This window comes from Streptomyces sp. MCA2 (assembly GCF_023544705.1).
Lineage (GTDB): Bacteria > Actinomycetota > Actinomycetes > Streptomycetales > Streptomycetaceae > Streptomyces > Streptomyces decoyicus.
Genome location: NZ_JAMJFM010000035.1, coordinates 56,544 through 99,601, shown reverse-complemented (window position 1 = coordinate 99,601; position 43,058 = coordinate 56,544). Strand labels below are relative to the sequence as shown.

The following is a 43,058-nucleotide window of genomic DNA, read 5'->3' as shown; positions in this document are numbered from 1 at the left end:
AAGCCGTAGCGCCGGTGACGGGCGGCGTAGTCGCGGAGGGCACGCAGGAAGTCGACCTTCCGGAACGCCGGCCAGAAGACTTCACAGAAGTAGTACTCCGAATGGGCGCTCTGCCACAGCATGAAGCCCGACAGCCGCTGCTCACCGCTGGTCCGGATCACCAGGTCCGGGTCGGGCTGGCCGCGGGTGTAGAGGTGCTCGGAGATCAGGTCGATGTCGACGATCTCGGCGAGCTCCTCGAAGGAGGTGCCGCGCTCGGCGTGGTCCAGCAGCAGCGAGCGCACCGCGTCGGCGATCTCCTGGCGGCCGCCGTAGCCGATCGCGACATTCACCATCACACCGGTGTTGTCGCGGGTGGCCTGCTCGGACTCCTTGAGCACCTGCTGGGTGGCGGTCGGCAGCAGATCGCGGTTGCCGACGTGGTGGACCCGCCAGCGGCCGTCGGCGGCCAGGTCCCGGACGGTGTTCTCGATGATGCCCAGCAGCGGCTTCAGCTCGGCCTCGGGCCGGTCGAGGTTGTCCGTCGACAGCAGCCAGAGCGTGACCACCTCGACATCGGTCTCCTCGCACCAGCCGAGCAGCTCACTGATCTTGGCCGCGCCGGCCTGGTGGCCCTGCTCTGTCGTCCGCCCGTCGGCCCGCGCCCAGCGCCGGTTGCCGTCCAGGATGACGCCGACGTGCTTGGGCACCTGGGTGTGATCCAGGCGACCCTCCACCCTGCGCGCATACAGCCGATAGGCCAGATTGCGCAGTGCAGGCGGATACGGGATGCGCATCCCGGAAGATCGCAGCATGTGTGGTCCAGCCCCTCCGTGCCAATGGCGGTCGCCCCGTCGCCTCAAGTGGGCAACTTTACTTCTCAGCTGTGACGACAGCCCAATCAGGTAGGTCACAAGTACGTGATAGGGAGATGAGCATGACTGGCACCGACTACCGCGCAGCGGATTCCCGCTACGACTCGATGAAGTACCGCCGAACGGGTCGCAGCGGACTCAAACTCCCCGCCATCTCCCTTGGACTCTGGCACAACTTCGGTGATGACCGCACCCTGAGCTCCCAGCGGGACATCCTGCGCCGCGCCTTCGACATGGGTGTGACCCACTTCGATCTGGCCAACAACTACGGCCCGCCGCCCGGGTCCGCCGAGCTGAACTTCGGAAAGATCTTCGCGCAGGACTTCCGCGGCTACCGCGACGAGATGATTCTGTCGACGAAGGCCGGATATCTGATGCACCCCGGCCCCTACGGCGAATGGGGTTCGCGGAAATATCTCCTCTCGTCGTTGGATGCCTCACTGAAGCGGATGGGTGTCGATTACGTCGATATCTTCTACTCGCACCGTTTCGATCCGGAGACCCCGCTCGAGGAGACGATGGGCGCCCTGGCCTCCGCCGTCCAGCAGGGCAAGGCGCTGTATGCCGGGGTTTCCTCCTACAACGCCGAGCAGACCCGTGAGGCGGCCGGAATCCTGCGCGCCATGGGTGTCCCCGCGCTGATCCACCAGCCCTCGTACTCGATGATCAACCGCTGGACCGAGGACGATCTGCTGCTGGACACCCTCGAAGCCGAGGGCATGGGCTGCATCTCTTTTGCGCCACTTGCGCAGGGCATGCTCACGGACAAGTACCTGCACGGGATCCCCGAGGGCTCGCGCGCCGCGCAGGGCAAGTCCCTGGACCCGGACCTGCTGTCCGACGAGGTCGTACGCCGCCTGCGCGGCCTCAACGACATCGCCGCCCGCCGCGGCCAGTCGCTGGCCCAGCTCGCCCTGCGCTGGGTGCTGCGCGACGACCGGATGACCTCCGCCCTGATCGGCGCCAGCAGCGTCGCCCAGCTGGAGGCCAACATCGCCGCCCTCGAAGCGCCCGCGATCACGGACGCCGAGCTCGCCGAGATCGACGAGTTCGCGAAGACGACGGACGGCGTGAACATCTGGGCGCGGCGCTAGAGCAGATCAAAACGACAGGCCCTAAGGGGTGTCTTCCCCCTGGTAAGTCGCCCCGCCCCGTCCGACGGGCTCCGGCGTCTGCCGGGCGGTCCCGTCGGCCGCTGCGGCGCCGGTGTGCGCACGAGCGGGTGCCGACAAAAAAGCGGGCCGGTCCGTGGGGGGGATACGGACCGGCCCGAGGGGGGGTTTCCACCATAACCCCACGGGGGCGATGCTTCGTGCACCGGCGCGCGCGGCGGCGTGGCTCGGGTGCACCCGGGGGCCGGAAGCGGGGCAAGGACCAGCGGAAGGAACCCCTCCGGTGCGGGTGTCCGGCCCGGTCGGGCGAGTCCCCACCGGGTGCGTGGCCCCGCGTACGGCGGGGCCGCCCGGCGCGGGGCCGCCCGGCGCGGGGCCGCGTTCAGGCGGCCGCGGCGGCGCCCAGGAGCAGCCCGCAGAAGGCACCGAGGATCATGAAGGGCCCGAGCGGCATGGCCGTCTTCCGCGCGCCGGGCCGGACGATCATCAGCCCCGCACCGTAGAGCGCGCCCAGCAGCACCCCCGCCGCGCCTCCGGTGACCAGGGTGCGCCAGCCGTACCACCCGAGGGCCACCCCGAGCCCGACCGCCAGCTTCACGTCGCCCAGGCCGATCCCCCGCGGGTTGACGGCATAGAGCAGGAGGTAGCCCGCGCCGAGGAGCAGGCCGCCCAGCAGGGCCCGCCGCCACGCCCCGGTCTCCCCCGTGAGCCAGCCGCCCAGCCCCAGCAGCGCCGCCGCCACCACGGCGAGCGGCAGCGTCAGCTCGTCCGGGAGACGCCGGACCCGCCAGTCGACGGCCACCAGCAGCACCGCGACCGGTGTCATCACCAGCCAGGCGACGAGTTCCGGCCGCGGCCCGGTGGCCGCCGCCAGGGCCGCACAGGTCAGCGCGGTGGCCGCCGTCGTCGGCAGCACACCCGGCCCGTACGCCCCGCAGTCCGGACAGCGCCCCCGACCCAGCCAGCCCCGCGCCACCCCCGTGATCGCATGCCCCTGGGGGCAGACCGCGCGCCATTCCTCCTCGGGCTCGACGGCCATCCGGTGGGCGGGCCGCGGCAGGAGCAGCCCGGCCGCTGCTCCGTAGACGGCGGCGAGAACCATCAGCATCACTGGCACGCGTCGACCCTAGGGCGTCCGGCCACCGGCCACCGGGCGGATGCGGAGCGCGGGGAGCTGATACAACGCTGTGCATGGCGCGTTGGGAGAACGGCCCTGGGGTCCTGTACGGGGCGGATGCCGGTATTCCGGTGGAGATCGCGGCGTCCTACCGCGCCCGCACCCGCGGTTTGCTGGGCCGCGAGGGCATCGAGGGGGCGCTGTTGCTGACCCCGGCGAGCAGTGTGCACACCTTCCGGATGCGGTTCGCGATCGATGTCGCCTATCTGAGCCGGGACTTCACGGTGCTGGCCGTACGCACCATGCGTCCGGGGCGGCTGGGGCTCCCCCGCCTGCGCGCCCGGCACATCCTGGAGGCGGAGGCCGGCGCGATGGCGCGCTGGGGCCTGCGCCCCGGCCTCCGCCTCGGTGTCGAACCCGCCCGCTGACGGACCGGCTGTCCCGCGGCGCCCGGACGGTGGCCTACACGGCGGCGTACGCGGGGCGTTCGACGGCGGGCGTCTTGTCGCGCCCCTTCCGTCGCTCCAGTGCCGCCGCCCACCCCGTGGCCGCCAGGGCGAGCACGCCGGTGCCGGCACCGACCCAGGCCACCGAGGTGAAGCCGAGGCCCGCGTCGATGGTGAGACCGCCCAGCATCGGGGTGAGGGTGATCCCGACGTTGAAGGCGGAGGTGTTCAGGGCACCGGCCAGCATCGGCGCCCCGGGGGCGAGGCGGAACACCCGTGACTGCACGACCGGGTTGACGACGAATGCGGTGAATCCGAGGACGAAGACCAGGGCGACGGTGGTGCCGAGGCTGCCCGCCGTCAGCGCGAGGGCAGCGGAGGTGACGGTGAGCGCTCCGACGCCGGTGAACAGGGTCCGCAGCGGCACCGCGTCGGCGATCCGCCCGCCGAGCGACACCCCGGCCAGTCCGCCGGCCCCGTACAGGGCGAGCACCACCGGCACCCACTGCGCGGGCAGGCCGCTCACCTCGGTCAGCAGCGGGGCGAGATAGCTGAAGGTGACGACCGCCGCGCCGAAGGTCAGTGTGGTGACGAGGTAGGACACCCACAGCGCCGGGCGGGCCAGTCCCCTCATCTCGCTTCGTACGGAGAGAAGTTCACCGCCGGCGCGGTGTCCCCCGGGCAGCACGGCCCGCAGCGAGAGCGCGCTGAGCACGGTGAGCGCGGCGACGCCCCAGAACGCCGCCCGCCAGCCCGCGTGCTGGCTGAGGACCGTACCGGCCGGCACGCCCACGATGGTGGCGAGGGTGAGCCCCATGGCGACCACGGACAGCGCCTTCCCCTTGGCGCCCGGCGGCACCAGGCTGACCGCCGTCGCCGCGGCCACCGCCCAGAAACCGGCGTAGGCGAGGGCGCTGACGATGCGGGTCGCGAACAGCACCCCGTACCCCGGTGCGAGGGCACCGGCCACATGCCCGGCGACGAAGACGAGTTGGAAGGCGACCAGGGCGGTGCGGCGTGGCACCCGCAGCGTGGCCACGGCCAGTACGGGCGCGCCGAGGACCATGCCGACGGCGAAGGCGGAGACCAGCAGACCGGCGTCGGGTATGGAGACGCCGAGGTCGGTGGCGATGTCGGGGAGGAGTCCGGAGAGCATGAACTCCGAGGTGCCCTGGGCGAAGATGCCCAGGCCCAGGAGGTAGATCGCAAGTGGCATGACAGGGGGCTCCGTTGTGGGGAGGAGGGGAGGTCCGGTGGATTGCTCGTACGTTTTGGATCGATCAGTTCAAAATGAGGGCAGGGTGCGGCCAGTCGCGAGAGATGACGAAGGGGAGGGAGGGGACAGTCAGCGGCGGCAGCGGGAGGGGGCCGGCCGGGAGGTCAGAAGGCGCTCAGCGTCGCCTCCGCGACAGCCTCCAGGGCGGTGCGGCCGACGCCGGACCGTGCCGAGACGCGCAGTCCGCCGACCGAGGCGATCACCAGATGGGCGAGGGTGCGGGCGTCCTTGTCGGCGGCGATGTCCCCGTCGCGCTGACCGGACTCGATCACGGCGCGGATGGCCTCCAGCCGCACGCCGTAGTCCCGCTCCAGCGATGTCGCGACCGACGGGTCATGGGCCGAGATCTCGACAGAGGCATTGACGACCAGACAGCCCCGGCCGTCCGCGTCCTCGGCGAACTCGTCGTCGATCACCCGCCGCAGCAGCGCGTGGATCTTCTGCCGCGCGGGCAGTTCGCTCTCCAGCAGCGCGAACAGCTCGCCGTTCTGCCACTCCATATAGCGGGCCAGCGCCCGCTCGAAGAGGTCGTGCTTGCTCTTGAACGTGTTGTAGATGCTGCTGCGCCCCAGGCCCGTGGCATCACACAGATCCTGTGTGGATGTGGCCTCGTAGCCGGACGCCCAGAACGCCTCCATCGCGGCGTCCAGCGCCCGCCCCTCGTCGAACTTCCTGGGTCGCGCCATGACAAGGACGCTAACACGTATTGGATCGACTGGTCCAATACTGCGCCCGGTCACGAGGAGCGCGGGAAGCTCACCTCGACCCGGCGGTTCTTCTTGCGGCCCGCCTCGGTGCCGTTGTCGGCGATCGGGTACTGCTCGCCGTAGCCGCGGATCTGGAAGCTGACGGACGAGCCGAGGTCCTTGGCCAGCTCCTGCTGGACGGCGTTGGCCCGCTTCTTGGACAGGACCAGGCCGTGGCCGGCCGAGCCGAGGTTGTCGGTGAAGCCGAAGACCCGCAGTTTGGTGGCGTTCTGCTTCTTGATCTCCGTCGCGATGCCGCCGATCCGGGACAGCGCGTCCCCCGACAGCTCGGCGCTGTCCTTGCCGAAGAGGACCTCGGCCTGGAGCGCGAAGGTCACATTGTCATTGGTGTCCTGCCGCCGCTCGGAGCCGTCGTCGGTCTCGACGATGGACTTGATGTTGAGGACCTTGGACGGGGCGAGCTCGGCGCCCTGGACCATCCGCAGATCGGGGTCCTTGGGGTCGATGTGCACCGGGGGGCTGGAGTCCTCGGTCAGGCCCGGCGGATCGGCATGGGCGGCGGGGACCGTCAGCGCCGCGGTCAGCAGCAGGGCGGCGGCGGTGACGGCGGTACGGGGCGCTCGGCGCGGGCGGCGTCCTCGGGGCATCTGGGTCGCGGTCATCGGTGCCCGCTCAATCCGTGATCTGCACGCTGGCCGGGGGCATGGTCGGCAACTGGAAGTCGACCTCGGTCACCTTGGCCGGCGGCGCCGGGAACTGGGCGAAGACCGGGCGGCTGGCTCCCGGCATCAGGCCGCTGAGGCCGGTCGTGCACAGGCATTCACCGTTGGTGTCGCGCAGCACCAGATACCGCTTCTTGCCCGCCTTGTCGACGAGGGTGGCTCCGGAGATGGAGGAACGGGACCGCAGATCGGTCTCGTTGGAGCGCCAGTCGATGGCGTTGAAGGCGCGGGTGCCGCGGTTGGCCACCGTGCCGTTGACGGTGACGAAGCCGCCGGAGTCACGGACGACGGAGTGCAGGGTCACCACCACGCCGTCCGGCCCCTTCATTTCGCCGATCACCTTGTCGGAGTCGGCCGCCGGGCTGCCGGGGCCGCTGTCCTTGGGGGCGCTGCTGCGGGCCGGCGGCTTGTTGTTGTCCGTCGCCCCGGCACCGCCCTCACCACCACCGCAGCCGGCCACAACGAGAGCCAGGCCGACAGCGCTCGCCATGGCGACCGCTCCTCTGGCGGCCTTCGTGGTGCGCCGAATGCTCATGGGATGCGATTCCTTTGATGTCGTCCGGTCGTCTCGGAAGTCTCGGTGCGCGGGTCGGGGTGGTGAACGGGGTGGCGAGCGGGGTGCGGGGGCGGCCGGTCAATGGGCGAGGCGTACGGCGAAGAGGTCGGATGCGTCGGGCAGATGCTGGAGGTGATCGGGGTCGAGCGTCCAGCGCTTTCCGTCACAGGTGAGCTCGACGAGCGCGGGCCGGGGGCCGTCCTTGCCCTTGCCGCCCGTGCCGCCCTCATCTCCCTTGTCCCCCTCGTCGCCCTTGCCGTCCGGCCCGCCCGTGTCGTCCCCGGCGGGATCGAGGGTGCAGCGGGGCTCGACGACGGACTTCGCCTCGGCCTTCCCATGGGCGCTGCTGGTCATCGGGATGACCGAATTGCCCACGGACTTCTGGGTCCTGACCCCGACGGCGAAGGAGGTGGGCCAGGAGTCCGGGGTGCAGCCGGAGCCGGAGCCGTAGAGCTCGGCGCCGTTCCGTTCGGCGAACCAGCTCGCGCTTTCGCAGGCCGCCGGGGACGGGGCGCCGCGCCCGCTCAGCAGGTCCTTCCAGACGACCTGGTTGGTCTCGTAGCTGCCGTCGCGGAGACCGTCGAGAAGGCCCTTGGTCAGCAGGTCGCGGTACTTCTGGCCGGCGGCGAGCGCGGCCGCGTCGGCAGCGGTCTGCGCACCGTTGCGGGTGGCCGCGGCCTGGCCCACGGCGAAGAAGGCGAGCGCGAGGAAGAGCAGGCCCCCGACCGCAACGATGTAGAGCGGGAAGGCCTGCCCGGCGTCGCGCCGACGGCGCAGGGTCGTGACCGGCACGACAGTGGCGGCAGCGGCGGGCCCTAAATCCCGACGACGTCGGAGATCTTGTTGGCGATGGCGTTCGCGATCTGGCTGCCGAAGTCCGTGGTCGACAGGACCAGGACGATCGCCACGACCACCGCGATGATGCCGAGGTACTCGATCGAGGTCTGTCCCCGGTCGTTCCCCAAAATACGCTTCGCCATCGTCTTCCCCTCCATGGGCGGCCGTACCGCTCTGGTCCGGCTGGTCTGTCCCCGTGGTGCCGGCGCGTTCGACCGCGCTCACGACACGAGAAAAGTACGCCGGAACATCGTGCCCGGAACAGGGCTTCCGTACCCAATCCTGAATTGGGATCACGGACGGCGGGCCCAACGGCGCATTCAGGCCACTTGGCCGCACCCCACCCACCCCCGTTCCCCCTCCGGGACCGTGCCCCGTTCTCCTGCCCATGTGGACCGGCCGGCCCGTCCGCACCATAGTGCGAGCGAAACCGTCCGCCCACCCACTGTGACACAACTCGTTGCTCTTGCGAAGGAGTTGACGCGAAGCGGGCGGCGCGGCGTACTCATCCGGCCGGGTGCGGGCCACGGCCGACGAGCGCGTACGCCAGGCCCGAACAGTCGTGGCCACCGGCCGGATCGGGAGCGTACAGGGTCCACACCACGAAGGCCTCGAAGAGCAGTGGCAGCACGCCCAGTACCAGGAGGACCAGGGTCGGACCGGAGGCCCGGGACAGCGCCGGCACCCAGCCGCGCCGGAGTGCGCCCCGGTGCAGCACCGCGTACAGCACCGGGGCGGCGAGCCCGGCACACAGGCCTGCCCACCCGAAAATGTGCATCCGCAAGGACGGCCCGAAGTAGTGACAGTCGTGGAAGGTGTCGGCGGAGAAGGCGGCGGAGAGCACGGAGAGGACCGCGCCGAGGAGAATCAGCCCGGGTACGCCGAGCGCGGTCCCGCGGCGCCAGGAGGCCGGGGGCGGGGCCGGGGCCGGGAGCCGCGACACGGATCACTTCCCCATCAGCGAGCCGAAGTCGGTGCCCGAGCCCAGGAAGAACCCGGCGATGAGCAGGATCATCGTGGCCGGAACCATAAAGGTGGTGACGACCATGGTGGCCTTGGGGACCGCGCGGGCGGCCCGGCGCCGGGCGTTCTGGGCGTCGGTGCGGCGCATGTCGTCGGCGATCTGGATCAGGGTGTCGACGATCGGCGAGCCGAGCTCCTCGCCCTGCTGGAGCGCGGTGACGAACTGGGCGACCTGTTCGGAGTCGTTGCGTTTGCGTAGCTCCTCGAAGGCCGCGCGGCGGCTGACGCCCATGTCCATCTGGCGCAGTGTGATGCGGAGTTCATCGGCCCATGGCCCCTCGTACTTCTCCGCGACCCGGTCCAGTGCCTGACGGAAGCTCAGTCCCGCGCTGACCACGACGGCCAGGACATCCAGAAAGTCCGGAAGGGTGCGTTCGATGGTGTCCTTGCGCTGGCGGATCGCGGCCCAGATGCCGACCTCGGTCCAGAAGAGACCGAAGAGCACCATCAGGACGCCGAGCAGCGGCTGACCGCGCAGGAACATCACCAGCGCGCCGAAGAATCCGAGGGCCCCGTAGACGGCGCGCCGGGCGGCGTACCGGTCGACGGTCAGGCCGCCGGGATTGCCGGCCAGGTCGATCCGGCGGCGGACCCGGGCGGTGCGTTTGTCGCCCATCAGCCGCAGCACCAGCGGCGCATAGCGCATCCCGGTGCGGTCCACCGCGGAGCCGACCACCGTGGTGCGGGTCGCGCCGACCTCCAGGGACAGCGCCAGGTCCGGCGGCAGCCGGGCCTCGCGGCGGTAGAGCGCGATACCGCCGCAGATGCCGGCGACCGAGAGGGCGAAGGCCGCTGCCAGCAGAATTCCGATTCCCATTCCTGTTCCCCTGGGGATACCGATGCCGGTGCCGGTATCTAGACGTCGATCTTGGACAGCCGGCGGATGAAGAAGAAACCGAGCCCGTAGAGGGCGAAGGCCACCACGACCGCGAGCTGGCCGAGGAAGGAGGAGGTCATCCGGTCGATCGCGCCCGGAGCGATCCGGTTCATCAGCAGCAGCGTGCCGATACCGAGCAGCGGGACGACATAGGCGGTGACCACGACCTGGGAGAGCTGGGTGCGGACCTCACGACGGGTCTCCTTGCGCTCCTCCAGGGTCTTGGTGAGGTTGCGCAGCGAGCCGACGACGGTGCCGCCGGCGCGGTTGGAGAGCACCAGGGTGGTGACGAGGACGACGAGTTCGCGGGACGGGAGGCGTTCGGCCAGCTCGCCGAGCGCCTCGTCGACGGAGTGGCCGACGGCGAGCTTGTCGGAGACCTTGCCCAGTTCCTCACCGGCCGGCGCGTCCAGCTCCTCGGCCGCCATGCCGAGCGCGGTCCGCAGGGCGAGCCCGGCCTGGGTGGCGTTGGCGAGGATCCGGGAGAGCTCGGGCAGCTGGTTGATGAACTTCTCGATGCGCTTCTGCCGCTGCCAGTTGAGGAAGGCGAAGGCGGCCCAGACGGCGACCAGCGCGGCGATCGGGCCGAAGAACGGGGCGAGGGTGGCCTGCGCGATCAGCCACAGCGCGAGGACCGCGCCGAGCATGTAGACGAAGAATTCACCGGGGGTGACGTCCAGACCGGTGGCGGCCAGCCGCAGTTCGAGGCGGCGGCCGAAGCGGGTGCCGCGCAGGGCGCGGTCGACGGACGGGAAGCGTCGCTGCCGTCCGTCGGCCGGCCGCCCGCGCTCGTCGTCGAGCCGGTCGACGACGGCCTGCCGCTGGGCGCGCCCGGCCGCGTACGTCCGTACGCCGGCGATCGCGAGCACCCCGCACAGCAGGGTGGCGCCGATGGCGAGCAGGGCGAGGTGGTTCCCGCCGGTCATGAGAGGGCCTTCCGGGTGGCGAGTTGGGCGTCGTCGGTGGCGACGCCGAAGGCGGGCGGGGTGGGCTCGCTCGCCATGAAGAGGCGTTCGGCGACCCGGCGCGGCAGCGGGAAGTAGCGGAACCGCCCGTGCACGATGCGGTCGGCGCCCATCGGTTCGGCGTCGAAGCGGCAGACCGTCGCGATCCGGTAGTCCTCGTGGCCGCGCGAGTCGAGGAGGGCGATCTCGCTGATCCGGCGGGAGCCGTCGGCGTGCCGGGTGAGCTGGACGATGCAGTCGACGGCGCTGTTGATCTGGTCCCGCACCGCCTCGAAGGGGATCTTGACGTCCGACATGGAGGCCAGGGTCTGGAGGCGCATCAGGGCGTCCTCGGCGCTGTTGGCGTGGACGGTGGCGAGCGAACCGTCGTGGCCGGTCGACATCGCCTGGAGCATGTCGAGGGTCTCGCCGCCGCGCACCTCGCCGACGATGATGCGGTCGGGGCGCATGCGAAGGGAGTTGCGTACGAGGTCGCGGATGGTGATCCGGCCCTTGCCCTCCACGTTGGGCGGCCGGGACTCCAGCCGGATGACATGGCTCTGCTGGAGCTGGAGTTCGGCGGCGTCCTCGACGGTGATGATCCGCTCCCCGTCCGGAATCAGGCCGGAGAGGGCGTTGAGGAGCGTGGTCTTGCCCGCACCGGTGGCACCGGAGACCACCACATTGAACTTGGCCCGCACCAGCCCCGCCAGCAGCATCAGCATCTGCTCGTCGAGGGTGCCCATACCGATGAGTTCGGCGAGGGTGTAGGCGCGCGGGAAGCGGCGGATGGTGAGCGTGGCGCCGTTCAGCGCGAGCGGCGGGATGATGACATTGACGCGCTCACCGGACGGCAGCCGGGCGTCGACCATCGGATTGGACTCGTCGACCCGCCGGTTGACGGTGGAGACGATCCGCTCGATGGTCTGCATCAGCTGCTCGTGCGAGGCGAAGCGTACGGGCAGCAGCTCGACCCGGCCGGCCCGCTCGACATACACCTGGTCCGGGCCGTTGACCATGATCTCGGTGATCGAGGCGTCTTCGAGCAGCGGCTCCAGCACCCCCAGGCCGAGCGCCTCGTCCACCACCCGGCGGATGAGCTGGGCGCGTTCGGCGGTGGAGAGCACCGGGCCCTCACGGCTGATGATGTGGCCCAGCACGCGTTCCAGCCGCCCGCGGCGCTCGGCCGCGGCCAGCGAGGACATCTCGGCGAGGTCGATCTCTTCGAGCAGTTTGGCGCGGTAGACGGCGACCATATGGCTGTCCTGGCGCGCCTCACCGGCCGGTTCGGGGGCGACGATCCGGGCTTTCAGGCTCATCGCGGGGGTGCTCCTTCGTACGGGTCCGGCGCCCGGAGGCCCAGGGCGGCGGATTTCTGCGGGCGGGGCATGGTGGCGCTGCGGCTGGCGGAGCCGAAGTCCTTGATGCCGGGCAGCAGCGAGGGAATGGTGACGCGCACCGTCGCGCGGACCTCGTCGCCCCCGCCGTCCACCGAGACCTGCGCACCGCGCGAGACCCAGCCGGTCATCGCGGCCCGGCCGGCGGCCTGCGGGTCGGCCGGGTGGTCGGCCTCGTCCATCGAGGCGGTACGGGCCGCGGCGCGCGCTCCCGTACCGGCCTGCTGGACGGCGAACGCGGCGAGGCCGAGCTGGACCACCGCCAGCCCGACGACCAGCAGGATCGGCAGGAACCCGAGGAATTCGATGGAGACCGTGCCCCGGTCGCGGCCGTGGCCGCGGAACCGGGCCGGCAGGCGCAGGGCGCTCATCGGACGTCCTCCTTCGCGGCGCCGGCCGAGCCCTCGGCCGACCACGGGAAGGCGGCCGCGCCGGGGAAGAGCACCGGTACCTCGATGTCGACCGTCGCCTTCCACACGTCTGCCTCGGGAACGCAGGAGATCGTGGCGCCGCCCCGCCAGGAGCTGGGGAGTTCGTCCTCGGCGGCGGCGTGGCAGGCACCGGCGCCGCCCCCGTCCGTCGCGGTGCCGGCCCGCGCGCCGCGGTCGGCGGAGTGGGCCGCGAGCGAGTAGGCGTAGCCGACCAGCACCAGCTGCCACAGCAGGGCGAGGACCACCAGGATCAGCGGGAGCAGCCCCATGAATTCCACGGCGACCTGCCCCCGGTCGTTGCCGCCCAGCGGGCGCCGCACCGCTCAGCCCTCCTCGTAGGGACCGGCCGGATCGAACGGACCCGAGCCGCCGGCCGCCGCCGCGGAGCCGCGTCGCGCGCCGAACCGGAGGCCGGACCCTGAACCGGCCCCGGAGGCCGACCCCGATGCCGGGCCCTGACCCGGCCCGGAACCGGGAGCCGCCCCCGGCGTTATGGCCTTGCGCTTGCGCCCCGTCAGTGTCGGGCGCGCCCGGTGGCTGCCCCGGCCCTGCCGCACGGCCGGCGACTCGACCAGGCCGAGTTCGCCCGCCAGCGCCCACAGCGCCTGCCGGACCGTCGACTTGCCGTCGAGGTCCTGCATCCGGCCGGCGTCGACACAGGGCTGGAGCTCCTTGAAGGCGGCCGGTACATGGGTCCGGGCGACCTGGGTACCGGTGGCCTTGGCGACCAGCGGCGGCTGGATCTCGGTGTTACGGGTGAGGCGGTTGACCACCGTGGTGGTGTCCTCGGCCTGACGGATCTGCAACCGGTCCCACAGCCGCACCTGCCGCTTGGCGGCCCGTACGGACACCACGTCCGGGGTGGTCACCAGCAGTGCCACATCGGCGAGTTCGACGGCCGCGGCGTTGGCGGACTGCATCTGGGAGCCGCAGTCGACCAGCACCACTTCGTAGCGGGAGCGCAGCGCGCCGATGATCTGGCGGGCCGCCCGGTCGTCGACCTCCTCGCCGCGTTCCCCCTCCTCGGGCGCCAGCAGCAGCCCCAGGCCCGTGTGGTGGTCGTGCACCGCGTCCTGGAGCACCCGTACGGAGATGTCCGCGATGCCCGCCAGATCGACGACCGAGCGGCGGAACTGGACGTCCAGATAGGAGGCCACGTCACCGGATTGGAGATCCAGGTCCAGCAGCGCGACGCTGCGGCCCGCGGCCCGTGCGGCCAGCGCCAGCTGCACGGCGGTGACGGTGGTGCCGACCCCTCCCTTGGCGCCGGTCACGGTCACCAGGGTGCCGGCCGGCCCGGGGGCCGTCTCCGGTCCGGCCCCCAGGTGTACCCGTACGCCCGCCGACCACTGGGCGGCGGCCTGCACCCGCGCGGCCAGCTCGTCATAGCCGAGCGGGAGCCCGACGACGCCGCGGGCACCGGCGTCCATCGCCGCGGAGAACAGCGCGGGACCGGCGTCCGCGGTGATCAGGACGACGCCGACCGCGGGGAAGCGCAGTGCCACCTCGCGGATCAGCTCCAGCGCCGGCGTCGGGCCGATCCGCTCATGGACGAGCACGACCTCGGGGAGCGCCTCGACGGCGGACGGCGGACCGGCCGCGGGCGAGGCGGCGGACGATGCGGCGGCCCCCTGGGCGGCGGCGCCGGCCAGCGCGTCGAGCAGCGCCGCGGAGTCGGCGACGGTGGGCGCGGGCTCGGCGTCCGGCAGCTGGTTGAGCAGCGAGGACACCGCGCGCGCCGCGTCCGGGTCGCCGATCGCCGGGAGGATACGGATGGTCACCTGAGCCTCCGGGTCACTTGTCGCCGTCGAGGGTGTAGGTGCGCTGGCCGGGCGGGATGGTGGCCTCGCTGCCGGGGGCGATCAGGGCGAGCCGTACGTGCGAGGCGAAGGACTCGGCGTACGCGACCCGTTGGGCGTCCTGGGTGTTCAGCGCGAAGGTGATCGGGACGGCCTCCCCGGCCTGCCGGCCGGTGGTGGTGCTCTCGCCGGGGTCCTTGGCCTCCAGGGGCGTCAGCTTGCCGACGTCGATGACCTGGGCCCCGGAGACGATGACCTTGGAGACCGGCTTGTCCTCGGGGCGCTTGCCCTCGAAGGTGGCGAAGATGTTCACCCGGGCACCGGGGTTGATCTTGCCGGCCACGCCGGTCGCGGCGTCGATCATGATGGCGATCTCCTGCTGCCCGGCCTTCAGCGCGGGCCGCTCCACGATCATGTCGTCCTGCAACAGCGACCCCTTCTTCAACGGGGTCACCGCGATCCTGCCGCTGACCTTGTCGAGATCGGTCACGGCCGTCGGCGGCAGCCACCGCTGCGGCATCTTCACCTTCTCGAACTGCCCAGGATCCAGCGCTTTATAGGCCGCGACATCCGTCTTCAGCCGGTACGCCGTCTTTTCGGGACCGACCTTGGACTCGACGTTCTTGATCACCGACAGTACGCCGACGAACGCGCCGACCGCACAGAGAACCGACAGGAGCAGCAGGATCACTCCGCGGCGCTGGCGTGAGTTCATGGGGGAGGGACCTCGATCGGGACGGGGAGAAGGGGCGGGCGGTCGGGCAGGAGGCGGGCGGTCGCCGGACGGGGACCGGAGGAACGGCGTCCGGCGGGACCGACGGGATCGGCCGGTGGGGGCGGGGCACGGGCGGCCCGGTCGGGCTCAGCGCACGCGGGCCACCGTCCGCGGAGTGCCGGGGACGTCGGGACGCCCGGGGACGTCCGGGTGGGCGGGGACGTCCGGACGGCCGGGCACATCGGAGTGGCCGGGCAGATCGGAGTGCGCGGCGAAATCGGGGTGGCCGGGCAGATGCCAGTGGCCGGGGGCCCGGGGGCCGTCGTCGCATGCGTAGGGGTTGCCTGGCACCGGGCGCCCGGACCCGTACGGGTTCCCCGACGCCTGTGAGCCGCCTGCCGCGAGATCCGGCCCGCGGACGTCCCACCGCCCCGTTTCACCGCCGCCCTCGGTGCCGTCACCCCGTACGTCCGACACATCCGCCATGCCCGGCACGTCCGCCATGCCCGGCACGCCGAGCACACCGGCCACACCGGGCGGTGCCACCGGGGAGAGCCCGCGCTCGCCCCACGGCGAGGGAGACGGAGACGGTCCGTCCGGGGCCGCCGAGGGGGACTCGGGCGCACCCGTACCGCCGGACGGCTGCCCGGGGGCCGGAGCGGAGGCCGGCGCCGAAACAGGGCCCGGCGACGACGTGAACGTCGGCGCAGGCCCCGGCAGGTGAGGTGAGACAGGAGCAGCGGACGACCCGGGGGCCGGCACGGAAGCAGGCCCCGAAGCCGTCGCCGGAGCGGTGGCCGGGGTGGTGCCCGGAGTGGTGGCCGGGGTGGTGGCGCCGGCGGATGCCGTGGCGGCTGGAGCGGCAGCTCCCTGTCCCGGCCGGGTGGTCGGCCCTCCTATGGCCGCCGGCCCCTGACCCGGGCCGCCTATGGCCGCCGGCCCCTGCGCCGAGCCGCCACCCCCCGCCGCCCGTTCCCGCGCCAGTGGCGCCGCGCAGAACGCACAGCGGTCGCCGAGGAGTTCCAGCCCGCACCAGCCGCACGCCTCGCGCCGTACGGAGGACACCAGCTGATGCAGGATCGACAAGTCCGGTATGGCCGCCGCGAATTCGATGAGTTTCTGGGTCCCCCACCACCGGGCGGACTCGGCGGGCAGCCGGGCCTCGTACACCCCCTGCACCTGCCACGCCGGGGCGAGCGCCGCGGTCACCCACTCGGAGGTGAGCTGGCCGCGGGCGAGCGCGAGCTGCGTGGTGAACCCGGGCGCCGGCAGTCCGGCCTCGGTGCTGTGCCGGTCCAGATGCAGCAGCCGCGGCTCGGGGTGGGCCAGCACCGCGAAGTGGGCGCCGGGCAGCCAGGACTTCACATGGGACCGCAGATCGACCTCGATACGGTCCAGGCCGCTCACACTGCCCAGCAGGGCACCGGCGTGCACGTAATGGCTCAGCAGCCGTGCCGCGCTGGCCAGCACGCCGGGGCTGAAATCGCACAGCGACAACTGCCGCAGCTGACGGGCCAGTAACGCCACGCCCAGCGGCGGCAGGGACAGCGGCACGATGGCGATCCGGTCGCTCTCCAGGACGGAGCGCAGGGTGTGCAGGCGCCGGATGTGTTCCGGCGGGCAGGCCGAGGAGTACAGCACGACGAGGTGGCCGTGGTGCTCCAGCACCGCACTGGTCTCCGTCAGGGCGTCGTCCAGCGGCTGGAGATGCGGGGCCCGGAGCACGACGGCGGCGGGGGTCTGCCGGTCGGTCGCGGGCAGCGCGAGGTCAGGGCTGGTGACTGCAATCGCGGTCGGCACGTCGCTCCCCCACTCCCTCCGGCCGCCGGGGGCCCCGGGACCGCGGATCGGCACAGCTCTGCTAGGCGCCGTACGCTCAGCACTTTATCCACAGAGATACGTCCCAGAGAACACGTTCTGGGCTACTCGTCATCACCATCACCCCGTAGGGAAAGGGCGCATACCGGCCAGGCGGACATCAGGGGAACATCCGCTTCCGGCAAGACTCTTGACAGGGCCAATGGTCTGGACCACGTTGTACGACAAGCGCAGGGGCCCCTGAAACGCGCATCCGCACCACTCCCTCTCCCCTTCCCCCACACGGAGGCAGCCGTGGTTCGCGCACGATCAGGCACGTCCAGGAACAGGCTGACGGCAAGACTTCTGGCCGGACTCACCGCCACGGCCCTGACCTCGGCCGGCATCCTCGCGGCGGGCACCGCCCACGCATCCGGGGACCGCCCCCAGCCGTCCCCCGCCGCACACACCGCCGCCGTTCCCCGGCACGCCGTCACCGGCTACTGGCAGAACTTCAACAACGGCGCCACGGTGCAGAAACTGAAGGACGTCGACGACGCCTACGACATCATCGCGGTCTCGTTCGCCGAGGCGACCGGGACGCCCGGCGCCGTCGACTTCCACCTCGATCCGGCCGTCGGCTACGGCTCCACCGACGAATTCAAGGCAGACATCAAGGCGAAGCAGGCGGCCGGGAAGTCGGTGATCCTCTCCGTCGGCGGCGAGAGGGGCGCGGTGTCCGTCAACGACGACGCCTCCGCCAGGAACTTCGCCGACTCCCTCAACGGCCTGATGGACGCCTACGGCTTTGACGGCGTCGACATCGACCTGGAGAACGGCCTCAACTCGACGTACATGACGCAGGCGCTGAAGGCCGTCCATGCCGCGCACAGCGATGTCGTGGTGACCATGGCCCCGCAGACCATCGACATGCAGTCACCGCAGAACGAGTACTTCAAGACGGCGCTCGGCATCAAGGACTTCCTGACCGTCGTCAACATGCAGTACTACAACAGCGGTTCGATGAACGGCTGCGACGGCAAGGTCTACTCCCAGGGCTCGGTCGACTTCCTGACCTCGCTCGCCTGTATCCAGCTCGAGGGCGGACTCGACCCGTCCCAGGTCGGCATCGGCGTACCGGCCTCCTCCCGCGCGGCCGGCAGCGGATATGTCGCCCCGTCGGTCGTCAACGCCGCCCTGGACTGCCTCACCCAGGGCACCGGCTGCGGCTCCTTCAAACCGTCCAAGACCTACCCCGGCCTGCGCGGTGCGATGACCTGGTCCACCAACTGGGACGCCGCGGGCGGCGGTGAATTCGCCCGCCAGGTGGGCGCCCACGTCCACGGCCTTCCGTAACGAGCCCCGCCTCCCCGGCGGACACCGCCCCGCCCCCGCCGCCACCTGCGGCGCCCCGGCACCACCCCCCACACACCGCCAGGTCCCGCGCACCCCGTGCACGGGACCTGGCGTCCACCTACTGCGTGCTCACCTGCTGCGCTCTCACCTACGGGTGGCCGCCGGCTTCGGCAGCGCGCACCCGTCCGCACTCAGGTCCAGCTTGTTGCCGACACCGAAGCACTTCGGTATCCCGTACGTCTCCTGGGCGTAGTTGATGCCCTGGTGAACAGTGACGTTGCCGTTCTCGTCCACCTCGCACGGGTTGTTGACGGTGCACTTCTCGCCGTCCTCATTGCCCGTGTTGTTGATGGCCGCGACCTTGCCGGAGGCGGTGTCGATCACCGGCGATCCGGACGTACCACCGATCGTCTTGCACTGCGGGGTGTAGCGGACCGAGTCCTTCCAGGTCCAGTCGCCCTCCTTGAGAGTGGGCACGAACCCGTCGACGTTGCAGGAGTAGATCTTCTTCCAGTAGCCGGAGACGACGCTGATCGCCGCGCCCTTGGCCGGGTGGGCGGTGGCCAGCTCCAGCGGCTTGATCCCGTACTTCTGCTCGATCTGGGCGTAGGTCGAGGAGGTCTCGTAGAGCGAGACATCGGTGTCGGTCATCGTGGCGTACGCGATCTTGGTGGCCTTGATCGTGCCCGCCCGGCCTGCCGACTTGTCGAGCAGGGTGAAGCTCCGGCTGGACGGCTGGTCGACGATGACCTCGCCGGCGCCGGGCATACCGCTTTCCAGACAGTGGCCGTTGGACATCACCAGGGCCGGGTCATTCGGCTGCGAGGTGGGCATCCGGACAACGGAACCGGAGCAGTTGCTCAGCGCGACGGTGCCGGCGAAGTCCACCGCCTTGGTCTTGTGCTGCTTGAGGTGCTGCTGCTGGGGCTGCTGCGCCCTGTGCTGCGGCGCCGCGTGGGCCGTTCCGACGGTGCCGACCAGGGCTGCGGCTCCCAGCACGGCCGTGGCCAGGGTGCCGACGAGAGGTCGATTCATGTGGGGTCCTCTCAGCTTCTGTCACCGAAGTCCCTTCAGGGGCTTCGGTTTTGTCGTGCGCATTGTTGGCGCCACGGCCGCCGGTGGCAATGAATTTCCTGGAAACGATGGGAAGTTGCCGGGTTCGCCCTAACCGTCACGACCCACCCGCCGCCGGTCCCGCATCTGGCCGTTCCACGCCTTGACCCGGCCATGCCAACCCCTCATAACTGACAGTGTCGCTTCGCCTCACACCCCACAGGAGACCGCATGCGACCACGTATCCGCGGCGGACGCAGCACCGTCCTCGCCGCGCTCCTCACCCTCGCGCTCGCCGCCCCGATAGCCGCCGCCCAGGCGCAGGAATCCCCCTCCGAAGAGCCCACCGCCGGCACCGTCGAACGCACCGAACTCCCCCGTCAGTACGAGGTGACCGGCCCCGCCACGCCCGCACAGCGCACCGCCCTCGCCGCGACCGGCGCCACCCTCGACGAGGTCCACGGCCGGAAGGCCGTCATCACGGCGAACCGCGCCCAGGCCGCCGCCGTCCGTCAACTCGGCTACCCACTGCGCCTGTTGCCCGCCCCTCCGGCCGCCGCGCCCGCGGCCCCCGGCACCCGGATCAAGGACTTCCCCTCCGGCTACACGAAGTACCACACCTACGACGAGGCCACGAAGGAGATCGACGCCGTCGTCGCCAAGTACCCGGACCTCGTCACCAAGCAGGTCATCGGCACCTCCCACGAGGGCCGCTCCCTCCTCGCCCTCAAGCTCAGCAAGAACGCGGCCCAGGACGAGGCGGAGCCCGAGGTCCTCTTCACCGCCCACCAGCACGCCAGGGAACACCTCACCGTCGAGATGTCCCTGTACCTCCTGAACGAGTTCACCTCCAAATACGGGACCGACCCCCGCATCACCAAGATGCTCGACTCCCGCGAGATCTGGATCATCCCGGACCTGAACCCGGACGGCGGCGCCTACGACATCGCCTCCGGCTCGTTCCGCAGCTGGCGCAAGAACCGCCAGCCCAACACCGGGTCCAGCAGCGTCGGCACCGACCTCAACCGCAACTGGGACTTCAAGTGGGGCTGCTGCGGCGGCTCGTCGTCCAGCCCCTCCTCCGAGACCTACCGCGGCAAGTCCGCCGCCTCCGCCCCCGAGGTCCAGGTGGTCTCGAAATTCGTCCACAGCCGCATCGTCGGCGGCAAGCAGCAGATCAAGGCCGCCATCGACTTCCACACCTACAGCGAACTGGTCCTGTGGCCCTTCGGCTTCACCGACGACGACACCGGCCCCGGCATGACCCAGGACGACCACGACGCCTTCGCCACCATCGGCAAGGACATGGCCACCACCAACGGCTACACCCCCGAACAGTCCAGCGACCTGTACATCACCGACGGCTCGATCGACGACTGGCTGTGGGGGGACCAGAAGGTCTTCGCGTTCACGTTTGAGATGTACCCATCCTCCTTCGGCTCCGGCGGCTTCTACCCACGGGACTCGGTGATCCCGAAGGAGACCTCGCGCAACCGTGAGGCGGTACTGCGGCTGGTGGAGATCGCGGACTGCGTCTACCGGGCGATCGGCAAGGAAGGTCAGTACTGCAAGGGCAGTTGACGCCCTGCTGCCTGGTCGAGAGGCGGGCACGCGCCATGGGGGCGCGGCCCGCCGAGCCCGAGGTGGACGCACCTAGAGCAGGTGGTCGGCCTTACCTGCCTTTATCTCGCGGATGAGAGTGCGGAGAGCTTCTTGGGTGTCGGTCACGTAGGCGTCCTCGGCGCCCGCCACCGCAATGTAGGCGTTGCCCTGATCGTCGGTCCCTATGCGGAAGCAGTTGTTGCCTTCGCCGCAGTAGGGCTCTTCCCAGCTGATGTCTCGCATGGTGACCTCCTTACAGAAGGTGGTCGGCCTTGCCGGCCTTTATGTCACGGATGAGAGTGCGGAGGGCTTCGCGGGTATCGGTGACGAAGCTGTCCTCGGCGCCTGCCACGGCGATGTAGCCGTTGCCTTCTTCGTCGGTACCGAGGCGGAAGCAGGCCGAGCCCTCGGCGCAGAACGGCTCTTCCCAGCGGATGTCAGCCATGGAGTGCCCCTCACAGTTGGCGCACGATGCTCTGGATGAAGTCGCGCGAACGTTCGGGAGAGAGGCTAACCCGTTCCATGCCGTCCATCTGGGACCGGTACCGGGTCAACTGCGCCTCCAGATGCAGGAACTCCGGCCCGTGCGTGCTGTCCACCTGCACGGCATCCAGTTGCGGCACCGCGCCTTCCGCATAGATCACGGTCTGCCCGGCGCCTGGAAACTCCCCTGCTTCAAAGGGGATGACGCGCAAGGTCACGTGGTCGCACTCGGACATGGCGAGGAGGTGCTTCAACTGGGCGAGGGCAATCGCCCGGCCCCCGAACTGCATCCGCAGGGCGGCCTCATGAATGATGCCGATGTATTCGCACGGGTCATCGCCGTCCAGCACTTGCCGGCGTTCCATCCGGTGGGCAACCCGCAGCGCAATCTCGTGCTCCGGCATGGGAGGGACGCCCACGCGGAAGATCGTGGTGGCGTGGTCGCTGGTCTGCAACAGGCCCGGGATGTGCACCGTGTGCGCGGTGCGCATGCGTACGGCGTGCCACTCGAACTCGGCGATGTCCAGCAGGCCGGCAGGGAGGCTCCCGCGGTACTTCTCCCACCAGCCCCGGCTGGCCTGGGTCATGGCCGCCAGCGCATCGACATACTTCTCATCGCGGCAGTCACAGTTGCAGGCCAGAGTGCGCAGTCGCTCCGGGTTGATGGGGCGTAGGCCCGCCTCCATATTGGAGAGCCTGCTCCGGTCGACACCCAACAGGCCGGCGGCGTACTCGGCGGACATGCCTGCCGTTGTCCGCAGCTTCCGGAGTTCGGCGCCCAGGCGCTGCTGGCGTTCGGTCGGCGTTGTCCTCTGCGCCATGAAGTTCCTTCCGACTTCGGGATGTTGAGAAGTCTGCCGTGCGACTGGCTAGAGGAACTACCAAAGGTCAGAAAACTCCCGACGGAGTGGCAAATTTAACCCTCACTACCCTACAGTCAGTAACGCAACGCTTACGCTCCACGCAGTCGGAAGCGCATCGCGCGAGCCTGCCCGCGTCCTCCTGCCCTGGGAGAGGCGGGCCCGCGCCAGGGAGACAGGCCACTGACTGCCGTGCCATCAACCAACCCTCTGCAACAGGGAGTTGCCATGCCCGCAGCCGTGACCGTCTGCCCGCACCCCCTCGACACCCGCACCCCTCGCGTGCCGGAAAACCTGGCCTACAGCCTCACTCTTCCCGCCGCGCTCGCCAGTCCGGCCGTCGCGCGCTGTGCCGCCCGTACGATCCTGGAAGCGCACGCCCTGCACGACGTGACCGCCGCCGCGATCCAGGTGATCGGCGAACTCAGCGCCTCTGCCTGCCTGTTCACACCGTCCGACAGCGTCTACCTGTCGCTGCGCTATCGCGACGACGCGCTGCGCGTCAGCCTTTACGACGGGCACCCGCGCCATACCCACCGCCGTCTCGCGGCGGCCTGCGACGGCAGGCGGCGGTCCCTCCTCTTGCTGCTGGCCTGCGTGATGGAGACCTGCGATGGCGAGTGGGGGTTCGGGGCGTCTCAGGAGTCCGGCGACGGGACTCGGATGTGGGCCGTACTGCCGCGCGCAGGGGCTCGGGCGTACGGGCGCGCGGCCTGACGCCGAGGGGGCGCCCGATGCCGGGCGCCCCATTGGCGTACGTACGGAGGCGGGAAGTCGCCACCAGCATCTACACGGCCAGGCTCACCAGCGCCGCCACCGCGAACCCTGCCACCGACAGCACCGACTCCAGCACCGTCCAGGACTTGAGCGTGTCCCGCTCCGTGATCCCGAAGTACTTGCTCACCATCCAGAACCCCCCATCGTTCACATGCGAAGCGAAGATCGACCCCGCCGAGATCGCCATGATGATCAGTGCCAGATGGGCCTGTGACATGCCCTGGCCCTCGACGAGGGGGACGACGATGCCGGCCGTGGTGACGATGGCGACCGTGGCCGAGCCCTGGGCTACGCGCAGGACGAGGGAGAGGAGGTAGGCGAGGACGATGATGGGGAGGCCGACGTTGTGGAAGGTGTCGGAGAGGGCGGTGGCCACGCCGCTGCCCTTGAGGACGGCGCCGAAGATACCGCCGGCGCCGACGACCAGGATGATGTTGCCGACCGGCTTGAGCGAGGCGGTGGAGACGGTCTCCAGGGACTTGCGGGACCAGCCGCGGCGGATGCCCAGCAGGTAGTACGACATCAGCAGGGCGATCGTCAGGGCGACGAAGGGGTGGCCGAAGAACTCGATCACCGAGCGGCCGGTCGAGGGGGCCATGGCGATGGAGGAGAAGGTCGCCAGGAGAATGAGGAGCAGCGGGGTGCCGATGATGGTGAGGACGGTGCCCAGGGGGACCGGCGCCTCGTCGGGCCGGCCGCCGGCCGCGGCCTTCTCCGCGGTGACCGCGGCCTTGGCTTCGTCCGCCGCCTCGACCATGTCCTGCGGGACGGGGACGAAGAGGCGCCTGCCGATCCAGGCCGCGTAGCCCCAGGCGGCGAGCACCGCGGGGATGCCGCAGAGGATGCCCATGAGGATGATCCAGCCGAGGTCGACCTTGAACAGACCGGCGGCGGCGACCGGGCCGGGGTGCGGCGGCAGGAAGGCGTGGGTCATGGACAGGCCCGCGAGGAGCGGCATGCAGTAGAGGAGGATCGACTTGCCGCTGCGCTTCGCCGCCGCGTAGACGATCGGTGCGAGGACGAAGATGCCGACGTCGAAGAAGACGGGGATGCCGAAGATCAGGCCGGTCAGGCCCATGGCGAGCGGTTCGCGCTTCTCGCCGAAGAGGCGGAGCAGCCGGGAGCTCAACACCTCGGCGCCGCCGGAGACTTCGAGGATCGCGCCGAGCATGGTGCCCAGGCCGATGATGATGGCGACGTGTCCGAGGATGCCGCCCATTCCGGTCTCGATCATCGAGACGGCGTCGGATTTCTGGACCGTGCCGAAGAGTTCGGTGACGGAGAGCCCGGCGGCCAGGCCCACCGCGATGGAGACCGTCAGCAGCGCGACGAACGGCTGTAGCCGGACCTTGATGATCAGGACGAGGAGCAGGGCGATGCCCAGGGCGGCGACCGTCAGAAGTCCCGCGGTGCCCGGTATCAGGGCGAGCAGTCCACCGGTGTGGGGTGGTGGCGCGGGGGTGGCGGGCGTGGCGGCGAGGAACATGGGGTGACTCCGTTGTCAGGCAGGGGCGGTTCCCGGGAGGTCCGGGGTGTCCCCTGGAAGGCATCTCCAGGCAGGGGGGTCCGCGGCACGGCGCCCCGTCGGTACGGGGCGCCGTGCCGTGCGGCGAACAGTGCGCTCGGGATAGCGCTAACGGCAGGCGGGGCAAGGGTTCTGGTGCCTCAGCTCAGGACCGCGAGGGCGTCGATCTCGATGAGCAGGCCCTTGGGCAGACCGACGTAGACGGTCGTGCGGGCGGAGGGTGCCTCCTTGAGGCCCTGCTCCTCGAAGTAGGCGTTGTAGATCTCGTTCATCTCGGCGAAGTGATCCACGTCGGTGAGGTAGACGCGCATCATCATGACGTCGTCCCAGCTCGCGCCGCCCTCTTCGAGGATGGCTTTGACGTTGGCGAACGTCTGGAGGGTCTGCTCGCGCAGGGTGGGGCCGGCCGGGGTGGGGGCCTGGCCCTCGGCGGCGGGGAGGAAGCCGACCTGGCCGGCGACCTGAAGGAGGTTGCCCTTCTTGACGCCGTGGGAGAACTTCGCGGGCGGGGTGGTGTGGGTGGCCGGGGTGAGCGCGATCTTCTCGGTCATGGTGTTCAGGCTTCCTGTACGGGGCCAGTGGTTACTGGGGGATTGCGGTTCCGGAGTACTCCCGGCTGATGGTGTCGGCGGTGCGGCGTACCAGCGGGAGCAGTGTGAGGAGTTCGTCGGCGGTGACGACGACATTCGGCGCGGAGACCGACATGGCGGCGACCAGGCGCCCGTCCGCGCCGCGGATGGGGGCCGCGACGCAGTTGATGGACTCCTCGTGGCCACCCAGGTCGGTGGCCCAGCCCTGTTCGCGGACCTTGGCCAGTTCGGCGAGGAACGCCGTGGCGTGCGGGGTCGAACGGGACGTGTAGAGGGGGTAGTCGAGCTTCTCCGCGAGGGCGCGGCGCTCGGGTTCGGGCAGGTCGGCGAGGAGCAGCTTGGCGACCGCGGCGACGGTGATCGCGACGGGCTTGCCGATCCGGGAGTACATCCGGACCGGGTAGCGGCTCTCGACCTTGTCGATGTAGAGGACCTCGTTCTCCTCGTGGACCGCGAGGTGGACGGTGTGTCCGCACTTCTCGTTGAGGGCGACGAGGTGGGGGTGGGCGATCTCGCGGACGTCGAGGTTCTCGACGGCCTGCTGGGCGAGGGCGAAGAGCCGGGCGCCGAGGCGGTAGCGCTGGTCGGACTGGCGGTAGACGAGGCCGTGTTCGTGGAGGGTGCGCAGCAGTCGCAGGGCCGTGGACTTGTGGACGCCGAGCCGGTCGGCGACCTGTCCCAGGTCGGCGGGGCCCTCGGCGAGCAGCGGCAGGATGCTCAGCGCGCGGTCGACGGTCTGGCTCATGTTCGTGCCCCGCTTCGCCCGGCCCTGTCGTCGCCAGGGGCGCACCTCTCAATAGTTGGCTCGCTTCGCTCGTTCACCGCGTACGTACCTCCTCGTCGGCCCTGCGGCCGGATGTGTCGGCTGCGGTCCAGCCGGGGCCGAGGTGCAGTCTCCCCCAGGCCTCGTCGTCGAGGTCCGCCAGGCGGTCGGCGTGCGCGCGGCCCGGCGGGGTGGCGAGATCGCCGGGGACGGTGAGGGCGGCGGCCGCCCACAGGTGGCCGTGGCGGATGCGGGTGCGGACGGGGAGGCCGCGCAGGGTGGCGGAGAGGAATCCGGCGGCGAAGGCGTCGCCGGCTCCGGTGGCCGCCACGAGGTCGACGTTCAGGGAGGGGACGAAGGTGGCGGTGGACGCGGCGGCGTCGCGGCGGCGGTCCGTCCCGGTGGTGCGCTGGAACACGGTGGCGCCGGCCTTGCCCTGTTTGACGACCAGGATGTCCGGTTCCGGCAGTGCTTCGGCGATGGCCCGTGCCCCGTGCAGGCCCCAGGCGTCCCGGGCCTCGTCGTCGCCCACGAAGACGAGGTCCGCGCCGCGGGCCAGTTCGAGCAGGGCCCGTGCCTGCGCCGGTTCGCGCCACAGGCCCGGGCGGTAGTTGACGTCGAACGAGAGGAGCGGACGCCCCGGGCGGCGGGCGGTCAGCTCGCGCATCAGGCCGAGGCAGTCCGCGGACAGCGCCGCCGTGATGCCGGACAGGTGCAGGATCCGGCCGGAGCGGATCGCCGCCGGGTCCAGGTCCGCCGCCGTCATGGCGGAGGCGGCGGAACCGGCGCGGTAGTAGGCGACCTCGTGGGTGTCGGTGGCGCGGTCCGCCGCGGTGCGGAAGTAGATGCCGGTGGGGCGCCGCGGGTCGCGCCGGACATGGCGGGTGTCGACGCCGCAGTCGGCGATGGCGGCCAGGAGGTGGTCGCCGAAGCCGTCGGTGCCGACCCGGGAGATCCAGCGTGCGGTGTGGCCGGTGCGGGCAAGGGTGCAGGCGACGTTGGATTCGGCGCCGCCGATGGCGCGGTCGAAGGACGGTACGTCGGCGAGCCGTCCGGGCCGGCTCGGCAGGAAGGTGACCATGGACTCGCCGAGACAGACGACGTCGACGTCCGGGACGGGTGAGCCGTCCGGGGCGGGGGTGTCGCCGGTGTTCGAGGACCTGGTCACGATCGGTTGCGCTCCTTCGCTGTGGTGCGTGCCCGGGAGGTGTGCCGCAGGGGTTCCGGCCGTGTGCCGTATCCGGGTTCCGGCCGTGTGCCGCACGGCGTTCCGGCCGTTGCCCGCCGCGCTTCTCACCATTGACCGGGCGATGGCTCGGATGTTAGACAGCGGTAAGCGATATGCGCAATGAGTGTTGCAGAGAGTGCAACAAGGATCTTTGAGGAGGCCCCATGGCCGGCGAACGGCTCGCGCAGGGACTCGAGGGACTCGCGGACGAGCGGGTCGACCACCGCTTCAAGGCGCTCCCCCCGGACGCCGAGGGCCGGACCGTCGGCGAGCTGGCCGCCGAGCGCCGCAACCTCTTCAGCGATGGGTTCACCACCCCCGTCCTCGCCCTCTCCGCCGAGTCGGTCGCACACAACCTGGCCCTCATGGAGACCTACGCCACCCGGCACGGCCTGGCCTTCGCCCCGCACGGCAAGACCTGCATGGCACCGCAGCTCTTCGCCCGCCAGCTGGAGCACGGCGCGTGGGGCATCACCGCCGCCGTCCCCCACCAGGCCCGCGTCTACCGCACTTACGGCATCGAGCGGATCTTCCTGGCCAACGAGGTCGTGGACGCGGCCGCGCTGCGCTGGCTCGCCGGTGAGCTCGCCGCCGACCCCGGCTTCCGCTTCATGTGCTACGTCGACTCGCTGCGCGGTATCGAGCTGATGGACACCGCGCTGCGCGAGGCCGGCGCCACCCGCCCCGTGGATGTCGTCGTCGAGCTCGGCGCCGGTGAGGGCGCCCGTACCGGCGTGCGCACCGAGGCCGAATGCCTCGAACTCGCCGATGCCATCGCGGGGGTGGACACCCTCCGCCTGGTCGGCGTCGCCGGCTACGAGGGCGAGGTGCCCGACGCCACCCCCGAGCGGGTGACCGCCTGGCTGCGCCGACTGGTCGCGCTGGCCGTGCAGTTCGACAAGGCGGGCCGGTTCACCGACCTCGACCAGATCGTCATCAGCGCCGGCGGCAGCGCCTGGTTCGACGCGGTCGCCGATGTCTTCGCCGAGATCCCCGAGCTGTCCGCGCCGGTCCTCAAGCTGCTGCGCTCGGGCGCGTACGTCTCGCACGACGACGGCCAGTACCGCAAGCTCACCCCCTTCAACCGCGTTCCGGAGGAGGGCGCCCTACAGCCCGCCTTCCGCCTGTGGGCGCAGGTCGTCTCCCGCCCCACCCCCGAGCAGGCGTTCCTCAACGCGGGCAAGCGCGACGCCGCCTACGACCTCCATCTGCCGGAGGCCCAGGTCGTACGGTCCGGCCGGGACGGCACCCTGCGCGAGGCGAAGGGGGTCACCGTCACCGGCCTGTCCGACCAGCACGCCTGGGTCTCCACCGAGCGCGCCGGCGACCTGGAGGTCGGTGACTGGGTCGGGCTGGGCCTGTCGCACCCGTGCACGTCCTTCGACAAGTGGCAGCTGATCCCGCTGGTCGAGCGGGACGGCACGGTCACCGATTTCATCCGCACCTTCTTCTAGACCATCCGCACCTTCTTCCGGACCAGGGGGCAGGAACCTGCCCGCCCCCTCCTGACCCCGGCGGTGCGTGCCGATCCCCCGCGGCGCGCGCCGCCGGTCCCCCGCCCCGGGGCACCGAGGACCGAAGGCCGCAAGTCCCAAGGCCCAGCGCCGAAGACCCCGAGGCTCCGGGGCCCCGCACCGAAGGGCCGCGGCGCATCGGCCCAGGCACCGAGAAAGGCAGTCCCCGCCATGGACACCGTGCTCCGCGACGTACGCGTCATCGACGGGTCCGGCGGTCCGTCCTACCGCGCCGATGTCGCCCTCGCCGACGGCCGGATCGCCGAGATCCACCGCGAGACGGACGGCGGCCCGCGGCCGGGCGCCGCCCGCGTGGTGGACGGCCAGGGACTGGCCCTCTCCCCCGGCTTCATCGATATGCACGCGCACAGCGACCTCGCGCTGCTGCGTGACCCCGCGCACGAGGCGAAGGCCGCCCAGGGCGTGACCCTCGAAGTCCTCGGCCAGGACGGCCTGTCGTACGCGCCGGCCGACGACCGGACCCTCGCCGAGGTCCGGACCCAGATCACCGGCTGGAACGGCGGCGGCCCCGGGGACACCTCCGTCGACTTCAGCTGGCGCACGGTCGGCGGCTACCTCGACCGCCTCGACCACGGCTTCGACGGCAACGGCATCGCCGTCAACGCCGCCTACCTCATCCCGCAGGGCACCGTCCGGATGCTCGCCCTCGGCTGGGACGACCGTCCCGCCACCGCCGACGAGCTGGCGCGGATGAAGCAACTGGTCGCCGAGGGCCTGGAACAGGGCGCGGTGGGGCTGTCCTCCGGCCTGACCTACACCCCCGGCATGTACGCCTCCGACGCGGAACTGACCGAACTGTGCCGGGTGGTGGCCCGCTACGACGGCTACTACTGCCCGCACCACCGCTCCTACGGGGCGGGCGCCCTCCAGGCGTACGAGGAGATGGTGGCCCTCACCCGTGAGGCCGGCTGTGCGCTGCATCTGGCGCACGCCACCATGAACTTCGGCGTCAACAAGGGCCGCGCGCCCGAGCTGCTCACGCTCCTGGACCGCGCGCTGGACGCCGGCGCAGACATCACTCTCGACACCTACCCCTACACCCCCGGCTGTACGACCCTGGTCGCGATGCTGCCGAGCTGGGCGAGCGAGGGCGGCCCGGCGGCGATCCTGGATCGCCTCCGGGACGACGCGACGGCCGAGCGGATCCGCCGGGTCATGGAGGTGGAGGGCGCGGACGGCTGTCACGGCGTGCCCATCGAATGGGACACCATCGAGATCTCCGGCGTCGCGGACCCCGCTCTGGACGGCTACGTCGGCAAGACGCTCGCCGGCAGTGCGGCGGAGCGCGGCGAGGAGCCGTGGACGACCGCCCGGCGTCTGCTGATCGAGGACCGTCTGGGCTCGACGATCCTCCAGCACGTCGGCCACGAGGACAACGTCCGCCGGATCATGCGCCACCGGGTGCACACCGGGGGAAGCGACGGCATCCTCCAGGGCCACAAGCCGCATCCGCGCGCGTACGGCACCTTCCCCCAGTACCTCGGCCGGTACGTCCGCGAGCTGGGTGTGCTGTCGCTGGAGGAGTGCGTCGCCCATCTGACCGGCCGCCCGGCGGCCCGTCTGCGGCTGCCCGACCGCGGTCTCGTCCGTGAGGGCTACCGCGCCGACCTGGTCCTCTTCGACCCCGAAACGGTCGCCGCCGGGTCCACCTTCGACGCCCCGCGCACCCTGCCCGCCGGCATTCCGCACGTCCTGATCGACGGCCGGTTCGTGATGGCGGACGGCCGGCGGACGGATGTGCTGGCGGGGCGGGCGGTACGGCGGACGGCGGCGGGCCGGGGGTAGAGGTGTCCCCCGGCCCGGGTCAGGGCAGGGGACGTTCCGCCTCGGCCGCGCGCAGGACCAGCCGCTCGATCTCGGACCCACTGCTCGTCAGATGCGCCCCCAGCTCCTCGGCCACCGCCGAACGTTCCGGGGTGACACGGCCCGCGTAGAAGACGAACGGGCCGTCGTAGCGGCCGTCGCGCCGCAGGCGTGCGAGGTGCTCCAGGCCCTCCCGCGGATTGCCGTCCCGCTCGATGTCGGAGACGATCAGCGTCGGCCGCTCGACGGCGAGGGCGGCGTCGGCGGCTGCGGAATCCTCGGCGATCCGCACCACCGCACCGGCCGCCCGGAAGGCGTTGACCAGGGACTCGTTGTTCCGTGGGTGGTCGTCCACCCAGAGGATGCGCACGTACCGCAGCGGCGCGACATCCGCGCCGGGTGCCGCCGTCCGCCCCGCCGGCACCGCGCCGTAGGCCCCCGGCTGCATCCCGCCGTACGCCCCCGCCGGCATCGCCCCGTACGCTCCCGCCGGCATCCCGCCGTAGGCCCCGGACGGCATCCCCCCGTACGCCCCCGCCGGCGGCTGTACCTGAGCCGGGAGCGACTGGACGTACGCGGCGGCGGGCTCCGGCTCCACCGCGGCCGGGAGCTCGGCCCCCTCGCGCAAGCGCCGCAGCAGCTCCTCGGACCGGGGCAGCGCCACCAAGCCGTCGATCAGCGAGGTGAACTCCTGGTCGCGCACCATCTCCGGGAAGGTGCTGGGCAGTTGGCGCTCCAGTCGGCTCAGTGTCGCGTCCCGGCCGTCCGCGTCCTGTTCCGGCAGGTCGTGCTCGCGCAGGAAGCGGGTCACCGTCGGCAGCTCCGCCACGGGGATCGGGTCGGGTGTCCGCAGCAGCCGGCGCACCTCCCGGTAGGTACGGAACTCGGCGATCACATCGCCCGCGCCGGACCCGGCGGCCCCGGCCACCATCCGGTAGAAGTCGGGGTAGAAGTACTGGAGCAGCAACGTCCTGACCACCGCCTCGGGCGCGAAGTCGTCCCACATCGGATTGAGCGTCGCCTCCAGCACGAAGCCGTTCACCAGGCGCTTGATGCGGCGGGGGTTACGGGCCGAGCGCTCCGCGAGCATCGTGGTCAGCCGCTCGTCCAGGAGCTGATCGATGCCGACGGTCCGGGCGCACCAGTCGATGTACGCCCGCACGCCCTGCTGGTCCGGCACCGGAATGCGGTAGCTCGTCTGGAAGATCTTCTCCATGAACGCCGAGGCGGCGGGGGACAGATCGCGTAACAGCCCGTTGGGCGCCAGCGCCGACCGGTCGCACCCGATGACGAACTCCAGACCCGGCACGTCCAGATAGACCTTCACCGCCTCACAGACCGCGAGCACCGTCTCCTCCGGGCAGCGGTCGAGGTCGTCGATGAAGACGACCAGCAGCCGGCGCGGCCGGAAGTCATCGGTCTGCGACCACTCCTGCACCAGTTCGCCGATCGCCCCGCGCATCTCGTTGCGGGCCTGGGAGTTGACGGACAGGGTCTTCCACAGCTCGTCGACCAGTCCGGCCGCCCCGAGCGGCCCGGCGGCGACCGTCGTCACCGCCCGGACGGCCCGCAGCAGCGCACGCCGCTCGGAGATCCGTTGCAGCGCCCGCCGCAGCACCCGCCGGTCGAACCGCATCAGGACGGACTTGATCAGCCCCTCCAGCGCATCGGCGCCCTGTGAGGTCCAGGCGTTGTACCAGACGGTGTGCACCTCGGGGGCGTGTGCCAGCTCCGCGTCGACCAGCCGCATCAGGCTGCTCTTGCCCATCCCCCAGCCGGCGTCGACGGCGAGCGTGAACGGGGTGGAGGCACGGGAGGCGACCAGCAGTCCGGCCAGCTGGCGGGCGGCCCGGCCGACGCCGAGCAGATCCGCGCCGGACTCGGCCACCGGTTCGTCGTTGAGCAGCACGAAGGGGCCGCGCGGCGAGGGGGCGGGCGTACCGGTGGAGGGGGAGACGGGCGGGGGTAACGGCGCCGAGGTGGACATGTGCCCGGAGCGTACCGAGCCGCGCTCCCGCCCGCCGGGCACTCCGCGGAATCACCGGGCGCCGCGGATTCAGCGGTGCCCCCGGGAGCGGCGCCGCGACGACCGGCCACAGCGCGTCACTACGCGTGACACACCCCACACCGTCCGCTGACCAACGTGGGGAAAAACACCGGGCGGGTGCCGTTACGCGGCCGTAAGGTGGCGGACATGCAGGTGATCCAGTCAACGAAGCTCGCCAACGTCTGCTACGAAATCCGTGGCCCGGTGCTCGAGGAGGCCATGCGGCTGGAGGCGGCGGGTCACCGCATCCTCAAGCTCAACACCGGCAACCCGGCGGCGTTCGGCTTCGAGTGCCCGCCCGAGATCCTGGAGGACATCCTCCGGTCCGTCGGCACGGCACACGGCTACGGCGACGCCAAGGGCCTGCTCTCCGCCCGTCGCGCGGTGATGCAGCACTACCAGACCAAGGGCATCGACCTCTCCGTCGACGACATCTACCTCGGCAACGGCGTCTCCGAGCTGATCCAGATGTCGATGCAGGCGCTGCTGGACGACGGCGACGAGGTGCTGGTGCCGGCCCCGGACTACCCGCTGTGGACGGCGTCCGTCTCCCTCTCCGGCGGCACCGCCGTGCACTACCGCTGCGACGAGCAGGCCGACTGGATGCCGGACCTCGCCGACATCGAGCGCAAGGTCACCGACCGCACCAAGGCCATCGTCGTCATCAACCCCAACAACCCCACGGGTGCCGTATACGACGACGAGCTGCTGCGCGGCATCGCGGAGATCGCCCGCCGGCACAACCTCATCGTCTGCGCCGACGAGATCTACGACAAGATCCTCTACGACGGCGTCACCCACACCCCGTTCGCCTCGCTCGCCCCCGACCTGCTGACCCTGACCTTCAACGGGCTGTCGAAGTCGTACCGGGTGGCGGGCTACCGCAGCGGCTGGATGGCGGTCTGCGGCCCGAAGGCGCACGCCTCCTCGTACATCGAGGGGCTGACGATCCTCGCCAACATGCGGCTGTGCGCCAATATGCCGGCCCAGCACGCGGTGGCCACCGCCCTCGGCGGCCGTCAGTCGATCAACGAGCTGGTGCTGCCCGGCGGCCGGCTGCTGGAGCAGCGCGACACGGCGTACGAGCTGCTGACGCAGATCCCCGGCGTCAGCTGCGTGAAGCCGAAGGGCGCGCTGTACGCCTTCCCCCGGCTGGACCCCCACGTCTACAAGGTCAAGGACGACCGGCGGATGGTGCTCGATCTGCTGCGCGCCGAGAAGATCATGATCGTCCACGGCACCGGCTTCAACTGGCCGGAGCCGGACCACTTCCGCCTGGTCACGCTGCCCAGCAAGGACGATCTGACGGATGCCGTCACCCGCATCGGCTCCTTCCTCGACGGTTACGGACAGTACTGAGCCGGAGCAATTTCTATACGGTCCACAACTTTAGACAGTGTCTAAGCTAGGATGGTCTCCTAGACGCATTCAGGAGGCTGTCCCATGTACGAACCGATCCGCACCAAGTCGGTCCACACCATGGCCGCCGCCCCGGAGGTCCCGCACCGCTCCCGCGAGGAGGAGCTGGACATCCGGCTCGCCGGACAGCTGACCGCGCTGCTCACCATCACCGACGAGCTGCACGCACGGGCCACCCGGGACGGCGGCACACCGGACGACGCCACGGGTGCCGCGCCGGACGGCGCCGCGCTGGCCGCCGCGGCCGAGCGCATCGCCGAGCAGGTCGCGCGGCTGAGCGGCGGCCACTACCCGCTGCGCGCCGAGCCCTCCGACGACAGCAGCCCGTCCCGGACCGAGGCCCTTCAGCAGCGCGCCCACACCCTCGCGGGCAACGCCCTGGCGGTCGCCACGTCCCGTGGTGATGCCGCGGCGATGGCGCTGACGGCGGAGCGCATGGAGGCGCATGCCGCGCCGCTGCGGGACCGGGACCTCGCCACGGCGTGAGCCGCGGGCGGGAGGGACGGTCCGCGGCGTGAACGGACAGCCCGCGAACGGACGGCCCGCGGCGTGAACCGCGGGCCCAGGACGGGCCCGTGCCCTCCTCGGCCGCCCCCACCCCGGCTCCGCCCCCGGCCCCGGCGTCACTCCACCGGCCCATTCGCCCGGACCCTCTTCACCCGGCCGACGCCTCGCACCGGTCCACGGTCCAGGCCATCGCCCGGTCACTCAGCGAGAGGCCCAGGCCCGGCCGGTCCGGTACGCACATCCGGCCGTCGCGCAGCTCCAGCCGCTCCTGGAACAGCGGCTCCAGCCAGTCGAAGTGCTCGACCCAGGCGGCCCCCGGGTAGGCCGCGGCCAGATGCAGATGGACCTCCATCGCGAAGTGCGGCGCCAGGCTCAGCCCCTTGTGCTCCGCGAGCGCCATCACCCGCAGGAACGGGGTGATCCCGCCGACCCGCGGCGCGTCGGGCTGGACGAAGTCCGCGGCGCCCGCCTCGATCAGCCGGGTGTGCTCCTCGGCACCGGTGAGCATCTCGCCGGTGGCCACCGGGGTGTCGAGCGACGCCGCCAGCGCGGCATGCCCCTCGGCGTCGTACGCGTCCAACGGCTCCTCGATCCAGGCCAGTTGGAACTGTTCCAGGGTCCGCCCGATCCGCTGGGCGGTGGCCCGGTCCCACTGCTGATTGGCGTCCACCATCAGCGGGACGCCGTCGCCGAGGTGACCGCGTACCGTCTCGACGCGCCGGAGGTCGGCCGCCGCGTCGGCCTGCCCCACCTTGATCTTGATGCCGCCGATGCCCCGCGCCAGCGCCGTATCGGCGTTCTCCAGGACCTGTTCGACGGGCAGGGAGAGAAAGCCGCCGGAGGTGTTGTAGCAGGGCACGGCGGTGCGATGGGCGCCGAGGAGCTTGGCGAGCGGCAGGCCGGCGCGCCGCGCCTTGAGGTCCCACAGGGCGATGTCGAAGGCGGCGACGGCCTGAACGGCCAGCCCGCTGCGCCCCATTGAGGCACCGGCCCAGACCAGCTTCTGCCAGAGCCGGCCGATGTCGCTGGGGTCCTCGCCGATCAGCTCGGGCGCGATCTCGCGGGCGTGCGCATACAGCCCGGGACCGCCCGCCCGCTTCGCATAGCCGAAGCCCAGCCCCGTCAGCCCGGCCTCGGTGATGATCCGCGCGAAGACGAACGCGACCTCGACCAGCGGTTTCTGCCGGCCGGTGAGCACCTTGGCGTCACTGACCGGCTCGGGCAGCGGGAGCCGGACGAACGAGACACTGACGGTCGCGATGCGATCAGTGGTGAGGGTCATGACCCTCAGCCTCGACCGGGACCCCACACAGGGTCAAGAGTCCGAACTGCGTTCAAGGATGAGAACAGTGGAGTGGGGTGGCGGCAGGGCGCCGGAGCCCGAAAACGAGCCGGGGCCCCGCACCGTACGTGCGGGGCCCCGGTCGGGCGGTGTGCGCAGCGGTGACTAGCCGAGCCGCTGGACCAGTGCGCGGTACTCGTCCCACAGCTCCTTCGGCGTGTGGTCACCAAAGGTGTTGAGGTGCTCGGGGATCAGCGCCGCCTCCTCGCGCCACACGTCCTTGTCGACGGTGAGCAGGAAGTCGAGGTCGGCGTCGGACAGGTCCAGGCCCTCGGTGTCGAGCGAACCCTTCGCCGGCAGCACACCGATGGGCGTCTCGACGCCCTCGGCCTTGCCGTCCAGCCGCTCGACGATCCACTTGAGCACCCGGCCGTTCTCGCCGAAGCCCGGCCACACGAAGCGGCCCTTGTCGTCCTTGCGGAACCAGTTGACGTAGTAGATCTTCGGCAGCTTGGCCTGGTCCTTGTCGGCACCGACCTTGACCCAGTGCCCCATGTAGTCGCCCATGTTGTACCCGCAGAACGGCAGCATGGCGAACGGGTCGCGGCGCAGCTCGCCGACCTTGCCCTCGGCCGCGGCGGTCTTCTCGCTGGCGACGTTGGCGCCGAGGAAGACGCCGTGCTGCCAGGTCAGCGACTCGGTCACCAGCGGCACGGCGCTGGCGCGGCGGCCACCGAAGAGGATCGCCGAGATCGGCACGCCCTTGGGGTCCTCCCACTCGGGCGCGATGATCGGGCACTGGCCGGCCGGGACGGTGAAGCGGGCGTTGGGGTGGGCCGCCGGGGTCCCGGACTCCGGCGTCCAGTCGTTGCCCTTCCAGTCGGTCAGGTGCGCGGGCTTCTCCTCGGTCATGCCCTCCCACCACACGTCGCCGTCATCCGTCAGCGCGACGTTGGTGAAGACGGAGTTGCCCCACATCGTCTTCATGGCGTTGGCGTTGGTGTGCTCGCCGGTGCCGGGCGCGACGCCGAAGAATCCGGCCTCGGGGTTGATGGCGTAGAGGCGGCCGTCCTCGCCGAAGCGCATCCAGGCGATGTCGTCGCCGATGGTCTCGACGGTCCAGCCGGAGATCGTGGGCTCCAGCATCGCGAGGTTGGTCTTGCCGCAGGCGGAGGGGAAGGCGGCGGCGACGTACTTGGACTCGCCCTGCGGCGGGGTGAGCTTGAGGATCAGCATGTGCTCGGCGAGCCAGCCCTCGTCACGCGCCATGACGGAGGCGATACGCAGCGCGTAGCACTTCTTGCCGAGCAGGGCGTTGCCGCCGTAGCCCGAGCCGTAGGACCAGATCTCGCGGTCCTCGGGAAAGTGCGAGATGTACTTGGTGGAGTTGCACGGCCACGGTACGTCGGCCTCGCCCTCGGCCAGCGGGGCGCCGAGGGTGTGCACCGCCTTGACGAAGAAGCCGTCCTCGCCGAGCTCGTCGAGCACCGGCTGCCCCATGCGCGTCATGGTGCGCATGGAGACCGCGACGTAGGCGGAGTCGGTGATCTCCACACCGATCGCGGAGAGCGAGGAGCCGAGCGGGCCCATGCAGAACGGGACGACGTACATCGTCCGGCCGCGCATCGAACCGCGGAAGATGCCCTTCTCCCCCGCGAAGATCTCCCGCATCTCGGCGGGAGCCTTCCAGTGGTTCGTCGGGCCGGCGTCCTCCTCCTTCTCGGAGCAGATGAAGGTGCGGTCCTCGACACGCGCCACATCGGAGGGGTCGGAGGCCGCGTAGTAGGAGTTCGGTCGCTTGATCGGGTCGAGCTTCTTGAACGTGCCCTTGTCGACGAGCTCCTCGCACAGACGCTCGTACTCCGCCTCCGAGCCGTCACACCAGACGACCCGGTCGGGCTGGGTGATCGCCGCGATCTCGTCGACCCAGGAGGTGAGCTCCTGGTGACGGGTCGGGACGGGCTTGGGGGTGGGAGCCGCGTTGTCGCGCGCCACGATCGCTCCTAGATGAGGGTGTGGACGGATATATACCCGGCTTACCGGGACAATCCGCTTCTTTTGTTTGTCGCCCCTTGGGGGCCGCGACCCGGATGCTTCGTGACCGCTCATCCGGTGCCGACCGCACTCATATGATCATCCGGCCCGGATAGAGTTCTGTCCAGAGGGCGCTTTCGTGACCGTCACCACTTCGGCACGAATCGGTAACTTACGGTTGCGTAGGTAGCATTGCGCCATGACTTCCGCGCCCGACGCCGCCGAGAGCAAGCCCTCCTCCGCGCCGCCCGCGATCGCGGCGGTCGCCGCCGCGGCCGCGCCACTCAAGCCCAGACTGCGCGGCTGGCTCCATGCCGGAATGTTTCCCGCTGTCCTTCTCTCCGGCGTCATACTCACCGCCCTCGCCGACAGCCCCCGAGGCCGTCTGGCCTGCGCGATCTACACCCTGACCGCCTGCCTGCTCTTCGGGGTCAGCGCCCTTTACCACCGGGGCAATTGGGGCCCGCGGGCCGACGGTGTGCTGCGCCGGCTCGACCACGCGAACATCTTCCTGATAATCGCGGGGACCTATACGCCGCTGACGATGCTGCTCATGCCCGGGTCCCGCGGTCAGGCCCTGCTCTGGGCGGTCTGGGGGGCCGCGCTCGCCGGCATCGCGTTCCGGGTCTTCTGGGTCGGCGCCCCCCGCTGGCTCTACACCCCCTGCTACATCGCCATGGGCTGGGCCGCCGTCTTCTTCCTGCCCGACTTCCTGCGCACCGGCGGCGTCGCCGTCCTGGTACTCGTCATCGTCGGCGGGCTGCTCTACAGCGCGGGCGGAGTGATCTACGGGATGAAGCGCCCGAACCCCTCACCGAAGTGGTTCGGCTTCCACGAGGTCTTCCACTCGTTCACGCTGGCGGCCTTCGTCGTGCACTACGTGGGGATCTCCCTGGTGGCCTATTCGCACGCCTGAGGCGGCACCCCGGCCCCGAGCGCCCAAAACCCCCGCGCCACCGTGGCCGCGACCCCCGAGGTCGCGGCCACACGCGTGTCCGGGGGCAGGGAGGCGCCCGCGACCGGGCGGCGGGCGATCGCCCGTCACGCCTCCCCGTCCGGTGACGTGGGCCGGACGTCCATGGCGGAGTGCAGTTGATCCAGGACGGCCTCGAACTGTTCCAGCAGCTCGGACGGGTACCGGGACAGGACGGCGTCCTGGCGCGCGTTGACGGGGCCGAAGAAGGCGTCGGCGAGCTCGGCGACCTGTGGACTGCTGCGCAGGGTGACGATCCGGCGGTCGGCGTGTTCGCGGGTACGGGTGACGTACCCGGCGTTTTCGAGGCGGTTGAGCAACGCGGTCATGGCCCCCGAGGACAGCGAGATACGCCTGCTGAGCAGGGCCGGGGACAGCGGGGCACCCCGTTCTTCGGCGGAGGCGATCTCCAGCAGGGCGAAAGCGTCGGTGGAGTGCACGCCCAGCTGAGCGGCGAAGCGGCGGCCCAGTTCGGTGAAGCTCGCCCCGTAGGCCATGAGCCCTTCCGCCAGCCGCTCGCGCCGCGCCGCGACACCACCGGGCACCGGTTCCTCCACGGGGGCCTCCCTCTTCCCTGCGTCACCGGCGGTTCCCGTCGGTGACATGCGTTGACATGCATTGACAACCCGTCATCGGCGAGTATAGCTTCCTCATGGAATTACTTCACCATGGAGATTCTTTCTCATGGAGCTATCCCCCATAGGGCTATCTCTCATGGAGCCACTTCGGCGTGGCGGCGTAGCGGGGACCTGACCTGTTTCTGCTGCTTCCACCCGTCGATGGCACGGTCGCTCACCGCCACCCCTGCTCCGCTGCCTTGTCGCGGTGAGCACCGCGCTCGCTCGTCTCGTCCCGGCCCCCACCACCCCATGGAGCCCTGATGCTGAACGCTCCCCGCCTCGACGGCATCGACCCGTTCGCCGCGACCGTCCGCGGCATCACCGCGCCCGATCCGGTGCACGCCGCCCTGCGCGCCGCCGGCCCTCTCGTCCAAATCGACGCCCCGGCCGGCGGACCGGCGTGGATCGTGACCGACGACGTCCTGGCACGCGAGGTGCTCGCGGACCCCCGGATCGTCAAGGACCCGGCGTGCGCGCCGCCCGGCTGGGACCGGCACAGCGCCGGACTGGAACAGACCGCCGCCGAGCAGCCCTCCCTCACGACCCTCGACGGCCCCGAGCACGCCGCACTGCGACGCGCCCACGCTCCGCTCCTCAACGCCAAACGGATCCGCGCGCAGTCCGACCGGGTCCATGCGATCGCCCGGGAGCTGCTCACCGAACTCGCCGCCGAGCGCACGGTGATCGATCTGATGGCTGGTTTCACCACCCGCTATCCGCTCACCGTCCTGCTCGACCTGCTCGGCATCCCGCTCGGCGAGGTCGGCCGGGCCGCCGATGCCTGCCGGCGGATGCTCGGCAACGAACCCGGCGACCAGAAAAGGGCGATCGACGCACTCACCGCGCTCGCCGCCTCCGGGCTCGGCGACGGCGGCCGGGGACTCGCCGCCGAGCTGCGCGACCGGGCCCCCGCGCACACCACCCGCGACCAACTCCAGTACCACCTGTTCGCGTTGATCTTCGCCGGACAGCTCACCACCGACGCCGCCCTCGGCACCCTCATCGCCCGCGCCCTCACGAACGGTCCCCGACCCGCCCCATCGGGCGAAGAGGGAAGAGACGACCTGGTCGACGAGACGCTGCGGCAGCACCCGCCGGCCCCGTTCACCCTGTGGCGCTTCACCACCACCGAGCTCGCACTCGCCGGGATACGGCTCCCCGCCCGCGCCCCCGTGCTCGTCGACATCCTCGGCATCAACACCGACCCCGCCCGCTCCCCCGGACCCGACCTGACCTTCGGAGCCGGCCCGCACTTCTGTATCGGCGCCCAACTCGCCCGGCTCGAACTGCGCGCCGTGGTCACGGTGCTGCGGACCGATTTCCCCGAGGCCCGCCTCGCCGTGCCCTTCGGCGAGCTCCGGCAGGCCACCATCGGTGGGCTGCAAGGGAGCCGGCTGACCGCCCTCCCCGTCGCCCTGCACGGCTGACGGCGGTCCGTCACGGGAGAACCCGGGTCCTCTCCCGCGTGCTTCCCGGGCATCCGGGCATCGGCTCCCTCGCGAACCGGCCGCATCAACTGCCTGCTCAGGAGGCGGCCGTGGCCCCGGGGGCGCCTGATGCCCGACAATGCTGCGCATGGCCGCACGTACCTCTGCCACCACACCGCCCGGGGCGCCGAAGATCGGGCTGCGGGAGCGGAAGAAGATCCAGACCCGGCAGGCGATCCGGCGGGCCGCCTACCGGCTCTTCGAGGAACAGGGGTACGACGCGACCCCCGTCGACCAGATCGCCGCGGCCGCGGATGTCTCGCCGAGCACGGTCTTCCGCTACTTCCCCACCAAGGAAGACATGGTGCTCACGGACGAGTACGACACCGTACTGGAGACCGGGATCCGGGCACGTCCCGCGGACGAGCCGGTGGTCGAGTCGGTGCGGCGGGTCAGCGTCGAGGCGCTGCGCACGATGGCCGCGCAGGAGCGTGGCGAACTCGTCCAGCGCCTCCGGCTGATCCGTGAGGTGCCCGCCATCCGCGGCCGTACGGCGGAGCGCACCGCACAGGACGCCGCGATGCTCACGGCCGTGCTGGCGGAGCGGTCCGGCCGCCCGGCCGACGACCTGGAGCTGCGGGTGATCAGCGCCGTGATCCTGGCCGCGCTCCAGGAGGCGCTGCTGCACTGGGGCGAGGGCGACCGGACGACCGACCCGGAGGCGCCGGTCCACCGGGCCATGGACGTACTGGCGCGGGGTCTCACGCTCTGAACTCTCCGGGTCCCGCGGCCGCACGCTCCGCGGGGTCTCTTGTCCGGAGTTACGGCCGCACGCGCTGAGGGCCGCGCCTCATCTCCGGGAGCGCGACCTCATGCGCTGAGGGCGGCGGCTCAGCCGTCGGGGACGCGGCCTCACGCTCTGAGGGCGGCGGCTCACCTGCGAGAACGCGACCTCATGCGCTGAGGGCGGCGGCTCAGCCGACGGGGACGCAGCCTCACCCTCTGAGGGCGGCGCCTCACCTGCGGGAACGCGGCCTCACGCTCCGAGGGCAGGGGTGCCCGGGGACGGCGCGGCAACCAACCGGAAGACCGGGCCGCTGTCCGCCCCGGCGCGGGCCTCGGTGGCCGGCCCGGCCCGCTCCGCCACCTCCGGGGCGCCGGCTTCCGGTTCGCCCAGGCGGGCCGCGAGTCGCTCCCGTAGGTGCGACAGCCGCTCGATACGGGCGTCCAGGTCGGCGAGCCGGCGCCGGGCCACCCCTTCGGCGGCCGAACAGCGGCCCGATTCCGGGTCCTGCAAGAGGAGATCCGGCACCCCGTCGGCCGGCATCGTGCGCAGCAGCGGGGCGACCGCCCGCACATCGCCGACCGTCAGCCCGGCGTCCCGCAGCTCGCGTACCGCCCTCAGCCGGCGGATGTCCTCCGCGTCGTACACCCGGTGGCCGGACGGTGTCCGCCGGGCCGTCACCAGCCCCTGCTGCTCGTAGTAGCGCAGCGCCCGCGGCGTCATACCGGCGGCCGCCGCGGCGTCCCCGATGCGCATCTCCCCTCCTTCTCTGACTCCTTTTCCGGCTCCTGCTCCGGCTGCTTCTCCTCCGGCTCCTGCTCCTTCTCCGGCGTGTTCAGCTCCGCCGCTCCGGGCACGTCCGGCGCGGTGTGTTCAGCTCCGCCGCTCCGGGCGCGTCCGGGACGGTGTGTTCACGCCGCTCCGGGCGCGTCCGGCCGTTCCGCGCGCCGGGAGCCCGCGGCGTTCACTACGCGCTCGATCCCGGCCGCCCCGTACAGCAGGTCTTCGTCCGCGCCGAACCGGCCGACGAGTTGGAGCCCGAGCGGCAGCCCGTTGGCGGCCTGTCCCGCGGGCACGCTGACGGCGGGCAGCCCGGCGTTGCTCCAGGGCAGGCACATGATCGAGGAGCCTGTGGTGGTCAGGCCGGCGGGCGCGGGGCCCGTGGCCGACGGGGCGATCCACAGGTCGATGCCGGCCGCGGCGCGGTCCGCCGCGAGCCGGGCGCGGAAGGCCTTGCGCCGCTCCCGGGCCGTTTCGTAGGCGGCGTCCCCGATCGTCTGGCCCTGCCGGATGGCCGCAGTGGTCTCCTGCCGGTAGCGGTCGCCGAACCGCGCGAACCAGTCGGCGTGGGCCCGGGCGACCTCGTAGCGGTTCATCGTGAACAGCTGCTCGACGATCTGCTCGAAGTCGTCCATCACCGGCACCTCATGGACGACGTACCCGGCCGCGCGCAGCAGCTCCCGCTGCTCCTCGAAGGCGTCCAGCGCCTCGGCGTCGGCACGCTCCAGATAGGGGCCCACCGGCACGCCCAGCACCGGGCGCGGCGCCCGCCCAGCCGTTTCCTGTGCCCGCCACCCGTCGACCAGCACCGACGCCGCCAGCGCCACACCGGCCACATCCGTCGCGTAGCACCCGAGGGTGTCGAAGCTCGCGGCATTGGGGATCACCCCGTCGACCGGTATCCGCCCGTAGCTCGGCTTGAAGCCGACCACTCCGCAGTACGCGGCGGGCCGGATCATCGAGCCGACGGTCTGCGTCCCGATGGCCAGCGGCACCATCC

43 protein-coding genes (1 of these 43 only partly in view) are annotated in these 43,058 nt (G+C 71.2%); 12 read left to right on the top strand and 31 right to left on the bottom strand.

Annotated features, from left to right (window positions below; genetic code table 11):
* A partial coding sequence (locus M8I34_RS26440; RefSeq protein WP_250053290.1) for an isoprenyl transferase occupies positions 1-776 on the bottom strand: 776 nt, incomplete at its 3' end.
* A 140-nt stretch (positions 777-916) separates the two neighbouring features.
* Between M8I34_RS26440 and mgrA the strand changes: the two genes are divergently transcribed.
* Complete coding sequence (gene mgrA / locus M8I34_RS26435) at positions 917-1,948, top strand: L-glyceraldehyde 3-phosphate reductase (protein WP_250053282.1); 1,032 nt, start codon at positions 917-919, stop codon at positions 1,946-1,948.
* A 400-nt stretch (positions 1,949-2,348) separates the two neighbouring features.
* Here mgrA and M8I34_RS26430 read toward each other — a convergent pair whose 3' ends face one another.
* The gene (locus M8I34_RS26430; protein ID WP_284050832.1) at positions 2,349-3,074 is read right to left on the bottom strand and encodes an A24 family peptidase; all 726 of its coding nucleotides are present in this window, start codon (positions 3,072-3,074) and stop codon (positions 2,349-2,351) included.
* Positions 3,075-3,157: 83 nt separating this feature from the next.
* Here M8I34_RS26430 and M8I34_RS26425 point away from each other — a divergent pair, with 83 nt between their 5' ends.
* Positions 3,158-3,511 carry a DUF192 domain-containing protein gene (locus tag M8I34_RS26425; protein WP_250053279.1) on the top strand — a complete coding sequence of 118 codons (354 nt, stop codon included), beginning with the start codon at positions 3,158-3,160 and terminating at the stop codon, positions 3,509-3,511.
* Positions 3,512-3,545: 34 nt separating this feature from the next.
* Here the strand turns inward: M8I34_RS26425 and M8I34_RS26420 are convergent, their stop codons facing one another.
* From M8I34_RS26420 to M8I34_RS26350, 15 genes are all read right to left on the bottom strand, one after another.
* Positions 3,546-4,745 (bottom strand): Cmx/CmrA family chloramphenicol efflux MFS transporter, encoded by a 1,200-nt coding sequence (locus M8I34_RS26420; RefSeq protein ID WP_250053277.1) that lies wholly within the window; start codon positions 4,743-4,745, stop codon positions 3,546-3,548.
* Between the two features lie 164 nt (positions 4,746-4,909).
* Entirely contained in the window at positions 4,910-5,491 is a 582-nt protein-coding gene (locus M8I34_RS26415; RefSeq protein WP_250053268.1) for a TetR/AcrR family transcriptional regulator, read from the bottom strand.
* Between the two features lie 50 nt (positions 5,492-5,541).
* Positions 5,542-6,174 carry an OmpA family protein gene (locus tag M8I34_RS26410; RefSeq protein WP_250053266.1) on the bottom strand — a complete coding sequence of 211 codons (633 nt, stop codon included), beginning with the start codon at positions 6,172-6,174 and terminating at the stop codon, positions 5,542-5,544.
* A gap of 10 nt (positions 6,175-6,184) precedes the next feature.
* Positions 6,185-6,769, bottom strand: coding sequence for a hypothetical protein (locus tag M8I34_RS26405; RefSeq protein ID WP_250053264.1), 585 nt, complete (start codon positions 6,767-6,769; stop codon positions 6,185-6,187).
* 99 nt (positions 6,770-6,868) lie between these two features.
* A complete protein-coding gene (locus M8I34_RS26400; RefSeq protein WP_250053262.1) occupies positions 6,869-7,582 on the bottom strand; it encodes a pilus assembly protein TadG-related protein in 714 nt (237 codons plus the stop codon).
* A gap of 23 nt (positions 7,583-7,605) precedes the next feature.
* The gene (locus tag M8I34_RS26395) at positions 7,606-7,770 is read right to left on the bottom strand and encodes a membrane protein (protein WP_018089307.1); all 165 of its coding nucleotides are present in this window, start codon (positions 7,768-7,770) and stop codon (positions 7,606-7,608) included.
* A gap of 362 nt (positions 7,771-8,132) precedes the next feature.
* Positions 8,133-8,570 (bottom strand): hypothetical protein, encoded by a 438-nt coding sequence (locus M8I34_RS26390; protein WP_250053260.1) that lies wholly within the window; start codon positions 8,568-8,570, stop codon positions 8,133-8,135.
* 3 nt (positions 8,571-8,573) lie between these two features.
* Entirely contained in the window at positions 8,574-9,467 is an 894-nt protein-coding gene (locus M8I34_RS26385) for a DUF5936 domain-containing protein (protein WP_250053258.1), read from the bottom strand.
* Between the two features lie 38 nt (positions 9,468-9,505).
* Positions 9,506-10,453, bottom strand: coding sequence for a type II secretion system F family protein (locus M8I34_RS26380; protein ID WP_250053256.1), 948 nt, complete (start codon positions 10,451-10,453; stop codon positions 9,506-9,508).
* On the bottom strand, positions 10,450-11,790 hold the full coding sequence (locus tag M8I34_RS26375; protein ID WP_250053254.1) for a CpaF family protein: 1,341 nt from the start codon (positions 11,788-11,790) through the stop codon (positions 10,450-10,452). Before M8I34_RS26375 ends, M8I34_RS26380 begins: the two co-directional genes overlap by 4 nt.
* Positions 11,787-12,239 carry a TadE/TadG family type IV pilus assembly protein gene (locus M8I34_RS26370; protein WP_250053252.1) on the bottom strand — a complete coding sequence of 151 codons (453 nt, stop codon included), beginning with the start codon at positions 12,237-12,239 and terminating at the stop codon, positions 11,787-11,789. The genes M8I34_RS26375 and M8I34_RS26370 overlap by 4 nt, the downstream gene beginning before the upstream one ends.
* The gene (locus M8I34_RS26365) at positions 12,236-12,619 is read right to left on the bottom strand and encodes a TadE family protein (RefSeq protein WP_250053250.1); all 384 of its coding nucleotides are present in this window, start codon (positions 12,617-12,619) and stop codon (positions 12,236-12,238) included. The genes M8I34_RS26370 and M8I34_RS26365 overlap by 4 nt, the downstream gene beginning before the upstream one ends.
* A gap of 3 nt (positions 12,620-12,622) precedes the next feature.
* Positions 12,623-14,080, bottom strand: a complete 1,458-nt coding sequence (locus M8I34_RS26360) for a P-loop NTPase (RefSeq protein WP_250053248.1) — start codon at positions 14,078-14,080, stop codon at positions 12,623-12,625.
* 13 nt (positions 14,081-14,093) lie between these two features.
* On the bottom strand, positions 14,094-14,813 hold the full coding sequence (gene cpaB / locus M8I34_RS26355; RefSeq protein WP_250053246.1) for a Flp pilus assembly protein CpaB: 720 nt from the start codon (positions 14,811-14,813) through the stop codon (positions 14,094-14,096).
* 147 nt (positions 14,814-14,960) lie between these two features.
* On the bottom strand, positions 14,961-16,613 hold the full coding sequence (locus M8I34_RS26350) for a hypothetical protein (RefSeq protein ID WP_250053244.1): 1,653 nt from the start codon (positions 16,611-16,613) through the stop codon (positions 14,961-14,963).
* Between the two features lie 312 nt (positions 16,614-16,925).
* Here M8I34_RS26350 and M8I34_RS26345 point away from each other — a divergent pair, with 312 nt between their 5' ends.
* Positions 16,926-17,966, top strand: a complete 1,041-nt coding sequence (locus M8I34_RS26345; RefSeq protein ID WP_250053242.1) for a chitinase — start codon at positions 16,926-16,928, stop codon at positions 17,964-17,966.
* 144 nt (positions 17,967-18,110) lie between these two features.
* Here the strand turns inward: M8I34_RS26345 and M8I34_RS26340 are convergent, their stop codons facing one another.
* Positions 18,111-19,001, bottom strand: coding sequence for a trypsin-like peptidase domain-containing protein (locus M8I34_RS26340; protein ID WP_250053240.1), 891 nt, complete (start codon positions 18,999-19,001; stop codon positions 18,111-18,113).
* 249 nt (positions 19,002-19,250) lie between these two features.
* On the opposite strand from M8I34_RS26340, the gene M8I34_RS26335 reads away from it, so the two are divergent.
* Entirely contained in the window at positions 19,251-20,600 is a 1,350-nt protein-coding gene (locus M8I34_RS26335; protein ID WP_250053238.1) for a M14 family metallopeptidase, read from the top strand.
* A gap of 72 nt (positions 20,601-20,672) precedes the next feature.
* Here the strand turns inward: M8I34_RS26335 and M8I34_RS26330 are convergent, their stop codons facing one another.
* The 3 genes from M8I34_RS26330 to M8I34_RS26320 are packed head-to-tail and all read right to left on the bottom strand — an operon-like array spanning position 20,673 to position 21,925.
* Entirely contained in the window at positions 20,673-20,864 is a 192-nt protein-coding gene (locus M8I34_RS26330) for a hypothetical protein (protein ID WP_250053236.1), read from the bottom strand.
* A gap of 10 nt (positions 20,865-20,874) precedes the next feature.
* Entirely contained in the window at positions 20,875-21,066 is a 192-nt protein-coding gene (locus tag M8I34_RS26325) for a hypothetical protein (protein WP_250053234.1), read from the bottom strand.
* 10 nt (positions 21,067-21,076) lie between these two features.
* Complete coding sequence (locus tag M8I34_RS26320; protein WP_250053232.1) at positions 21,077-21,925, bottom strand: helix-turn-helix transcriptional regulator; 849 nt, start codon at positions 21,923-21,925, stop codon at positions 21,077-21,079.
* A 267-nt stretch (positions 21,926-22,192) separates the two neighbouring features.
* Here M8I34_RS26320 and M8I34_RS26315 point away from each other — a divergent pair, with 267 nt between their 5' ends.
* A complete protein-coding gene (locus M8I34_RS26315) occupies positions 22,193-22,681 on the top strand; it encodes an ATP-binding protein (RefSeq protein WP_250053230.1) in 489 nt (162 codons plus the stop codon).
* Positions 22,682-22,751: 70 nt separating this feature from the next.
* Here the strand turns inward: M8I34_RS26315 and M8I34_RS26310 are convergent, their stop codons facing one another.
* The 4 genes from M8I34_RS26310 to M8I34_RS26295 all read right to left on the bottom strand — a co-directional run bounded on the left by M8I34_RS26310 (position 22,752) and on the right by M8I34_RS26295 (position 26,787).
* Positions 22,752-24,227: a GntP family permease gene (locus tag M8I34_RS26310; protein ID WP_250053228.1), complete on the bottom strand. Its 1,476-nt coding sequence runs from the start codon at positions 24,225-24,227 to the stop codon at positions 22,752-22,754.
* Positions 24,228-24,406: 179 nt separating this feature from the next.
* Positions 24,407-24,817: a RidA family protein gene (locus M8I34_RS26305; protein ID WP_250053226.1), complete on the bottom strand. Its 411-nt coding sequence runs from the start codon at positions 24,815-24,817 to the stop codon at positions 24,407-24,409.
* A 31-nt stretch (positions 24,818-24,848) separates the two neighbouring features.
* On the bottom strand, positions 24,849-25,601 hold the full coding sequence (locus M8I34_RS26300) for an IclR family transcriptional regulator (RefSeq protein ID WP_250053225.1): 753 nt from the start codon (positions 25,599-25,601) through the stop codon (positions 24,849-24,851).
* Positions 25,602-25,674: 73 nt separating this feature from the next.
* Complete coding sequence (locus M8I34_RS26295; protein ID WP_374210989.1) at positions 25,675-26,787, bottom strand: sugar kinase; 1,113 nt, start codon at positions 26,785-26,787, stop codon at positions 25,675-25,677.
* Between the two features lie 224 nt (positions 26,788-27,011).
* Here M8I34_RS26295 and M8I34_RS26290 point away from each other — a divergent pair, with 224 nt between their 5' ends.
* Positions 27,012-28,301 (top strand): amino acid deaminase, encoded by a 1,290-nt coding sequence (locus M8I34_RS26290; RefSeq protein ID WP_250053223.1) that lies wholly within the window; start codon positions 27,012-27,014, stop codon positions 28,299-28,301.
* 231 nt (positions 28,302-28,532) lie between these two features.
* Entirely contained in the window at positions 28,533-30,167 is a 1,635-nt protein-coding gene (locus tag M8I34_RS26285) for an amidohydrolase family protein (protein ID WP_250053221.1), read from the top strand.
* A gap of 19 nt (positions 30,168-30,186) precedes the next feature.
* Here the strand turns inward: M8I34_RS26285 and M8I34_RS26280 are convergent, their stop codons facing one another.
* Positions 30,187-32,172 carry a P-loop NTPase fold protein gene (locus M8I34_RS26280; protein ID WP_250053219.1) on the bottom strand — a complete coding sequence of 662 codons (1,986 nt, stop codon included), beginning with the start codon at positions 32,170-32,172 and terminating at the stop codon, positions 30,187-30,189.
* 207 nt (positions 32,173-32,379) lie between these two features.
* Between M8I34_RS26280 and M8I34_RS26275 the strand changes: the two genes are divergently transcribed.
* Both M8I34_RS26275 and M8I34_RS26270 read left to right on the top strand, forming a co-directional pair.
* Positions 32,380-33,591: a pyridoxal phosphate-dependent aminotransferase gene (locus M8I34_RS26275; RefSeq protein WP_030981388.1), complete on the top strand. Its 1,212-nt coding sequence runs from the start codon at positions 32,380-32,382 to the stop codon at positions 33,589-33,591.
* Between the two features lie 84 nt (positions 33,592-33,675).
* Positions 33,676-34,137, top strand: a complete 462-nt coding sequence (locus M8I34_RS26270) for a hypothetical protein (RefSeq protein ID WP_250053217.1) — start codon at positions 33,676-33,678, stop codon at positions 34,135-34,137.
* A gap of 169 nt (positions 34,138-34,306) precedes the next feature.
* Here the strand turns inward: M8I34_RS26270 and M8I34_RS26265 are convergent, their stop codons facing one another.
* The gene (locus tag M8I34_RS26265) at positions 34,307-35,440 is read right to left on the bottom strand and encodes a mandelate racemase/muconate lactonizing enzyme family protein (protein WP_250053215.1); all 1,134 of its coding nucleotides are present in this window, start codon (positions 35,438-35,440) and stop codon (positions 34,307-34,309) included.
* Positions 35,441-35,605: 165 nt separating this feature from the next.
* Positions 35,606-37,435: a phosphoenolpyruvate carboxykinase (GTP) gene (locus tag M8I34_RS26260; RefSeq protein WP_244418942.1), complete on the bottom strand. Its 1,830-nt coding sequence runs from the start codon at positions 37,433-37,435 to the stop codon at positions 35,606-35,608.
* 238 nt (positions 37,436-37,673) lie between these two features.
* On the opposite strand from M8I34_RS26260, the gene M8I34_RS26255 reads away from it, so the two are divergent.
* Positions 37,674-38,390: a hemolysin III family protein gene (locus M8I34_RS26255; protein ID WP_250053214.1), complete on the top strand. Its 717-nt coding sequence runs from the start codon at positions 37,674-37,676 to the stop codon at positions 38,388-38,390.
* Positions 38,391-38,515: 125 nt separating this feature from the next.
* On the opposite strand, the gene M8I34_RS26250 is transcribed toward M8I34_RS26255, so the two are convergent.
* Positions 38,516-39,004: a MarR family transcriptional regulator gene (locus M8I34_RS26250; RefSeq protein ID WP_250053212.1), complete on the bottom strand. Its 489-nt coding sequence runs from the start codon at positions 39,002-39,004 to the stop codon at positions 38,516-38,518.
* Between the two features lie 323 nt (positions 39,005-39,327).
* Between M8I34_RS26250 and M8I34_RS26245 the strand changes: the two genes are divergently transcribed.
* Together M8I34_RS26245 and M8I34_RS26240 are read left to right on the top strand one after the other, a co-directional pair.
* Entirely contained in the window at positions 39,328-40,494 is a 1,167-nt protein-coding gene (locus tag M8I34_RS26245; RefSeq protein WP_250053210.1) for a cytochrome P450, read from the top strand.
* Between the two features lie 139 nt (positions 40,495-40,633).
* Positions 40,634-41,266, top strand: coding sequence for a TetR/AcrR family transcriptional regulator (locus M8I34_RS26240; RefSeq protein WP_250053208.1), 633 nt, complete (start codon positions 40,634-40,636; stop codon positions 41,264-41,266).
* A gap of 264 nt (positions 41,267-41,530) precedes the next feature.
* Here the strand turns inward: M8I34_RS26240 and M8I34_RS26235 are convergent, their stop codons facing one another.
* Positions 41,531-42,034, bottom strand: coding sequence for a MerR family transcriptional regulator (locus tag M8I34_RS26235; protein ID WP_250053206.1), 504 nt, complete (start codon positions 42,032-42,034; stop codon positions 41,531-41,533).
* Between the two features lie 155 nt (positions 42,035-42,189).
* A protein-coding gene (locus M8I34_RS26230; RefSeq protein WP_250053204.1) for an amidase crosses the window boundary here: on the bottom strand, positions 42,190-43,058 show its 3' portion. It continues 490 nt past the right edge of the window; only the last 869 of its 1,359 coding nucleotides appear in the window; its start codon lies off the right edge, out of view; it ends in the stop codon at positions 42,190-42,192.

Coding starts and splice junctions, on each gene's coding strand:
- mgrA (WP_250053282.1), top strand. CDS start 917: ATGACTGGCACCGACTACCGCGCAGCGGATTCCCGCTACGACTCGATG.
- M8I34_RS26430 (WP_284050832.1), bottom strand. CDS start 3,074: ATGCTGATGGTTCTCGCCGCCGTCTACGGAGCAGCGGCCGGGCTGCTC.
- M8I34_RS26425 (WP_250053279.1), top strand. CDS start 3,158: ATGGCGCGTTGGGAGAACGGCCCTGGGGTCCTGTACGGGGCGGATGCC.
- M8I34_RS26420 (WP_250053277.1), bottom strand. CDS start 4,745: ATGCCACTTGCGATCTACCTCCTGGGCCTGGGCATCTTCGCCCAGGGC.
- M8I34_RS26415 (WP_250053268.1), bottom strand. CDS start 5,491: ATGGCGCGACCCAGGAAGTTCGACGAGGGGCGGGCGCTGGACGCCGCG.
- M8I34_RS26410 (WP_250053266.1), bottom strand. CDS start 6,174: ATGACCGCGACCCAGATGCCCCGAGGACGCCGCCCGCGCCGAGCGCCC.
- M8I34_RS26405 (WP_250053264.1), bottom strand. CDS start 6,769: ATGAGCATTCGGCGCACCACGAAGGCCGCCAGAGGAGCGGTCGCCATG.
- M8I34_RS26395 (WP_018089307.1), bottom strand. CDS start 7,770: ATGGCGAAGCGTATTTTGGGGAACGACCGGGGACAGACCTCGATCGAG.
- M8I34_RS26385 (WP_250053258.1), bottom strand. CDS start 9,467: ATGGGAATCGGAATTCTGCTGGCAGCGGCCTTCGCCCTCTCGGTCGCC.
- M8I34_RS26380 (WP_250053256.1), bottom strand. CDS start 10,453: ATGACCGGCGGGAACCACCTCGCCCTGCTCGCCATCGGCGCCACCCTG.
- M8I34_RS26375 (WP_250053254.1), bottom strand. CDS start 11,790: ATGAGCCTGAAAGCCCGGATCGTCGCCCCCGAACCGGCCGGTGAGGCG.
- M8I34_RS26370 (WP_250053252.1), bottom strand. CDS start 12,239: ATGAGCGCCCTGCGCCTGCCGGCCCGGTTCCGCGGCCACGGCCGCGAC.
- cpaB (WP_250053246.1), bottom strand. CDS start 14,813: ATGAACTCACGCCAGCGCCGCGGAGTGATCCTGCTGCTCCTGTCGGTT.
- M8I34_RS26340 (WP_250053240.1), bottom strand. CDS start 19,001: ATGAATCGACCTCTCGTCGGCACCCTGGCCACGGCCGTGCTGGGAGCC.
- M8I34_RS26335 (WP_250053238.1), top strand. CDS start 19,251: ATGCGACCACGTATCCGCGGCGGACGCAGCACCGTCCTCGCCGCGCTC.
- M8I34_RS26330 (WP_250053236.1), bottom strand. CDS start 20,864: ATGCGAGACATCAGCTGGGAAGAGCCCTACTGCGGCGAAGGCAACAAC.
- M8I34_RS26325 (WP_250053234.1), bottom strand. CDS start 21,066: ATGGCTGACATCCGCTGGGAAGAGCCGTTCTGCGCCGAGGGCTCGGCC.
- M8I34_RS26320 (WP_250053232.1), bottom strand. CDS start 21,925: ATGGCGCAGAGGACAACGCCGACCGAACGCCAGCAGCGCCTGGGCGCC.
- M8I34_RS26315 (WP_250053230.1), top strand. CDS start 22,193: ATGCCCGCAGCCGTGACCGTCTGCCCGCACCCCCTCGACACCCGCACC.
- M8I34_RS26310 (WP_250053228.1), bottom strand. CDS start 24,227: ATGTTCCTCGCCGCCACGCCCGCCACCCCCGCGCCACCACCCCACACC.
- M8I34_RS26305 (WP_250053226.1), bottom strand. CDS start 24,817: ATGACCGAGAAGATCGCGCTCACCCCGGCCACCCACACCACCCCGCCC.
- M8I34_RS26300 (WP_250053225.1), bottom strand. CDS start 25,601: ATGAGCCAGACCGTCGACCGCGCGCTGAGCATCCTGCCGCTGCTCGCC.
- M8I34_RS26290 (WP_250053223.1), top strand. CDS start 27,012: ATGGCCGGCGAACGGCTCGCGCAGGGACTCGAGGGACTCGCGGACGAG.
- M8I34_RS26285 (WP_250053221.1), top strand. CDS start 28,533: ATGGACACCGTGCTCCGCGACGTACGCGTCATCGACGGGTCCGGCGGT.
- M8I34_RS26280 (WP_250053219.1), bottom strand. CDS start 32,172: ATGTCCACCTCGGCGCCGTTACCCCCGCCCGTCTCCCCCTCCACCGGT.
- M8I34_RS26275 (WP_030981388.1), top strand. CDS start 32,380: ATGCAGGTGATCCAGTCAACGAAGCTCGCCAACGTCTGCTACGAAATC.
- M8I34_RS26270 (WP_250053217.1), top strand. CDS start 33,676: ATGTACGAACCGATCCGCACCAAGTCGGTCCACACCATGGCCGCCGCC.
- M8I34_RS26265 (WP_250053215.1), bottom strand. CDS start 35,440: ATGACCCTCACCACTGATCGCATCGCGACCGTCAGTGTCTCGTTCGTC.
- M8I34_RS26255 (WP_250053214.1), top strand. CDS start 37,674: ATGACTTCCGCGCCCGACGCCGCCGAGAGCAAGCCCTCCTCCGCGCCG.
- M8I34_RS26245 (WP_250053210.1), top strand. CDS start 39,328: ATGCTGAACGCTCCCCGCCTCGACGGCATCGACCCGTTCGCCGCGACC.
- M8I34_RS26240 (WP_250053208.1), top strand. CDS start 40,634: ATGCTGCGCATGGCCGCACGTACCTCTGCCACCACACCGCCCGGGGCG.
- M8I34_RS26235 (WP_250053206.1), bottom strand. CDS start 42,034: ATGCGCATCGGGGACGCCGCGGCGGCCGCCGGTATGACGCCGCGGGCG.